The organism is Variovorax sp. GW821-FHT09D05 (genome assembly GCF_059416325.1).
Genome location: NZ_JBWKOZ010000002.1, coordinates 496,423 through 551,781, shown reverse-complemented (window position 1 = coordinate 551,781; position 55,359 = coordinate 496,423). Strand labels below are relative to the sequence as shown.

55 protein-coding genes (2 of these 55 cut by a window edge) are annotated in these 55,359 nt (G+C 62.5%); 32 read left to right on the top strand and 23 right to left on the bottom strand.

Annotated elements, in window-relative coordinates; translation table 11 throughout:
* The 3 genes from AC07O3_RS07190 to AC07O3_RS07180 all read right to left on the bottom strand — a co-directional run.
* Positions 1–1,014 carry the 5' portion of a sensor histidine kinase gene (locus AC07O3_RS07190; RefSeq protein WP_093076307.1) on the bottom strand. The gene continues 429 nt to the left of window position 1, outside the view, so only the first 1,014 of its 1,443 coding nucleotides appear in the window; its start codon is at positions 1,012–1,014; its stop codon lies beyond the left edge, outside the window.
* Positions 1,015–1,069: 55 nt separating this feature from the next.
* Entirely contained in the window at positions 1,070–1,741 is a 672-nt protein-coding gene (locus AC07O3_RS07185; protein WP_093055200.1) for a response regulator transcription factor, read from the bottom strand.
* Between the two features lie 63 nt (positions 1,742–1,804).
* Complete coding sequence (locus AC07O3_RS07180; protein WP_495338938.1) at positions 1,805–2,290, bottom strand: MarR family winged helix-turn-helix transcriptional regulator; 486 nt, start codon at positions 2,288–2,290, stop codon at positions 1,805–1,807.
* A 146-nt stretch (positions 2,291–2,436) separates the two neighbouring features.
* On the opposite strand from AC07O3_RS07180, the gene recA reads away from it, so the two are divergent.
* Genes recA through AC07O3_RS07165 form a run of 3 tightly spaced genes read left to right on the top strand, consistent with a single transcriptional unit; the run spans position 2,437 to position 4,456 of the window.
* Positions 2,437–3,543: a recombinase RecA gene (gene recA, locus AC07O3_RS07175; protein WP_093055204.1), complete on the top strand. Its 1,107-nt coding sequence runs from the start codon at positions 2,437–2,439 to the stop codon at positions 3,541–3,543.
* Between the two features lie 42 nt (positions 3,544–3,585).
* A complete protein-coding gene (gene recX, locus AC07O3_RS07170; protein WP_495338937.1) occupies positions 3,586–4,044 on the top strand; it encodes a recombination regulator RecX in 459 nt (152 codons plus the stop codon).
* Positions 4,028–4,456 (top strand): SRPBCC family protein, encoded by a 429-nt coding sequence (locus tag AC07O3_RS07165; RefSeq protein WP_495338936.1) that lies wholly within the window; start codon positions 4,028–4,030, stop codon positions 4,454–4,456. Before recX ends, AC07O3_RS07165 begins: the two co-directional genes overlap by 17 nt.
* Before the next feature lie 9 nt (positions 4,457–4,465).
* Here the strand turns inward: AC07O3_RS07165 and AC07O3_RS07160 are convergent, their stop codons facing one another.
* The 8 genes from AC07O3_RS07160 to AC07O3_RS07125 are packed head-to-tail and all read right to left on the bottom strand — an operon-like array spanning position 4,466 to position 10,799.
* On the bottom strand, positions 4,466–5,575 hold the full coding sequence (locus tag AC07O3_RS07160) for a mandelate racemase/muconate lactonizing enzyme family protein (RefSeq protein WP_495338935.1): 1,110 nt from the start codon (positions 5,573–5,575) through the stop codon (positions 4,466–4,468).
* Between the two features lie 5 nt (positions 5,576–5,580).
* Positions 5,581–6,393, bottom strand: a complete 813-nt coding sequence (locus AC07O3_RS07155; RefSeq protein WP_495338934.1) for a transporter substrate-binding domain-containing protein — start codon at positions 6,391–6,393, stop codon at positions 5,581–5,583.
* A gap of 32 nt (positions 6,394–6,425) precedes the next feature.
* Entirely contained in the window at positions 6,426–7,154 is a 729-nt protein-coding gene (locus tag AC07O3_RS07150) for an amino acid ABC transporter ATP-binding protein (protein ID WP_093076300.1), read from the bottom strand.
* Positions 7,138–7,794 carry an amino acid ABC transporter permease gene (locus tag AC07O3_RS07145; protein ID WP_371127368.1) on the bottom strand — a complete coding sequence of 219 codons (657 nt, stop codon included), beginning with the start codon at positions 7,792–7,794 and terminating at the stop codon, positions 7,138–7,140. The genes AC07O3_RS07150 and AC07O3_RS07145 overlap by 17 nt, the downstream gene beginning before the upstream one ends.
* 22 nt (positions 7,795–7,816) lie before the next feature.
* Positions 7,817–8,500, bottom strand: coding sequence for an amino acid ABC transporter permease (locus AC07O3_RS07140; protein ID WP_495338933.1), 684 nt, complete (start codon positions 8,498–8,500; stop codon positions 7,817–7,819).
* Between the two features lie 49 nt (positions 8,501–8,549).
* A complete protein-coding gene (locus AC07O3_RS07135; RefSeq protein WP_495338932.1) occupies positions 8,550–9,791 on the bottom strand; it encodes a UxaA family hydrolase in 1,242 nt (413 codons plus the stop codon).
* A gap of 14 nt (positions 9,792–9,805) precedes the next feature.
* Positions 9,806–10,132, bottom strand: a complete 327-nt coding sequence (locus AC07O3_RS07130) for a UxaA family hydrolase (RefSeq protein WP_093055220.1) — start codon at positions 10,130–10,132, stop codon at positions 9,806–9,808.
* Positions 10,133–10,139: 7 nt separating this feature from the next.
* On the bottom strand, positions 10,140–10,799 hold the full coding sequence (locus AC07O3_RS07125; RefSeq protein ID WP_495338931.1) for an RraA family protein: 660 nt from the start codon (positions 10,797–10,799) through the stop codon (positions 10,140–10,142).
* Between the two features lie 229 nt (positions 10,800–11,028).
* On the opposite strand from AC07O3_RS07125, the gene AC07O3_RS07120 reads away from it, so the two are divergent.
* Together AC07O3_RS07120 and AC07O3_RS07115 are read left to right on the top strand one after the other, a co-directional pair.
* Complete coding sequence (locus AC07O3_RS07120; RefSeq protein ID WP_093055224.1) at positions 11,029–11,799, top strand: SDR family oxidoreductase; 771 nt, start codon at positions 11,029–11,031, stop codon at positions 11,797–11,799.
* Positions 11,800–11,809: 10 nt separating this feature from the next.
* Positions 11,810–12,652 carry an IclR family transcriptional regulator gene (locus AC07O3_RS07115; RefSeq protein WP_495338930.1) on the top strand — a complete coding sequence of 281 codons (843 nt, stop codon included), beginning with the start codon at positions 11,810–11,812 and terminating at the stop codon, positions 12,650–12,652.
* Between the two features lie 15 nt (positions 12,653–12,667).
* Here AC07O3_RS07115 and yiaA read toward each other — a convergent pair whose 3' ends face one another.
* Positions 12,668–13,105 (bottom strand): inner membrane protein YiaA, encoded by a 438-nt coding sequence (gene yiaA, locus AC07O3_RS07110; protein ID WP_093076293.1) that lies wholly within the window; start codon positions 13,103–13,105, stop codon positions 12,668–12,670.
* 129 nt (positions 13,106–13,234) lie between these two features.
* Between yiaA and AC07O3_RS07105 the strand changes: the two genes are divergently transcribed.
* Positions 13,235–13,963, top strand: coding sequence for a hypothetical protein (locus tag AC07O3_RS07105; protein WP_097197624.1), 729 nt, complete (start codon positions 13,235–13,237; stop codon positions 13,961–13,963).
* A 17-nt stretch (positions 13,964–13,980) separates the two neighbouring features.
* On the opposite strand, the gene argC is transcribed toward AC07O3_RS07105, so the two are convergent.
* Positions 13,981–14,904, bottom strand: a complete 924-nt coding sequence (gene argC, locus AC07O3_RS07100; protein WP_495338929.1) for an N-acetyl-gamma-glutamyl-phosphate reductase — start codon at positions 14,902–14,904, stop codon at positions 13,981–13,983.
* Between the two features lie 203 nt (positions 14,905–15,107).
* Between argC and sucC the strand changes: the two genes are divergently transcribed.
* The 23 genes from sucC to AC07O3_RS06985 all read left to right on the top strand — a co-directional run bounded on the left by sucC (position 15,108) and on the right by AC07O3_RS06985 (position 41,253).
* The gene (sucC, locus tag AC07O3_RS07095; RefSeq protein ID WP_042577345.1) at positions 15,108–16,274 is read left to right on the top strand and encodes an ADP-forming succinate--CoA ligase subunit beta; all 1,167 of its coding nucleotides are present in this window, start codon (positions 15,108–15,110) and stop codon (positions 16,272–16,274) included.
* Between the two features lie 10 nt (positions 16,275–16,284).
* On the top strand, positions 16,285–17,178 hold the full coding sequence (gene sucD / locus AC07O3_RS07090) for a succinate--CoA ligase subunit alpha (RefSeq protein ID WP_007828710.1): 894 nt from the start codon (positions 16,285–16,287) through the stop codon (positions 17,176–17,178).
* Positions 17,179–17,282: 104 nt separating this feature from the next.
* Positions 17,283–17,966: a TerC family protein gene (locus AC07O3_RS07085; RefSeq protein ID WP_093055233.1), complete on the top strand. Its 684-nt coding sequence runs from the start codon at positions 17,283–17,285 to the stop codon at positions 17,964–17,966.
* Between the two features lie 28 nt (positions 17,967–17,994).
* On the top strand, positions 17,995–18,804 hold the full coding sequence (locus AC07O3_RS07080) for a Stp1/IreP family PP2C-type Ser/Thr phosphatase (RefSeq protein WP_093055235.1): 810 nt from the start codon (positions 17,995–17,997) through the stop codon (positions 18,802–18,804).
* 66 nt (positions 18,805–18,870) lie between these two features.
* Positions 18,871–19,524, top strand: coding sequence for an FHA domain-containing protein (locus AC07O3_RS07075; RefSeq protein ID WP_093174460.1), 654 nt, complete (start codon positions 18,871–18,873; stop codon positions 19,522–19,524).
* Between the two features lie 51 nt (positions 19,525–19,575).
* On the top strand, positions 19,576–21,831 hold the full coding sequence (locus AC07O3_RS07070) for a CHASE2 domain-containing protein (RefSeq protein WP_495338928.1): 2,256 nt from the start codon (positions 19,576–19,578) through the stop codon (positions 21,829–21,831).
* A gap of 29 nt (positions 21,832–21,860) precedes the next feature.
* Positions 21,861–22,664 carry a 3',5'-cyclic-nucleotide phosphodiesterase gene (locus AC07O3_RS07065; protein ID WP_495338927.1) on the top strand — a complete coding sequence of 268 codons (804 nt, stop codon included), beginning with the start codon at positions 21,861–21,863 and terminating at the stop codon, positions 22,662–22,664.
* A gap of 207 nt (positions 22,665–22,871) precedes the next feature.
* Positions 22,872–23,339 (top strand): pilin, encoded by a 468-nt coding sequence (locus AC07O3_RS07060; RefSeq protein WP_495338926.1) that lies wholly within the window; start codon positions 22,872–22,874, stop codon positions 23,337–23,339.
* A 103-nt stretch (positions 23,340–23,442) separates the two neighbouring features.
* The gene (locus AC07O3_RS07055; protein ID WP_495338925.1) at positions 23,443–25,161 is read left to right on the top strand and encodes a PglL family O-oligosaccharyltransferase; all 1,719 of its coding nucleotides are present in this window, start codon (positions 23,443–23,445) and stop codon (positions 25,159–25,161) included.
* A gap of 33 nt (positions 25,162–25,194) precedes the next feature.
* Positions 25,195–27,129 (top strand): polysaccharide biosynthesis protein, encoded by a 1,935-nt coding sequence (locus tag AC07O3_RS07050; RefSeq protein WP_495338924.1) that lies wholly within the window; start codon positions 25,195–25,197, stop codon positions 27,127–27,129.
* Between the two features lie 16 nt (positions 27,130–27,145).
* Positions 27,146–28,426 (top strand): nucleotide sugar dehydrogenase, encoded by a 1,281-nt coding sequence (locus AC07O3_RS07045; protein WP_495339010.1) that lies wholly within the window; start codon positions 27,146–27,148, stop codon positions 28,424–28,426.
* 7 nt (positions 28,427–28,433) lie between these two features.
* Positions 28,434–29,384, top strand: a complete 951-nt coding sequence (locus AC07O3_RS07040; RefSeq protein ID WP_495338923.1) for a Gfo/Idh/MocA family protein — start codon at positions 28,434–28,436, stop codon at positions 29,382–29,384.
* Entirely contained in the window at positions 29,381–29,965 is a 585-nt protein-coding gene (locus AC07O3_RS07035; RefSeq protein ID WP_495338922.1) for an acyltransferase, read from the top strand. The genes AC07O3_RS07040 and AC07O3_RS07035 overlap by 4 nt, the downstream gene beginning before the upstream one ends.
* Positions 29,966–29,973: 8 nt before the next feature.
* Positions 29,974–31,062, top strand: coding sequence for a DegT/DnrJ/EryC1/StrS family aminotransferase (locus AC07O3_RS07030; RefSeq protein WP_495339009.1), 1,089 nt, complete (start codon positions 29,974–29,976; stop codon positions 31,060–31,062).
* A complete protein-coding gene (locus AC07O3_RS07025) occupies positions 31,059–31,940 on the top strand; it encodes an FkbM family methyltransferase (RefSeq protein ID WP_495338921.1) in 882 nt (293 codons plus the stop codon). The genes AC07O3_RS07030 and AC07O3_RS07025 overlap by 4 nt, the downstream gene beginning before the upstream one ends.
* Before the next feature lie 16 nt (positions 31,941–31,956).
* Positions 31,957–33,153 (top strand): glycosyltransferase, encoded by a 1,197-nt coding sequence (locus tag AC07O3_RS07020; protein ID WP_495338920.1) that lies wholly within the window; start codon positions 31,957–31,959, stop codon positions 33,151–33,153.
* Complete coding sequence (locus tag AC07O3_RS07015; protein ID WP_495338919.1) at positions 33,147–34,418, top strand: lipopolysaccharide biosynthesis protein; 1,272 nt, start codon at positions 33,147–33,149, stop codon at positions 34,416–34,418. Before AC07O3_RS07020 ends, AC07O3_RS07015 begins: the two co-directional genes overlap by 7 nt.
* A 1-nt stretch (position 34,419) precedes the next feature.
* The gene (gene asnB / locus AC07O3_RS07010; RefSeq protein WP_495338918.1) at positions 34,420–36,414 is read left to right on the top strand and encodes an asparagine synthase (glutamine-hydrolyzing); all 1,995 of its coding nucleotides are present in this window, start codon (positions 34,420–34,422) and stop codon (positions 36,412–36,414) included.
* Positions 36,411–37,529, top strand: coding sequence for a glycosyltransferase (locus AC07O3_RS07005; protein ID WP_495338917.1), 1,119 nt, complete (start codon positions 36,411–36,413; stop codon positions 37,527–37,529). The genes asnB and AC07O3_RS07005 overlap by 4 nt, the downstream gene beginning before the upstream one ends.
* Positions 37,530–37,537: 8 nt before the next feature.
* Positions 37,538–38,761, top strand: coding sequence for a glycosyltransferase family 4 protein (locus AC07O3_RS07000; RefSeq protein ID WP_495338916.1), 1,224 nt, complete (start codon positions 37,538–37,540; stop codon positions 38,759–38,761).
* Positions 38,754–39,458 carry a class I SAM-dependent methyltransferase gene (locus AC07O3_RS06995; RefSeq protein WP_495338915.1) on the top strand — a complete coding sequence of 235 codons (705 nt, stop codon included), beginning with the start codon at positions 38,754–38,756 and terminating at the stop codon, positions 39,456–39,458. The genes AC07O3_RS07000 and AC07O3_RS06995 overlap by 8 nt, the downstream gene beginning before the upstream one ends.
* Positions 39,459–39,466: 8 nt before the next feature.
* Positions 39,467–40,630, top strand: a complete 1,164-nt coding sequence (locus AC07O3_RS06990; protein ID WP_495338914.1) for a DegT/DnrJ/EryC1/StrS family aminotransferase — start codon at positions 39,467–39,469, stop codon at positions 40,628–40,630.
* A 5-nt stretch (positions 40,631–40,635) separates the two neighbouring features.
* Positions 40,636–41,253, top strand: a complete 618-nt coding sequence (locus AC07O3_RS06985; RefSeq protein ID WP_495339008.1) for a sugar transferase — start codon at positions 40,636–40,638, stop codon at positions 41,251–41,253.
* A gap of 61 nt (positions 41,254–41,314) precedes the next feature.
* On the opposite strand, the gene AC07O3_RS06980 is transcribed toward AC07O3_RS06985, so the two are convergent.
* The 6 genes from AC07O3_RS06980 to pilV are packed head-to-tail and all read right to left on the bottom strand — an operon-like array spanning position 41,315 to position 48,956.
* Positions 41,315–41,893 (bottom strand): GspH/FimT family pseudopilin, encoded by a 579-nt coding sequence (locus AC07O3_RS06980; RefSeq protein ID WP_495338913.1) that lies wholly within the window; start codon positions 41,891–41,893, stop codon positions 41,315–41,317.
* Positions 41,890–42,372: a type IV pilin protein gene (locus AC07O3_RS06975; RefSeq protein ID WP_495339007.1), complete on the bottom strand. Its 483-nt coding sequence runs from the start codon at positions 42,370–42,372 to the stop codon at positions 41,890–41,892. Before AC07O3_RS06975 ends, AC07O3_RS06980 begins: the two co-directional genes overlap by 4 nt.
* 2 nt (positions 42,373–42,374) lie before the next feature.
* Positions 42,375–46,736: a pilus assembly protein gene (locus AC07O3_RS06970; protein WP_495338912.1), complete on the bottom strand. Its 4,362-nt coding sequence runs from the start codon at positions 46,734–46,736 to the stop codon at positions 42,375–42,377.
* 15 nt (positions 46,737–46,751) lie between these two features.
* Positions 46,752–47,348 (bottom strand): pilus assembly PilX family protein, encoded by a 597-nt coding sequence (locus tag AC07O3_RS06965; RefSeq protein WP_495338911.1) that lies wholly within the window; start codon positions 47,346–47,348, stop codon positions 46,752–46,754.
* A gap of 1 nt (position 47,349) precedes the next feature.
* On the bottom strand, positions 47,350–48,363 hold the full coding sequence (locus AC07O3_RS06960) for a PilW family protein (protein ID WP_495338910.1): 1,014 nt from the start codon (positions 48,361–48,363) through the stop codon (positions 47,350–47,352).
* Complete coding sequence (gene pilV / locus AC07O3_RS06955) at positions 48,360–48,956, bottom strand: type IV pilus modification protein PilV (RefSeq protein WP_495338909.1); 597 nt, start codon at positions 48,954–48,956, stop codon at positions 48,360–48,362. Before pilV ends, AC07O3_RS06960 begins: the two co-directional genes overlap by 4 nt.
* A 186-nt stretch (positions 48,957–49,142) precedes the next feature.
* On the opposite strand from pilV, the gene AC07O3_RS06950 reads away from it, so the two are divergent.
* Positions 49,143–50,789: a PglL family O-oligosaccharyltransferase gene (locus tag AC07O3_RS06950; protein ID WP_495338908.1), complete on the top strand. Its 1,647-nt coding sequence runs from the start codon at positions 49,143–49,145 to the stop codon at positions 50,787–50,789.
* An 8-nt stretch (positions 50,790–50,797) separates the two neighbouring features.
* Here the strand turns inward: AC07O3_RS06950 and moaC are convergent, their stop codons facing one another.
* The gene (gene moaC / locus AC07O3_RS06945; RefSeq protein ID WP_495338907.1) at positions 50,798–51,280 is read right to left on the bottom strand and encodes a cyclic pyranopterin monophosphate synthase MoaC; all 483 of its coding nucleotides are present in this window, start codon (positions 51,278–51,280) and stop codon (positions 50,798–50,800) included.
* Between the two features lie 53 nt (positions 51,281–51,333).
* On the opposite strand from moaC, the gene AC07O3_RS06940 reads away from it, so the two are divergent.
* Complete coding sequence (locus tag AC07O3_RS06940) at positions 51,334–52,899, top strand: M48 family metalloprotease (RefSeq protein WP_495338906.1); 1,566 nt, start codon at positions 51,334–51,336, stop codon at positions 52,897–52,899.
* Between the two features lie 24 nt (positions 52,900–52,923).
* On the opposite strand, the gene AC07O3_RS06935 is transcribed toward AC07O3_RS06940, so the two are convergent.
* The 3 genes from AC07O3_RS06935 to AC07O3_RS06925 form a co-directional block, all read right to left on the bottom strand.
* The gene (locus AC07O3_RS06935) at positions 52,924–53,277 is read right to left on the bottom strand and encodes a phage holin family protein (RefSeq protein ID WP_093055261.1); all 354 of its coding nucleotides are present in this window, start codon (positions 53,275–53,277) and stop codon (positions 52,924–52,926) included.
* A gap of 88 nt (positions 53,278–53,365) precedes the next feature.
* Positions 53,366–53,830: a hypothetical protein gene (locus tag AC07O3_RS06930; RefSeq protein WP_093055263.1), complete on the bottom strand. Its 465-nt coding sequence runs from the start codon at positions 53,828–53,830 to the stop codon at positions 53,366–53,368.
* A gap of 70 nt (positions 53,831–53,900) precedes the next feature.
* Positions 53,901–54,650 carry a TerC family protein gene (locus tag AC07O3_RS06925; RefSeq protein ID WP_093055265.1) on the bottom strand — a complete coding sequence of 250 codons (750 nt, stop codon included), beginning with the start codon at positions 54,648–54,650 and terminating at the stop codon, positions 53,901–53,903.
* A gap of 490 nt (positions 54,651–55,140) precedes the next feature.
* Here AC07O3_RS06925 and AC07O3_RS06920 point away from each other — a divergent pair, with 490 nt between their 5' ends.
* A protein-coding gene (locus AC07O3_RS06920) for a DUF3717 domain-containing protein (protein ID WP_093055267.1) crosses the window boundary here: on the top strand, positions 55,141–55,359 show its beginning. The gene runs 252 nt beyond the window's last position; the window shows 219 of its 471 coding nt (coding positions 1–219); the start codon lies at positions 55,141–55,143; its stop codon lies beyond the right edge, outside the window.

The window sequence follows — 55,359 nt, the reverse complement described above, 5'->3', positions numbered from 1 at the left end:
CTCGATCGCGCGCGGCACCGCCTCGCGCACCACCTCGATGGTGAGCTTCGCCAGATCGCAGGGCTGGTGGTGCGCATTGGCGCTGTTGCCTTCGGCGCGCGCCAGCGACAGCAGCTGGTTCACCGTGTGCGTGGCGCGCTTGCTCGCGCGGCCGATCTGCTTGAGCGATTGCTTGAGCTCGTCGGCATTGGCGCCTTCGCGCTGCGCCAGGTCGGCTTGCATGCGCAGGCCCGCGAGCGGCGTCTTCAGCTGGTGCGCCGCGTCGGCCAGAAAGCGCTTCTGCGTGCCGATCGAATCGTTGAGCTTGTCGAGCAGTTCATTCACCGACGACACCAGCGGCACCACTTCCAGCGGGACCGACGATTCGTCGAGCGGGCTCAGGTCGCCCGGGCGCCGCTCGCGGATGCGCGCCTCCACCACCGACAGCGGCTTGATGCCGCGCACCAGCGCCAGCCAGATCAGCAGCACTGCCAGCGGCAGGATGGCGAACTGCGGCAGCAGCACGCCCTTGATGATCTCGGCCGCGAGCACCGACTGCTTCTCGCGCGTCTCGGCCAGCTGCAGCAGCGTGGGCGGCACGTCGTCGGTGCCGCTGGCGATCCACATCGAGGCCACGCGTACCTCCTTGCCATGCAGGGCGCTGTTGTGCAGGAACACCTGGCCGGCCGGCAGCGGCTCGTCGAGGCCGGGCATCGGAATGTCGCGCTCGCCGCTCAGCAGCGTGTCGTGGCCGTCGAGCAGCTGGTAGTACACGTGGCCGGCGTCGTCGGCCCGCAGGATCTCGCGCGCCGATTGCGACAGCACGAACTGCGTATGCCCTTCCTTCACCGTCACCAGTTCGGCCAGGGCCTTCACGTTGTGTTCGAGCGCGCGGTCGAAGGGCGCGTTGGCAATGCCCTGCGCCACCAGCCAGGTGACGCCGATGCTCACCGGCACCAGCAGCAGCAGCGGCGTGAGCATCCAGTCGAGGATCTCGCCGAAAAGCGAGCGCTGCGCACGCTGAAAGAGCTTCATCGCGCCGAGTCCTCCGGCGTGCCGCCGCCCGCGCGTGGCGGCTGCCGCGTCGTCGTCACTGGATCTTTTCGAGGCAGTAGCCCAGCCCGCGCACCGTCGCGATGCGCACCGGCCCCTTCTCGATCTTCTTGCGCAGGCGGTGGATGTAGACCTCGATGGCGTTGAGGCTCACCTCCTCGCCCCATTCGCACAGGCGGTCGACCAACTGGTCCTTGCTCACCAGCCGGCCGGCGCGCTGCAGCAGCACTTCGAGCAGCCCTAGTTCGCGCGCCGACAGCTCGATCATCTTGCCGTCGATGGTGGCCACGCGGCCGGCCTGGTCGTACACCAGCGGGCCGTGGCGGATGGCGTTGCTGGTGGTGCCCATGCCGCGCCGCGTGAGGGCGCGCACGCGCGCTTCGAGCTCCTGCAGGCTGAAGGGCTTGGCCATGTAGTCGTCGGCGCCGTGGTCCAGGCCCTTGACGCGTTCCTCGACGCTGTCGGCCGCGGTGAGCACCAGTACCGGCAGCTGCGAGCCGCGCGCGCGCAGGCGCTTGAGGATCTCGATGCCGTGCAGGCTGGGCAGCCCGAGGTCGAGGATCAGCAGGTCGAACTCGTCGTGTGTCATAAGCGCGGTGTCGGCCTGCGAGCCGTTCGCCACGTGGTCGACCGCCGCGCCCGAGGTGCGCAGGCTGCGCAGCAGGGCATCGGCCAGCACCTGGTCGTCTTCGGCAATCAGAATCCGCATGCGTCACCTCCGGCCTGTTCGAGCGCCGAAACGGCGCCGTTCACATTTGTCTCTGGGGCGAGTCTAGCCCGCTGTGTAGGCTTCCAGTCCGATGGTTACCACGGTGGCGATCTCGTCGCCGACGCTGCTTCGGAACTCGCTCTCGGCCTGCGTCACCGCGCTGCGGAAGGCGTCTAGCCAGGCCAGCCCGTCGGCGGTGAAGAGCACGCGCCGCGCCCGCGCGTCGAGCGGATCGGGCCCGCGCGTAACCAGCCCCCAGGCTTCGCACTGGTCGACCAGCGCCCCCATGGCCTGCTTGGTCATGCCGGCGCGCTCGGCCAGTTCCGTGAGGCGCGAGCCCTCGCGCGCCAGGTGCCGCGTGATGTGGATGTGCGCCGCGCTCACCTGCGCGCGCGCCGCGAGGTTCGACAGCGCCAGCGGCACGTCGACGTCGTGCGCCATCAACTCCAGCACGCGCTCGTCGAAGCGGCGCATGGCGTGGCCGAGCAGGCGGCCCAGGTGGGTCTGGCGCCAGGCATCGGGGTCGGTCGGGAAAGCAGCTTTGGCCATGGCGGTAAATGGTAAAGCAAACTGACCAAAAAATGGGTTTACGCCAACCCATCAGCCCCTACACTACTGTTCAAGCATCCAGCCTGTAGTTAAAAGCAGATCGGATGAAACCCAACACAAACCGTTGATTTTCAAGGAGTTTCCACATGGACGCAGTCGTCAAGGGCGCAAGCATCTCGGTCGCCAACAGTGAAAAAGCCAAGGCGCTGCAAGCCGCGCTGGCCCAGATCGAAAAGCAGTTCGGCAAGGGCACGATCATGCGGCTCGGCGAAGGCGAGGCGCTCGAAGACATCCAGGTGGTTTCCACCGGCTCGCTGGGCCTGGACATCGCGCTGGGCGTCGGCGGCCTGCCGCGCGGCCGCGTGATCGAAATCTACGGCCCTGAATCCTCGGGCAAGACCACGCTCACGCTGCAAGTCATCGCCGCCATGCAGAAGCAGGCCGGCACCTGCGCCTTCGTCGACGCCGAGCACGCCCTCGACGTGCAATACGCCCAGAAGCTCGGCGTGAACCTGTCCGACCTGCTGATCAGCCAGCCTGACACCGGCGAGCAGGCCCTTGAAATCGTCGACTCGCTGGTGCGCTCCGGCGCCGTCGACCTGATCGTCATCGACTCGGTCGCCGCGCTCACGCCCAAGGCCGAAATCGAAGGCGAAATGGGCGACTCGCTGCCCGGCCTGCAGGCCCGCCTGATGAGCCAGGCGCTGCGCAAGCTCACGGCCACGATCAAGAAGACCAACTGCATGGTCATCTTCATCAACCAGATCCGCATGAAGATCGGCGTGATGTTCGGCTCGCCCGAAACCACCACCGGCGGCAACGCGCTGAAGTTCTACGCCTCGGTGCGCCTGGACATCCGCCGCATCGGCACCATCAAGAAGGGCGACGAGGCCATCGGCAACGAAACCAAGGTGAAGGTGGTGAAGAACAAGGTCTCGCCCCCGTTCAAGACGGCGGAGTTCGACATCCTGTTCGGCGAAGGCATCAGCCGCGAAGGCGAGATCATCGACATGGGCGTGACCGCCAAGATCGTCGACAAGTCGGGCGCCTGGTACGCCTACAACGGCGAGAAGATCGGCCAGGGCCGCGACAACGCCCGAGAGTTCCTGCGCGAGAACCCCGAGCTGTCGCGCGAGATCGAGAACAAGGTGCGCGAGTCGCTGGGCATCCCGCTGCTGGCCGCCGATGCCGGCGCCACGCCCGAGAAGCCGCAGAAGGCTGCCAAGGCCGAGAAGGCCGACAAGGGTGAATAAGCCAGAGCGCGGCTCCCCGGGGGCCGCGCGAGCGACCCCCGAATGGCATTCAACGCCCCGTCCCTCAAAGGCCGCGCACTGCGCCTGCTGAGCCAGCGCGAGCATTCGCGTGCGGAGCTGGAACGCAAGCTGGCCAGACATGAAGAAGAGCCCGGCACGCTGGCGAAGGCGCTCGACGAGCTGGCAGCGAAAGACTTCATCAGCGAGCCGCGCGTGGTGGCCTCGGTGCTCAACCAGCGCGCGGCCCGCTCGGGCGCGCTGCGGGTGAAGCAGGAGCTGCAGGCCAAGGGCATCGCGCCCGAGGCCATCGCCGAAGCGATAGCTGGGCTGCAGGAAACAGAAGTCGAACGCGCCACGGCCGTGTGGCGCCACCGCTTCGACGCGCCGCCCGCCGATGCGAAGGAGCGGGCCAAGCAGATGCGATTCCTGATGGCGCGCGGTTTTTCGGGCGCCGTCGTGTCCAAGGTACTCAGGAGCGATTTCGATGAAACCGACGAATGAAGACCACGCCGCGCAGTCCCGCGTCATCACTCAGCGCGTGCAGTGCGAATGGCGCCGCGCCTATGTGCTGACGGCAGATCCGAAGCGCTTGCCCGACTGGGCCAGCGGCCTCGCCAAGAGCGCGCTGGTGCCGCATGGCGACCACTGGATCGTGCGCACACCCGAGAGCGGCGAGGCCCGCATGCGCTTCGCGCCGCGCAACGATCTCGGCGTGCTCGACCACTGGGTCGCGCCCGAAGGCGTGCCCGAGGTCTACCTGCCGTTTCGCGTGATCGGCGTTGCGCCGGACGCCTGCGAGCTGCAGTTCACGCTGCTGCGCCAGCCGCACATGGACGATGCGGCCTTCGAGCGCGATGCGCAGTGGATCGCCCGCGACCTGCAGGCGCTGCGCAATCTGCTCGAAGCAGACTGACTGACCGACTCAGCCGCGCACCACGATCGGCGTGAACTTGCGCCGCGCCTTCAGCTGGTCGGCATTCCACTCGATGCCCAGCCCCGGCGTCTCCGGCGCCACCGCATGGCCGCCTTCGATGCGCAGCCGGCTCGTCGTGAGGTCATCGAGCTGCGGGATGTATTCCACCCAGCGCGCATTCGGCACCGCCGCGCACAGGCTCACATGCAGCTCCATCAGGAAGTGCGGGCACATCGCGATGTTGTGCGCCTCCGCGAGGTGCGCGATCTTCAGCCACGGCGTGATGCCGCCCACCCGCGCCACGTCGGCCTGCACGATCGAGCAGGCGCCCTGCTGGATGTATTCCGCGAACTGCGACGGGTGGTACATCGATTCGCCCACCGCGATCGGCACCGAGGTGCTCGCCAGCAGCTGCGCATGTCCGCGCACGTGCTCGGCCGGCATCGGCTCCTCGAACCATGCCAGGTCGAGCGGCGCGTACTGGCGCGCGCGGCGAATGGCCTCTGCCGCGGTAAAGCTCTGGTTGGCGTCGACCATCAGCTCGAAGTCCGCCCCCACGGCCTCGCGCACGGCCGAGAGGCGCGCGATGTCCTGCGCCACATGCGGCTTGCCGACCTTGATCTTCGCGCCGAGAAAGCCGTCGGCCTTCGCAGCGAGCGTCTGCTCGACGAGTTGTGCGGGCTCGATGTGCAGCCAGCCGCCCTCGGTGGTGTAGACCGGCACGCGCGCCTGCGCACCACCGGCCAGCCGCCACAGCGGCAGGCTCGCCGCGCGCGCGTTGCGGTCCCACAGCGCAGTGTCGATGGCCGCCAGCGCCAGGCTGGTGATGGCGCCCACGGCGGTCGCGTGCGTGTGGAAGAACAGGTCGCGCCAGATGGCTTCGTACTGCTGCGGGTCGCGCCCGATCAGGCGCGGCACCAGGTGGTCGTTCAGCAGCGCCACGATGGACGAGCCGCCCGTGCCGATGGTGTACGTGTAGCCCGTGCCCGCCGAGCCGTCGTCGCAGCGCACGGTGACCATCACGGTCTCCTGCGTCACGAAGGACTGGATCGCGTCGGTGCGCTTGACCTTGGGCGCGATGTCGATCTGCGCGATTTCTACCTGGTCGATCTTCGCCATCGTGCTCAGGCTCCGTTGCGCATCACGTCCGCGGGCAGGTCGGCGCCGTGGAATTTCTTGTAGATGGTGTTGAGCTCGCCGCTCTTGAGCTGCGCCTTCACGAACTCGTCGAGCTTGGCCTTCAGGCGCGGCTCGTTCTTGCGCATGCCGATGGCCAGCATGTTGACCTTCATCGTGAACTTCGGCTCCATCTGCTTGGCAGGGTTCTTTTCGTTGATGGTCTTCAAGAGCGGCGGCGCGGTCGCGAAGATGTCGGCCTGTCCGCTCACCACGGCGGTGATGGAGGTGGCGTCGTCGTCGAAGCGCACGATCTGCGCGTCGGCCGGCAGGATCTTCGTCACTTCCTGGTCGTTGGTGGTGCCGCGCGTGGCAATCACTTTCTTGCCCGCCAGGTCGGCCGGGCCGGTGATGCTCATGCTCTTGGGCGCGCCCACCACGGCCAGGATGGCGGCATAGGGCACAGAGAAGTCGACGACCTTCTCGCGCTCCGGCGTGACCGACATGCTGGAGATCACGATATCGGCCTTGTCGGTCTGCAGGAAGGGAATGCGGTTGGCGCCGGTGGTGGGCACGATCTCCAGCTCGAGGCCCAGGCTCCTGGCCAGCAGGCGCGCGGTCTCGACGTCGGAGCCGGTGGCGTTGAGCTTCTCGTCCTTCAGGCCGTAGGGCGGCACTGCGAGGTCGATGGCCACGCGGATCTTCTTGGCGGCGGTGATGGCGTCGAGCTGGTCAGCGTGCGCCGCACCTGCAAAGCCGAGGGCCAGCACGAGCGCGGACAGCAGTGCGCCGCGGCGCTTGAACGAGAGGGAAGAAGTCATCGAAGGTCTCCTGGAGTTGTCTGAAAAGAAAATCAAAGCCCGGTGCCGATGAACTGGCGCAGTTCAGGCGTCTGCGGGTCGCTGAGGATGCCGGCGTCGCCTTCCTCCCACACCAGCCCCTGGTGCATGTAGATGACCTTGTCGGCCACGCCGCGCGCGAACGCCATCTCGTGCGTGACGAGGATCATGGTCATGCCCTCGGCAGCGAGCTTTTCCATCACCTTGAGCACTTCGCCGGTGAGCTGCGGGTCGAGCGCGGAGGTCACTTCGTCGAACAGCATCAGCTGCGGCTTCATCGCGAGCGAGCGCGCGATGGCCACGCGCTGCTGCTGGCCGCCCGAGAGCTGTTCGGGGTAGGCGTCGGCCTTCTCGGCCAGGCCCACGCGTTCGAGCACTTCCATGGCGATGGCGCCGGCTTCCGATGCGCTCATCTTCTTCACCGATTGCGGCGCGAGCGTGATGTTCTGCTTCACCGTGAGGTGCGGGAACAGGTTGTAGCTCTGGAACACGATGCCCACGTCCTTGCGCAGGTCGCGCAGGTTCAGCGCCGGGTCGTGCACCGCGTGGCCGCAGCACTGGATGGTGCCGCTGTCGATGGTCTCCAGCCGGTCGATGCAACGCAGCGCAGTGCTCTTGCCCGAGCCGCTCTGGCCGATGATGGCGACCACCTGCCCGCGCGTCACCGAGAACGACACGCCCTTGAGCACATGCAGCTTGCCGAAGTGCTTGTGGACGTCGTTGAGTTCAACCACGGGCTGCATTGAGCTTCCTTTCAAGGGCGCGACTCCATCGCGACAGCGGGTAACAAAGAATGAAATACAGGACCACCGCGCACCCGAAATACAGGAAGGGCTGGAACGTCGAGTTGTTCAGCACCTTGGCGTTGTAGGAAAGCTCGGCATAGCCGACCACCAGCGACGCGATCGACGTGTTCTTGATGATCTGCACCAGGAAGCCCACTGTGGGCGGCGTCGCGATGCGCAGCGCCTGCGGCAGGATCACGCGGCGCATGCGCTCCCAGCGCGTGAGCGCCAGGCACTCGGCGGCTTCCCACTGGCTGCGCGGCACGGACTGGATGCAGCCGCGCCAGATCTCGCCCAGGAAGGCGCTCGCATAGATGGTGATGGCCAGCGCTGCCGCGACGATCGCCGGCACCGAGCCGATGCCCGCGATGTTGGGTCCGAAGAAGCACACGCCCATGAGCACCAGCAGCGGCGTGCCCTGGATGACCTGGATGTAGCCCGCCGCAATGCGCCGCACCGCCTTCACCGGCGACACGCGCGCCAGCGCCACCGCCAGCCCGATGAGCCCGCCGCCCACGAACGCAAGCGCCGAGAGCTGTACCGTGCCCCACGCGCCCATCAACAAAAAGCCGAAGTGATCGATTGGCATGAAGGTCATGTCGAAACCTCTTTTGCCCGCCTCACAGCGGCGTGCCCAGCTTGCGCCGGCGCGGGAAGATCAGCATGCCCAGCAGCCAGAAGCCCAGGCGCATGGCGTACGACAGCGCCAGGTACACCGCCCACAGCACGATGAAGATCTCGAAGTTGCGGAAGGTGTCCGACTGGATGCGGTTGGCCACGCCGAAGAGCTCTTCCGCGCCGATCGACGACATGATGCTGGAGGCCAGCATCAGCAGCACGAACTGGCTGGCGAGCGCCGGGTACACGCGCTCCACCGCGGGCCGCAGGATCACGTGCCAGAACACCTGCAGCTTCGACAGGCCCAGGCATTGCGCCGCCTCGAGCTGGCCCTTGTGGATCGACTCGATGCCCGCGCGGATGATTTCGCAGCTGTACGCGCCGATGTTCACCACCAGCGCCAGCACCGCGCCCACCATGATCGGCATCGTCACGCCGGCACTGGAGAGGCCGAAGATGAGGAAGTAGCTCTGGATCAGCAGCGGCGTGTTGCGGATGGCTTCCACGTAGCCGCCCGTCAGGCGTCGCAGCCAGCCGTGGCGGCTGTTGCGCCCCAGCGCGCAGACCGTGCCCAGCGCAAAGCCCAGCACCGTCGCGATGAAGGACAGCTGCACAGTGGTCCACGCGCCTTCGAGCAGCAGCGGCCACTGCTCGAGCACGGGCATGAAGTCGAACTGGTAGTTCAATGCGTTGGGCTCCGGAAGTCCAGGAAAGAAAGGCGGGGGAGGGTGCCGCTCACGCAGCGCGAGCAATGCTGGCGAGCGGCAGGCACGAAGGGCCGAGCGGTTCGAAGGCCTTGTAGGTCAGGATGAATTCGCGATGTCCCAGCGCCTCGGACTTGGTGGCCGCGCCGTCGGCAACGCTGCGCACAGCGTCGAAGATCTCCTGGCCCACCTCCTGCAGCGTGCCGCGCCCTTCGAGGATGCGGCCGGCATCGACGTCCATGTCCTCGCCGAGCTGGCGGTAGGTGTCGGGGTTGGCGCAGACCTTGATGACGGGCGACACGGCAGAGCCCACCACAGAGCCGCGGCCCGTGGTGAACAGGATGAGGTGCGCGCCGCAGGCGATGAGTTCGACGATCTCTGCGTTGTCGCTGATGTTCGGAAAGCCGAAGCGCGGCTCGCCGTCGGGCACCACGTCGAGCAGGTAGAGGCCGCCCTGCGGCGGAACGTCGCCCGGCTTCACGATGCCGTTGATGGGCGAGGCGCCGCTCTTCGCATATGCGCCCAGCGATTTCTCCTCGATGGTCGAGAGCCCGCCGTCGGCATTGCCCGGCGCGAAGCTGCCGTGGCCCATGGTGCTGTAGTAGCGCGCGGCCTTGTTCACGCATTCGACGATGGCCTCGCCGAGCTCCGGCGTGGCGGCGCGGCGCTGCATGTGGAATTCGCAGCCGATCAGCTCGCCGGTTTCCTCGAAGATGCAGCGCGCGTCCTGTTCGATCAGCAGGTCGAAGGCGCGGCCCACGGCCGGGTTGGCGGTGATGCCGCTGGTGCCGTCGGAGCCGCCGCAGATCGTGCCCACCACGAGCTCGCTCAGGTCCATGGGCACGCGCTGCTGCTGCGCGAGTTCGGCCAGCGCCCACTGCACCCACTGCGTGCCCTCGCGGATGGTGGTGCGCGTGCCGCCCTTCTGCTGGATGGTGAGCGTGTGCACCGGCCGGCCCGATGCGGCAACGGCCTCTTCGAGCCTGCGCTTGTTCATGCTCTCGCAGCCCAGCGAGATCAGCAGCGCCGCGCCCACGTTGGGGTGCGTGGCAATGGCTTGCATCATGCGTTCGGCGTACTCGTTCGGGTAGCAGCCGGGGAAGCCGACGAGATGCACTTCCGATTCACCGTCCTGCTGGCGGAAGTTGAGCGTGATCTCGCGCGCCACGTGGTGCGCGCACTCGACGAGGTAGGCCACGACCACGACGTTGCGAATGCCCTTGCGGCCGTCGGCGCGCGGGAATCCGTTGATCTGGAAATTGGGAGCGTTCATGCGGGGAGGGCGCCTCAGGCGTGGCCGACGAAGGTCTTGCCCTCGTCCAGCGTGTAGGTAGGCGTGTAGTCGCTGTCGAGGTTGTGCGTGTGGATGTGCTCGCCGGCCTCTACGGCCAGACGCAGGCTGCCGATGACGGCGCCGTACTTCAGCACCTTCTCGCCGGCCGCGATGGCATGGCGCGCGAGCTTGTGGCCCAGGCCGATTTCTTTCGGCAGGGTCACGGCACCGTCTTCGAGCTGCACGGACGTGCCGGCGGCAAGGCGGGTGCAGGCGATCAGGCAGTTGTCGCCGGGCGAGAGCAGCACCAGCCGGGCGTCGATGGATTGCGGGTTCGACATCCGGCGCTCAGAACTTGCGGTACTTCAGGTAGGCCTCTTGCGGGTCGGTGCCCGCGAGGATGGCGGTGCGCACGAGGTTCTCGCGGCCCATCATGTGTTCGGCCTCGGTAACGATCGCTTCGGCCTGCGCGAGCGGCAGACAGATCACGCCATCGGTGTCGGCCAGCAGCGGGTCGCCGGGGTTCACCGTGACATCGCCGATGCGCACCGGCACGTCCATCGCGTCTGGCAGCCAGTAGCCGACGATGTCGCGCGGCGTGAAGTAGCGGTGCCACACCTGGAAGCCCTGCTGCAGGATGAATTCGGCGTCGCGCACGCCGCCATCGGCGATCACGCCCAGCACGCCCTTGCGGCCCAGCGTCTCGGCCGAGAGCTCGCCCATGTGCGACACCGTCGAGTCGTTCGGCTGGATCACGGCGATGTGGCCGGGCTTGGCACGCGAGAGAAAGCCGGTCCACGCCATCAGCGTCTCGTGCGGATCGGCCGCCGGGTCGACGCGGCCGTTCACCGTGAAGGCCGGCCCGCACATCTTCTGGCCGGCGATCAGCGGGCGCAGCGTGGGCGGCAGCGTGAAGTCGCGCAGGCCCGCGGCGCGCATCACGTCGTGGAGGATGCCCGTGTAGCAGGCTTGCAGGCGGGTGAGCAGCGAGGAGGGTGCTTGGGCCATGGGTGAATCTCGTTTTCTTAGGTAAAACTACTTTTCACAGATGAGGTTAGCAGCAGGCCTTCGAATGGAAGCTGGGGTTTGCGCCAATTCAAGGGTATTCACCAATGATTGAGCGACTGATCCCGGGTTTTTGAGGGGATGCAAAGGCTTGCTGGTCGCGTATATTTGATTTCATCAGTGAAATTGATATTTCACATATGCGCCGACACTCACTCAAAGGACATCGCCAATGACTTCTCGCGTTCAGGGAAAGAACATCCTCGTCACCGCTGCCGGCAAGGGCATCGGCCGCGCCAGCGCACTGGCGCTGGCGCGCGAAGGCGCCGCCGTATGGGCCACCGACGTGGACGAAGCCGCGCTGGCCGAACTCGCCGCGCTGGCCCGTGAAGAAGGCCTGTCGGGCCTGAAGACCGCCACGCTCAACGTGCGCGACAGCGCCGCGCTGCAGGCCTTCGCGCAGACCGCGGGGCGGCTCGACGTGCTCTTCAACTGCGCCGGCTTCGTGCACAGCGGCAATATCCTGGCCTGCGAGGAAGCCGACTGGGACTTCAGCATGGACCTCAATGTGAAGTCGATGTATCGCACCATCCGCACCTTCCTGCCGGCGATGCTGGAGCGCGGCGGCTCGATCATCAACATGGCCTCGGCCGCGTCGAGCGTGAAGGGCGTGCCGAACCGCTTCGTCTATGGCGCCTCGAAGGCCGCGGTCATCGGGCTGACCAAGGCGGTGGCCGCCGACTTCATCCAGCAGGGCGTGCGCTGCAATGCCATCTGCCCGGGCACGGTCGAATCGCCCTCGCTGCGCGACCGGATCGCGGCCCAGGCCGAGCAGGCCGGCGCCGACGAAGCCGCGGTGCGCGCCGCCTTCGTGGCGCGCCAGCCGCTCGGGCGCGTCGGCAAACCGGAAGAAATTGCTGCGCTGGTGGTGTACCTGGCTTCCGACGAATCGGCCTTCACCACCGGCGCGATCCATATGATCGACGGTGGATGGTCGAATTGAGCAGGGAACAATGAAGCAAGCACCAGCGCCGGAAGAACTACAGAGTCAGGACGAGGCCGCGCCCGAAGGGGAGGGCGCGCTGCGCTACGCCGCGCCGGCGCTCGAGAAGGGGCTGGACATCCTGGAGGCGCTGGCCGACAGCGCCACCGGCTACACGCTGAACGAACTGGCGCAGAAGGTCGGGCGAAAGGTCAGCGAGATCTTCCGCATGGCGGTGACGTTGCAGCGGCGCGGCTATGTGCAGGTCGATGAGAACGACCGCTACACACTCACGCTGCGCATGTTCGAGCTGGCGCATCGCCAGCAGCCGCTCAAGAGCCTGGTGAGCGCGGCGCTGCCGCTCTTGCGCGAGCTGGCCAACCGGGCGCGCCAGTCGTGCCACCTCACCATGTACCAGGGCGGGCGCGTGGTGGTCATCGCGCAGGTCGAGAGCCCCGAGCGCTGGTCGTTCGGGCTCAAGGTGGGGGTGGTGATGGGGCTGACGGATACGTCGTCAGGCCACGTGCTGCTGGCCTTCCGCGACGAGATCGACCGCGCCCGCATGCTGCGCGCCCACATCGGTGTGGAAGGCGAACTCGACATGGACCCGGGCGAGCTCTTCGCGATCCTGCACGAGGTGCGCGAGCGCGGCTACTCGGCCATGCCGAGCAAGCAGACGCGCGGCATCACCAACATCGCGTTCCCGGTGATGGGCGCGGCCGACCACGTGATCGCGTCGATCAACGTGCCGTACATCGAGCGCATCGACCAGAAGTCGGCGCCGGACGTGGTGCAGGTGCGCGGCATCGTCGGCAACATCTCCGCGCGCCTGTCGGCGCTGATGGGGGCCAGCGGCTACAACGACAACGAGTAGCGCCGGCTCGCTCGCTCAGTTGGCTTCGGGCGAGTCGTCGAGCGACGGCATCTCGCTCTTGTGCGCGGCGATGTCGCGCACGTTCTTCTGCACGGCCACAGCGCCGAACAGGCTCAACAGGAAGGCCATGGCGTAGAAGCCCTTTTCGCTCGCGGCCAGCGTGGCGTTGAAGAGGCCGACGGCGAGCAGCGCCACCGACAGCAGTAGCGAGATCCAGCACAGGCCGTAGTAGATGCCGGTGACGGCGGTGCCTTCGAGGCGGTCGCGCACGGTCTTCTGCAGCGAGACGGCGGCGAACAGGCCGTACATAAGGATGGTGAAGTAGTAGCCCTTCTCGTTGAGCTGCATGGAGGCGTTCCACAGCCCGATCAGGTAGACGATGGCGCCGATGAGCAGCGCGGCCCAGGATGCGGCGACGAATGCCGCGGTCGGTTTCTGGAATTTGACGGCCATGAAGTCCTCCTCGTGTGGTTGGTCCGCGATTATGGTGTGGGGCGCCGATGGCATGATCCGCGGCAGGCCGCCGGATTGCACGGCAAGCAGTCGAGCAGAGCGGCCGTCAATTAACGGAGGAGTTTTTCCATGTCATCCGACCCCGTCGGCCAGCCGTCTCTCGTTCGCACCGGCGCCAAGGCCGGCTTGTCTTTCGCCGGTTCCGTCATTAAGGGCGGCCTGCTCGGCGTCATCCTTGGCGGCGGCGTTTTCTTCTTCTATCTGAGCCAGTTGCAGGGGCCGGGCAACACGGCTGCGCGTGCCGGTGGAGCCGGCGCCATCGTCGCGCTCATCACCTCGCCGCCGCTGCTGGTAGCGGTCCTGCTGCTGCTGTTCGTGGTCGTCTACGTGATGCTGGGCGTGCAGCAAGGGCGCGCGCGTGCGATGCAGCATCTGGTCGCGGCGCGTGGCGAGGCCGTGTCGCAGCGGCTCGGTGGCGCGATTGCCGGGCGCATCGAAGCGATGCCGCGCGCCCACGGCACTTTGCAACGCGCGGCCGACTGGCTGTCGGTCGATGCCTTGAGCAAACAGCTCGCGCCGGTGCTGGGTGAAGGCAAGGCGGTGCGTTCGGTGGTGGGCTTCGTGCTCAACCGGCTACCGCTGAGCGAGATGCTGGCCGAATGGCAGCAAAGTCGCGCGGAGCATGGCGAGCCGGTGGCAGGCGAGGGCGCTGTGCAAGATCCGGCGCTGCGCGCGCTGCTCACGCGCCGCATCCACGAGGCGCTGCAGGACATGGCGACGCCTTCGCGCAAGCCGCTGTACGTCGCGCTGGGCGTGCACGCGGCCCTGCTGGGCGTCGGGCTCTGGCTGGTGAACTGACTGAAGAGGCGCGGCGCTCAGAGCGCCAGCATCAGCTTCAGGTTCTGCACCGCGGCGCCGCTGGCGCCCTTGCCAAGGTTGTCGAGGCGGGCAATCACCACGGCATGGCGATGGTCCTCGTTGGGGAACACGCGGATCTCGAGCTCGTTGGTGTCGTTGAGCGCCAGCGCTTCGAGCTTGCCGTCCTCGGTGGGCGGCAGCACCTTCACGAATTTCTCGGGGGTATTGCTGCGCGCGTAGTGCGCGGCCAGCGCATCTTGCAGGTCGCCGGCCTTCGGCTTGCCGGGCAGCAGGTCGAGATGCAGCGGCAGCTGCACCAGCATGCCCTGCTTGAAATTGCCCACCGACGGAATGAAGACCGGTCGGCGGGTGAGGCCGGTGTAGGTCATGATTTCGGGAATGTGCTTGTGCTTCAGGCCCAGCGCGTAGATCTCGTACGGCGGCGCTTCGCCTTTTTCGTAGGCCTCGATCATGGTCCGGCCGCCGCCCGAATAGCCGCTCACGGAGGGCAGCGAAACGGGGAAGTCGGCCGGCAGGATGCCCGCGTCGACCAGCGGGCGCACCATGGCGATGGCGCCGGTGGCGTAGCAGCCGGGGTTGCCGACGCGCTCGGCCTTGGCCACGGCCTGCCAGTGGCCTTCGGTGAGTTCAGGGAAGCCGAACACCCAGCCGGGGGCGATGCGGTGTGCCGTGGAGGCGTCGATGATCTTGGGCTTCTTGCCGGGCAACTGGTCGATCAGCGCGACCGATTCGCGCGCCGCGTCGTCGTGCAGGCACAGCACCACCAAGTCGACGCCGGCCATCAGTTCGCGCTTGGCGTTCACGTCTTTTCGCAGCTCGGGCGCGATGCTCACGAGTTCGATCTGCGGCATCGCCTGGAGCCGTTCGCGAATCTGCAGGCCGGTGGTGCCGGCTTCGCCGTCGATGAAAACCTTGGCCATGATGGAGGGTGCCCCGGGTAACTAGAAGAAAGTACGTATTGCCCGCAACCCCACGTACAGTATTGGTGCGGCGCACCATGATACAGTCCGCGGTTGTTCGCCGCCCCCGGCCGTCAGGCCGCCGTCGCCCGCGAGCAACAGAGCAGAAACACTCTCACCCAGATCTCCCGTTCTCAACCTCCTCCTTCCGAGAGACATCCCTCATGAAGATTCACGAGTACCAAGGCAAGGAAATCCTTGCCAAGTTCGGCGTGCCGGTGCCGCGCGGCATCCCGGCCTATACGGTTCAGGAGGCGGTGGAAGCCGCCCAGAAACTTGGAGGCCCGGTCTGGGTCGTCAAGGCCCAGATCCACGCGGGTGGCCGCGGCAAGGGCGGTGGCGTCAAGGTCGCCAAGTCCATCGAAGATGTCAAGAAGCTCGCCGGCGAAATCCTCGGCATGCAGCTCAAGACGCACCAGACCGGCCCCGAAGGCCAGAAGGTCCGCCGCCTCTACATCGAAGACGGCGCCGACATCAACAAGGAATACTACGTCTCGGCCGTGACCGACCGCGCCACCCAGAAGGTGGCCTTCATCGCTTCGAGCGAAGGCGGCATGGACATCGAGGAAGTGGCTCACTCCTCGCCCGAGAAGATCATCACGGTGTTCGCAGACCCCGAAAAGGGCCTGACCGACGAACAGGCCAAGCAGATCGCCGACGGCATCGGCATGCCGGCCGATTCGACCGCCCAGACGGTCGACATCCTCAAGAAGCTCTACACCTGCTACATGGAGACGGACGCCTCGCTGGTCGAGATCAACCCGCTCAACCGTGACAGCAAGGGCAACGTCATGGCGCTGGACGCCAAGTTCAACTTCGACAGCAACGCGCTGTTCCGTCACCCCGAAATCGTGGCCCTGCGCGACCTCGACGAAGAAGACGCAGCCGAAGTCGAAGCCTCCAAGTTCGACCTCGCCTACATCTCGCTGGACGGCAACATCGGCTGCCTGGTGAACGGTGCCGGCCTGGCCATGGCCACCATGGACACCATCAAGCTGTTCGGCGGCGAGCCGGCCAACTTCCTTGACGTGGGCGGCGGCGCCACCCCCGAGAAGGTCACGGAAGCCTTCAAGATCATGCTGAAGAACAAGAACGTCGAGGCCATCCTCGTCAACATCTTCGGCGGCATCATGAAGTGCGACACCATCGCCACCGGCGTGATCGCAGCCTGCAAGGCCGTGAACCTGCAAGTGCCGCTGGTCGTTCGCATGAAGGGCACCAACGAAGTCGAAGGCAAGAAGCTGCTGGCCGATTCGGGCCTGCCGATCATCAGCGCCGACACCATGGCGGAAGCGGCCCAGAAGGTCGTGGCAGCAGTCAAGAAGGCCTAAGGAACAAGTCATGTCGATCTACATCAACAAAGACACCAAAGTCATCACGCAAGGCATCACCGGCAAGACCGGCCAGTTCCACACCGAGAAGTGCCAGGAATACGCGAACGGCAAGAACGCCTTCGTGGCGGGCGTGAACCCGAAGAAGGCCGGCGAGTCGATCTTCAACATCCCGATCTTCGGTTCGGTGAAGGAAGCTGCCTCGCAAACCGGCGCCACGGTGTCGGTGATCTACGTGCCGCCGGCAGGCGCCGCGGCCGCCATCTGGGAAGCCGTCGAAGCCGACCTGGACCTGGCGATCTGCATCACCGAAGGCATCCCGGTTCGCGACATGCTCGAAGTGCGCAACAAGATGAAGGCCAAGGAAGCCGCCGGCGGCAAGAAGACCCTGCTGCTGGGCCCGAACTGCCCCGGCCTGATCACGCCCGACGAAATCAAGATCGGCATCATGCCCGGCCACATCCATCGCAAGGGCCGCATCGGCGTGGTCTCGCGCTCGGGCACGCTGACGTATGAAGCCGTGGCTCAACTGACCGAAATCGGCCTGGGCCAATCGTCGGCAGTCGGCATTGGCGGCGACCCGATCAATGGTCTGAAGCACATCGACGTGATGAAGGCCTTCAACGACGACCCGGACACCGACGCCGTCATCATGATCGGCGAAATCGGCGGCCCGGACGAGGCTGACGCAGCCCGCTGGTGCAAGGAACACATGAAGAAGCCGGTCGTCGGCTTCATCGCCGGTGTCACCGCCCCTCCCGGCAAGCGCATGGGCCACGCCGGCGCGCTGATCTCGGGCGGCGCCGACACGGCTGATGCCAAGCTTGCCATCATGGAAGAATGCGGCTTCACCGTGACGCGCAACTTCTCGGAACTGGCCAAGCTGCTCAAGGCGCAGCTCTAAAACGGAAAACGGCAGCAACATGCCGTAGGACCACGCAGAAACAAAGAAGCGCCCGCACTGGATTGCGGGCGCTTTTTTCAATAAAACACAGTGGGATCAGAGACATGGAAATTCTTCAAAGCACAGACTTCTGGTTAGGTCTGCTCAAGATCGTCTGGATCAACATCATCCTGTCGGGAGACAACGCGGTGGTGATTGCCATGGCGGCGCGTTCGTTGCCGCCCGCGCAGCAGAAAAAGGCCGTGCTCTTCGGCTCCGGCGCGGCCGTGGTGCTGCGTATCGTGCTCACGGTGGTGGCGGCCAAGCTGCTCGCCCTGCCTTATCTGCAGATCATCGGCGGCCTGCTGCTGCTGTGGATCGGCCTGCAGCTGCTGAGCGAGGACGACGAGGGCGAGGGCGAATCCAAGGAATACGGCAGCATGATGGCCGCCGTGCGCACCATCCTGCTGGCTGACCTGGTGATGAGCCTGGACAACGTGATTGCCGTCGCGGCCGCCGCGCAGGGCAGCATGGTCCTGCTGGTTCTCGGCTTGGCGATCAGCATTCCCTTGGTGATTTTCGGCAGCACGCTCATGATCAAGCTCATGGAACGTTTCCCGATCATCGTCATGCTGGGCGCCGCGCTGATCGGCTGGGTCGGCGGCGAAACCATCGTGCAGGACGCGGTGCTGCGCGACACGCTGGCGGCCAACCCCTGGTTGCACTACGCGGCTGCTGCTGCTGGTGCGTTGCTCGTCGTGGCCGGTGGCCGCTTGCTGCAACGGCGCGCACGCGCCGCTGCGCACTGAGTTTTCGAGAAGTCGGCACTGACAAACCATGGCGAGTGTCGGCGTTTCCCTGTTCTCCACCCGCCCTCCGCTGACCTGGGAATTCGCCGCCCTGACTGACGTCGGGCGGACGCGCGCCCATAACGAGGACGCCGTGCACGTGGACTCCGCCCTGGGGTTGGCCTTGCTGGCCGACGGCATGGGCGGCTACAAGGGCGGCGAAGTGGCAAGCGCGATGGCTGTCTCGCTGATGCATGCCAGCTTCGGCCGGTGGTTCGCCCAGGCCGGAATGCAGGCGCCGACCCGCGTGATCCGGCGGGCGCTGCAGGCGGCCACGGACGAGGCCAACAGCTCGATCCTGCACGCCGGCATGACCAATCACGAACTGCAGGGCATGGGAACGACGCTGGTGCTCGCGGCGTTCCGGCCGCAGCGCGTGCTGGTCGGCCACATCGGCGATTCGCGGTGCTACCGGGTGCGCAACAACAAGCTGGAGCTGCTCACCCGCGACCACTCGCTGCGCCAGCAGCAGCTCGACGCCGGCGCCATCACCGCCGAGGAAGCCCTGAATTCGCCCACCCGCAACCTCGTGACGCGCGCCGTGGGCGTGGAGGCCCAAGTCTTGCTGGAAATGCACGAACACAGCGCAAGACCGGGCGATCTCTATATGCTTTGCTCCGACGGGCTCAGCGAGATGGTTTCGGATGAGCAGCTTTTCACGCTTCTAGGACACGATGTCGGGCTTCAGAAAAAAGCATCACTTTTGGTTTCAATTGCCAATGACAATGGTGGACGGGACAACATCTCGGTTGTCCTTGCCAGCGCGAGCGTTGCAGAAGCGCCTCGCACGGCCAAGTAGCAAGCCCTGGCGGCAATCCGCCAATGTGCTTGCCGTCATTCAAGCTCTGGATTCGGGGAGTCGGCAATGCCGAAGATGATCATCTCGGTCGATGGCGTTGTCATCGGGCAAGTGGCGCTTGCCAAGGAACGCACGACGCTGGGACGCCGTGCCTACAACGACATCGTGATCGACAATCTGGCGGTCAGCGGCGAGCATGCCGTGCTGCACATGAGCGGTGGCGAAGTCGAAATTGAAGATCTCAACAGCACCAACGGCACCTACGTCAATGCGCTCGCCATCCAGAAGCAGGCGCTCAAGGACAACGATGTCATCGAGGTCGGGGGCTGCCGCATCCATTTCCGCGCGCGCAGCAATCTGCCCATTGGCACCGGCTCGGTCCGCTCCCCGTCGGCCGAGTACCCCTCGGGGTCCATGCCGCTGTCGTCGGCGCCAACGGAATCCGGCGCCTTGGTCGAGCTCGGCATTCCGGTGCTGCGCGTGCTATCCGGCGCCAACGAGGGGCAGGACGTGGCCCTGCAGAAGGTCGTCACCACCATCGGCAAGCCCGGTGTCGCGGTGGCCGTGGTCACGCGCCGCCGGCAGGGCTACGTGGCTGCGGGCGTCGAAGGCAACGTCACGCTCAACGGCCTGCAGCTCGGCGCCGAGGCGGTTGCGCTGCAGGAGCGCGACGTGCTCGAGCTGGGTGGCGCCACGCGCATGCAGTTCGTGCGCATCTGAGCCGCCTTTTCTTCCGGCCTGCTGCGGCAACGTCCGCATGGACGCCGCGCCGTGAGGGAACTGCGGCGGCACTGGCCGCGCATCGCCATCACCTTGCTGCCCGTGCTGCTGGCGCTGGCGCACGCCACCGGCGCTTGGCCGCTGACCGCGATCGAGCGCCTTGACCGGCTGATCTACGACATCCGCCTGCGCGCCACCATGCCGGGCACGCCCGATGCGCGGGTCGTGATCGTCGACGTCGACGACGCCAGCCTGGCGCGCCAGGGCCAATGGCCCTGGGCACGCGACAAGATCGCCCGCCTCACCACGGAGCTGATGACCCGCCAGCAGGCGGCCGTGCTCGGCTTCGACGTCATGTTTCTCGAGCCAGACCGCAGTTCGGGCCTCGACAGGCTGCGAGAGATGGCGAGCGGGCCGTTGAGCAACGTGCCGGGTCTGGCCGCCGAGGTCGAGCGACTGGCGCCTGGCCTCGACCATGACGCCACCTTCGCCGCGGCGCTGAGCGGCCGGCGCGTGGCACTGGGCTACTACTTCACGCGGACCGAGGCGCCGAGTGCCAAGGGACAGCTGCCTGCTGCCCCCTTGCTGCCAGCCGGGGCCTTCCCCTCGGGCGGGATCTACGCAACGACCTGGAACGGCTTCGGTGCCAGCCTGCCGGCGTTGGCGCAGGCCGCGCCAATGGCGGGTTTCCTGAATACGCTGGTTGGCGCCAACGGCGACGGCGTCATTCGCAGCGTGCCGCTCATCGCCCGCTACGAAGGCGACAAGGCGCAGCCGGGTTACTACGAGTCGCTGGGGCTCGCCGTCTACCGCCTCGCAAACGGATCGCCGCCCGTGCAGCCGGCCTTTGCGCCCGGAGGAGCCGCCACGCCGCAGCTCGAATCGCTGAGAGTGGGCCGCCTGCGAATTCCGGTCGACGGCACGGGTAGCATGCAGGTGCCGTTTCGCGGCCCAGGCGGCGCGGATGGAGGATCGTTCCGCTACGTGCCTGCTGCGGACGTGCTCGAAGGTCGGCTGGGACCGGGCGAGCTGAAAGACAAGATCGTGCTCCTGGGCGCCACGGCCCCGGGGCTGCAGGATTTGCGTGCCACACCCGTCGAGGCTGCGTTCCCGGGGGTGGAGGTGCATGCCAACGTCGTCTCCGCCCTGCTCGACCATCGCCTGCTCAGCGTGCCCGACTACGCGGTGGGCTATGAGGTGCTGCTTGTCGCGGTGACGGGGCTCGTGCTGGCCTTCGGACTGTCGTTGCTGTCGGCGCCTCGCGCCCTGCTGCTGGCCGCGGGGACGATCGCCGCGCTGATCGGTCTCAACACCTGGTTGTACGTGAGCCACAGCCTCGTGCTGCCCCTGGCGTCGGCGCTGACGATGACGGCGCTTGCCTTCGTGTTCAACATGAGCTGGGGCTACTTCGTCGAATCGCGTGCGCGGCGCGGCCTGGTGCGGCTCTTCGGCACCTACGTGCCGCCACAGCTCGTCAACGAAATGATGGAGCACCCCGGCCGCTACAGCATGCGCGCCGAGAGCAAGCCCATGACCGTGATGTTCTGCGACATGCGCGATTTCACCCGCCTGTCGGAGCAGATGGCGCCGGCCGAACTGCAGGCCTTTCTCAACACCGTCTTCAGCCGACTCACCAACGTGATCAGCGCGCACCGCGGCACCATCGACAAGTACATGGGCGACTGCGTCATGGCCTTCTGGGGCGCACCCATCGACACACCCGACCACGCCACGCTCGCCGTACGGGCTGCGCTCGACATGGCCGACGCTGTGCACGACATCAACCGCATTCACCGCGCCAGCGGCCGGCCCGAGATCAGCGTGGGCATCGGCATCAACAGCGGCCTGATGAGCGTGGGCGACATGGGCTCCGCCGCGCGCCGCAGCTATACCGTGGTCGGTGACGCGGTCAACCTCGCATCCCGCCTCGAGGGCCTGAGCGGACACTACGGCGTGCAAGTCGTGGCCAGCGGCGCGACATGCGAGCTGGCGCCCGACTACATCTGGCAGGAACTCGACAGCGTTCGCGTCAAGGGAAAGGCACAAGCCGTTGCCGTTTTTACGCCGCTGGCCGTGCGCACGCCCGAGGCGGTGGCGCAGACCCGGCAACTGCTCGGCCGCTGGAGCGAAGTGCTCGCGGCCTACCGACGGCAGGACTGGGCGATGGGCCGAAACTTGCTGGCCCCCCTGCTCGCCGCGGATGCCAAAAAAGTCCTTTACCAGCTCTATGCCCAGCGTTTAGCCTCGATGGCGTTGCGACCACAAGACCCTGATTGGGATGGCGCAACCCGGTTCGAAACCAAATGACGACAGACACACACAAGGGGTCTCTCACAATGCAGGTTCGTGTGCTGGGTTGCTCAGGCGCCATAGCCAAAGACTGCCGCACCACCTCTTTCCTGGTCGACACGGACCTGCTCGTCGATGCGGGCACGGGTGTTGGAGACCTCACGCTCGAAGAGATGGTCTGCATCGACGATGTCGTGCTCACCCACAGCCACCTCGACCACATCGCAGCGCTCCCATTGATGCTCGACGCCGTCGGCAGCCGCCGCAAGCGGCCGCTGCGCGTGCATGCGCTGAGGGCCACCATCGATGCGCTGCGGGCGCATGTGTTCAACAACGTCATCTGGCCGGATTTCGAGAGCATTCCCAGCATCGAGGCGCCGTTCGTGAGCTTTCACGTCATTGCCGTCGGGCAAATGCTGCCGCTGGGTAGCCGTGAGCCCAAGCTGGTCGAGGTGCTGCCTGCGGTTCACACCGTGCCGGCGTGCGGTTTTGCCGTGAGACGGGCCGAAGGCGGTGCCCACTGGGTGTTCAGCGGGGATACCGAGCGCAACGCGCCCTTCTGGGAACGTGTGAATGCGCTCGACGTCGCGATGCTGGTGATTGAAACAGCCTTCAGCAGCCGCGAGCAGGCCCTGGCCGAGCGCAGCCTGCATCTGTCGCCCGCTGTGCTGGCCGACGAGCTGGCGCACATCGGGCCGGGGAAGCAGTACCCGATCTACATCACCCACACCAAGCCCACCGAAACCGACGAGATCATGAGCCAGATCGAGGCGCTGATGGACGAGCAGGTAGCGGGGTTGGCGCAGCGGGACATACGCTGGTTGAAGGCGGATGGGATCCTGACTTGCTGATGCTGGGCGATGCGTTGGCATGACAAATTTGTCACCAAGCGTGGCATCTTGAAGCAACTTGTGTCACATGTCGTAACGACAATGTGATCAAAGTTGACGTGTTCGGTCAGCAGGAGGCTCCGGGGACGGGTGGCACAGATGCTGCGGAAGGTACCTCGCTCCGGGCAGGTTCCCGGGCGTAACAACCAACCAACCTGGAGTTAGTGAATGAACCGTCGTTCTATCGCACGCAATGTGCAAAAGGGTTTCACCCTTATCGAATTGATGATCGTTGTGGCGATCATTGGTATTTTGGCTGCTGTGGCTCTGCCGGCTTATCAGGATTACACCGTGCGCGCGCGCGTAACGGAAGCGTTGGTCATGGCTTCTGGTGCTAAGGCGACTATCGCTGAAAATGCCGCTAACGGCGCTTCTTTGGCTACCGGCGTCGATGCAATTGCCTCAGGCTCTGGCCTCAAGAACCTGAAGACGATGGCGACGGATTCGACCAACGGCACAATTACCTTGGAAACGACCGACGCTGCTGGCGCTTTGACGCTGACACTTAAGCCCACTTCGAATGGGGCTGATTTGGCCAGCGGTACCCTTCCAAGTGGCCCGGTCAAGTGGACCTGTGCTGTTTCGACTTCGGCCAAGAACAAATACGTTCCGACTGAGTGCCGTGTTGGGACCTAATTGGCGTAATTCCGAATTTGATTGCAATTAGTTAAATGAGAGCAGTTGCAGCTATGTAAAAAGCCCCCGAAAGGGGGCTTTTTTATTAATTCAGCGGCATAATATGTTTGTTGGAAATTCCAGAAATGCGTCGGCCGCTATTGCGGTTGGCGGCGTGCTTCTCTCTTTTTCTTGGTTACTCCCAAATCATACTTTACCTTGGCGCGCTTTCCATTCGGATGCCTGGCTGTCCATATTAATAGCTCTTTTTGCCTTTCCGGCAATTTTAAATTGCCAGTCAAAACTTCAATTCCACGCGATGGAGGTTCTGGCGTTGGCCTTGGTGCCATGGCTCTATCTTCAACACGCCATTGGGTTGTTGCCATTTTTTGGGCAAAGTGTAATTTCAGCGAGCTATATCGCAGGCTTTGCCGTAGCAATTTTTGTGGGCCAGCGATGGCAGTTTTGGAGGCCCGAATGGCTCGCTGATTTCTTATTTATAGCAATTGGCATTGCATCAGTAATTTCGGTTGGTCTTCAATTGCAGCAATGGTTAGGCACTGCGCAGGATCAGGCGCTGGATATTTGGGTTGCGACAAGTTCCGTTGGCAACCGTCCCTACGCAAATATGGGACAAGCCAATCAACTGGCTACCTTGCTTTTATGGGGGATCCTCGCCGTAGGCTGGGGAGTACTGGGGAAAAAAATTCGCCCCTGGCTTGGAGTTTTGTTGTGCGCAATTTTTATGTTCGGTGTAGCTTTAACGCAGTCACGAACGGGTGCTGTTGGGGTGTTTGTAATATTGTCAGCATCCTGGTATTGGCGCGCACTGTGGAGTGATTCAATAGCTCGCCCTCGGTTGTATTTGATGGCCGCGGGCCTTTTCTTTTTTGCGCTGATTGGGAGCGTGCGAACAATCAGTCAAGACTTGGTGCTTGATGCACCAAGTTCTATGATGACCCGTGCGAGTGGCGAATTGAGGCCAACGATATGGAGGATTTTTGGAGACGCATTGTCCTTGCGGCCTTGGCTAGGTTATGGCTGGAGTGATGTCTTGCCTGCGCAACTCGCTGTTGCAGAATATCACCCCGCAATGGGGTATTCTTTTTTTCAGTCTCATAACTTGTTCTTGGACTTTTGCCTTTGGGCAGGAGTGCCTCTTGGGGTGCTGATTTCGACAGTCTTGGCGGCTTGGCTGATCATTGCAGCGCGCCGTATAAAATCGCCCGGGCAAGCCATTTATTTTTTAATGGTCGTTGTTATTGGAATTCACTCTATGCTCGAACTTCCCCTCCACTATGCATACTTCCTGCTACCAACTGGACTGATAATTGGGGCATTAACCTCGGATTTGAAAATTTTGAGGTTGGGGGAGATGTCAAAGGAGCGAGGGCGAAACTTCCTTCTGGCGCTGTGGGCAGCAAGTGCAATTTTTTTGGTATTGATCATTCGCGACTATTTTTCTGTTGAGGCGACTTATCAATCAATGCAGCTCCAGCGGGCCGGAATCGAGAGTAAGGCCGCTCTTGGCCTTCCTGATGTTGTTTTGCTCGATCAGCTTCGTGAATCGCAACGCTTTATTCAATTTGAGCCAACCGGAAATGATTCGGCAGAGCAAGTGCAATGGGCTGAAAATATGGTGGCGCTCGTGCCTAGTCCGGCGGGGTTTATGAAATTGGCAATTCTTCTAGGATTGAATGATCGGCCCGTTGCCGCGCAACAATGGTTAACTAAAATGTGTCGCATTGTTCCTCGCGACCAATGTGAAGCCGGGCCTAAAAGATGGTCGCTGGCTCAGGAGAAATTCCCACGTCTTAAATCTATTGATTGGCCAAAGGAATAAGGCAGGATTGCCTGGCGCCCGTGTGAAATTAAGATGAAATACATCGCAGTAAAGAATCAGCTACTGAGCCTGCCTCGATTGAAAAAGCAGGCCATCGTAATTTTCTTGGATGCGATTCTGGCAATCATTTCGATGTGGCTGGCATTCACATTGCGGCTCGACATCTTGCACCGACCAGTAGGCGTAGAGTGGTTCGCGTATGCGTTGTCGCCCATATTGGCGGCTCCTGTTTTCATTAAATTTGGCCTGTATCGTGCTATCTTTCGCTACACAGGCTTGACTGCAATATTGACTACGGGCAAGGCTGTTGCAATCTACGGTGCTCTACTTTTTCCTTTCGTCTGGCTGCTCTATCATTTGGGGGGAATTCCCCGAAGCCTGATTGTGTTGCAGCCCCTTATATTCTTGTTGTTGATCAGCAGTAGTCGAGCCCTAGGCTGGTATTGGTTGCAGGGTGCCGCAACAAAGATACAAAATCGCTTGCTGGTATATGGCGCGGGAATGGCAGGGGCGCAAACTGCCGCTGCACTAAGTGGCTCAAATCAATATTCCTTGGTGGGTTTCATTGATGATGATCCCGCGAAGCAAGGCCGCACGATCAATGGAATTTCCGTTTACTCACCTAACCGGGCACCTAACTTGGTTAAAGAGCTGGCCGTGACTGATGTTCTTTTGGCTTTGCCGAGTGCAAGCCGACACAGGCGGAATCAAATTCTCAGCCAGTTGCAATATTTGCCGGTACGAATTCGGTCACTGCCCGGTTTGCTCGACCTCGCCAGCGGAAAAGTATCGGTAGACAATTTTCAAGATCTGGACATTGAAGATCTGCTCGGACGGGAGCCCGTTGCATCGCATCCTGGAGAGATCAATTTTGGAATGGAGGGGCGAGTAGTACTGGTAACCGGTGCCGGAGGCAGCATTGGAAGCGAACTTTGCCGTCAAATTCTGCTGTCAAAATCCAGCAAACTTCTCTTAATTGATCATAGCGAATTTGCGTTGTATCGCATTCATCAGGAACTCTTGGAACTGGTTGCGGTACGCGATCTGCCGGGGGAACTGGTGCCGCTATTGGCGAATATTTGCAATTTTGAACGGATTGCCGCGATATGTCGAATCCACAAGCCAGCCTTTGTGTATCACGCGGCTGCTTACAAACACGTGCCCATGGTCGAACGTAATCCGGGTGAAGGCGTAGTCAATAACATTCTGGGAACTTTGAATACGGCTCATGCGGCCATCGATGCCGGCGTTGAGCGCTTCGTACTGATATCAACGGACAAAGCGGTCCGGCCCACGAACATCATGGGCGCTAGCAAGCGCATCGCTGAGATGGTGTTGCAATCAATTGCTGAAGGCGAGGGCCATCTATCAGAGAGGTCGAACAATTGGGCTGCGACCGGCGGTAGGGCCAAGCTGACTTGCTTCTCAATAGTCCGCTTCGGGAATGTGCTTGGTTCCAGCGGGAGCGTCGTCCCCCTTTTTAGATCACAGATCGCGGGTGGAGGACCGATTACGGTAACGCACCCCGACGTAACGCGTTACTTCATGACCATCCCTGAGGCTGTTCAGTTGGTTCTGCATGCTGGTGCCATGGCGGAGGGCGGCGATCTTTTCGTACTGGATATGGGCGAGCCCGTCAAAATCCTCGACTTGGCCGAACGCATGGTTGCGCTGTCCGGGCGCACTGTGCGTAGCGATGCTCGCCCAACCGGCGACATCGCGATTACGTTTACCGGCTTGCGGCCCGGCGAGAAACTGTATGAAGAGTTGCTGATCGGGGAGAATCCGCTGCCTACTCAGCACCCCCGTATCATCCGAGCGAGAGAGGACTTCATGGAGTGGCCCGCGCTCAAGCTGCATTTGCGGAACCTCCTGCAGGCGGCGCGAAGCGACAACATCTCAATGATGAAAGATGCGCTTCGCACCTTGGTGCCCGGTTACGTTCCCGAAGGAGTTCCGATTGAATAGCGCGACCTCGGCCGAGATGAAGTTGGCCATCATCGGGCTCGGGTATGTAGGCCTCCCGCTCGCCGTGGCCTTTGGAAAGCTGATGTCCGTCGTTGGCTTTGACACGAATACGCGTCGCGTCGAAGAGCTCAAGGCGGGGCACGACAAGACGCTAGAAACCGCGGCAGCCGACCTGCACGAAGCAACGCATTTCACGCCCACGGCTGATCCGGCTGAACTGCGTGGCTGCAATGTGTTCATCGTGACAGTGCCTACGCCTGTCGACAGCGCAAACCGGCCCGATCTCACGCCGCTGCTGAGTGCGAGCGAGACGGTTGCCAAAGCCATGTCGTTTGGTGCGATCGTCATCTACGAATCGACTGTCTACCCCGGTGCAACCGAAGAGGTTTGCGTCCCAGTACTCGAGAAGTTTTCCAGCAAGGTGTTCAATCGCGATTTCTTCTGTGGCTACAGCCCCGAACGTGTGAACCCAGGCGACAAGGTCAACACGTTGACCAAGATCAGAAAGATTACCAGCGGTAGCACGCCGGAAACAGCGGACGCGGTCGACCACCTCTATAACCGCATCGTCACGGCAGGCACCTATAAGGCCAACAGCATCAAGGTCGCTGAGGCCGCCAAAGTTATCGAGAACACGCAGCGCGACCTGAACATCGCACTGATGAACGAACTCTCGGTGCTGTTCGACCGGCTCGGCATCGACACGCTCGAAGTGCTTGAAGCCGCAGGGAGCAAATGGAATTTTTTGCCCTTTCGTCCAGGTCTTGTGGGCGGCCACTGCATCGGGGTCGATCCGTATTACCTTACCTACAAGGCGGAGCAGGTCGGCTATATCCCGCAGATCATCTTGGCCGGTCGGCGCATCAATGACAACATGGCACGCTATGCGGCGCGCAACACGATCAAGCTCATGCTGCAAGCAGGCATGGATGTGCCGCGCTGCAAGATTGGTGTGATGGGCATCACCTTCAAAGAGAACTGCCCAGACATCCGTAACAGCAAGGTCGTCGACCTCGTGCGTGAACTCCAGACATGGGGCGCTCAGGTTGTCGTGGCCGATCCGTGGGCCAACGCGGAAGAAGTGCAGCATGAGTACGGACTGACACTTGATGTCATCGACGAGCGGCATCCTGTCGACGCCTTGGTGGTTGCAGTTGGACACACCGAGTACCGAGGCATGGCGCCGGGGTTGCTGCGCAGCTACTGCCGTCACGACTCACCTGTGTTGACCGACGTCAAGTCCCTCTACGACAGGCACGAGGCGGCACGCGCTGGCTTCACCGTGTTCAGACTTTGAGAACGACATGAAGAAGAATTTCGCTTTGATCGGCGCAGCCGGCTATATCGCGCCGCGACACATGCGTGCGATCAAGGACACCGGAAATACGCTCTCGGTGGCCTATGACATCAACGACTCCGTCGGCATCATCGACAGCCTGTCACCCGATGCGGATTTCTTCACCGACTTCGAGTCGTTCTACGAGCACGCCCATCGTCTGCGGCGCCAGCAGGCCAAGGCGCTGGATTATGTGTCGATCTGCTCTCCCAACTATCTGCATCATCCGCACATCGCTGCGGGGCTGAGGCTCGGATGCGATGTGATCTGCGAGAAGCCGCTGGTGCCAACGCCGGGCCTGCTCGACGAACTAGCAAGCGTCGAGGTTGAAACCGGTCAGCGTGTCTTCACGATCCTTCAGTTGCGTCACCACGATGCGATCCTGAAGCTACGAAACAAAGTAGCCGCTGCGTCAATCAGCACAAAGTTCGACGTGGACCTGAGCTACATCACTTCGCGTGGTCGATGGTATGCCGCTAGCTGGAAAGGCGATCCGCGCAAGTCGTTCGGAGTTGCAACTAACATTGGCGTGCACTTCTTTGACATGCTGCACTTCATTTTCGGAAGGCTGCAAGCGAGCGTGGTGCACCATAGCGCAGAAGACAAAACGGCAGGCTTCCTGGAATATGAACGCGCACGAGTGCGCTGGTTTCTTTCCATCGACGCTGGTGACTTGCCGACAGAGGTTCAGGGCAAAAAGACGACCTACAGATCTATCACGATCGACGGCGAAGAGCTGGAGTTCTCCGAAGGCTTCACGGACCTTCACACCTTGAGCTATCAGGAGATTCTGACCGGGCGGGGATATGGACTCGCGGATGCGCGACAGGCTGTCGAGACTGTCCACGCCATCCGCAACGCGAAGCCGCAAGCGTCCCATGCCGACAGGCATCCTTTCATGCAGAGGTTGCACGTATGACCGGCGTATCGATGATCCACGCGACCGCCATCGTCGATCCAGGTGCGCAGATCGGTGCAGAAACTCGTGTCTGGCACTGGGTGCACGTCAGTCGAGGAGCCGTCATTGGCGATAGTTGTTCGCTCGGACAGAACGTGTATGTCGGCAATGACGTTCGCATAGGCCGCAACGTCAAGATTCAGAATAATGTCAGCGTATATGACGGCGTCACGCTGGAAGACGATGTGTTTTGCGGCCCAAGCATGGTCTTCACCAATGTCTATAACCCACGGTCAGCGGTGAGTCGAAAGAGCGAATACCGCCGGACGCTGATACGGTGCGGCGCAACTTTGGGCGCGAACTGTACCGTCGTTTGCGGCGTGACCATCGGACGCCACGCATTTGTCGGCGCCGGGGCTGTCGTGAATCGCGACGTGCCCGACTTTGCTTTGATGTTGGGTGTGCCTGCCCGACAGTCGGGCTGGATGAGCCGGCACGGTGAGCGCCTCGAATTCGTCGGCAGCGTTGCAACTTGCCCCGCAACTGGGGAGAAATACATGCTACGCGCCGGTGAGTGCGTGGCAGTAGAGGACTTGGCATGAGCGAGAAGATCGAGTTCGTCGACCTCAAGTCTCAATACAGGGCATTGAAAGTACAGATCGATGAGCGAATTCAGCGCGTGCTCGATCATGGCCAGTACATCATGGGCCCAGAGGTGGCCGAGCTGGAAAGCAAGCTAGCCGCATTCACCGGCGCCAAGTATTGCATTACTGTGGCAAGCGGAACCGAGGCGATCCTGATCTCGTTGATGGCAATGGGCTTGAGGCCCGGTGACGAGGTGATCACCACACCGTTCACTTTCGCGGCTACCGCCGAGATGATCGTGCTGCTTGGCGGCAAACCTGTGTTCGTTGACATCGAGCGCGACACTTGCAACATCGACGCAAGCCTCATCGAGGCGAAGATCACGGCTCGCACGCGAGCCATCATGCCGGTGAGTCTGTATGGTCAATGCGCCGACATGGACGAGATCAACGCGATCGCCGCCCGTCACGGACTTGCGGTAGTCGAGGATGCTGCTCAAAGCTTCGGCGCAAGCTACAAGGGACGCAGGAGCTGCAATCTCAGCACGTTCGGGTGCACGAGTTTCTTTCCAAGCAAGCCGCTAGGCTGCTACGGGGATGGGGGCGCGATCTTCACAAGCGACGATGAACTCGCGCAGGCGTGTAGAGAGATTCGGGTGCATGGGCAGAGTGAACGATACGTGCACACGCGTGTGGGGGTCGGCGGGCGGATGGACACTATCCAGTGCGCTGTAGTGCTTGCGAAACTGCAGCGGTTTGAATGGGAACTCGGGCGTCGCCGCGAGCTAGGTGCTCGTTATCACCATCTGTTGTCCAAAGTTCCGGTCTTGCCCGTTTCCGTTCGTACCGACCGAGATTGTGTCTGGGCGCAATACACCATACTTGTCGAGAAACGGGCATCGGTGCAGGAGTCGCTGCGTGGCCAGGGCGTGCCGACGGCGGTGCACTATCCCATTCCGTTGCATCGTCAGCCTGCTTACCTGACACATGAGCCGGACGACTGCCCTCGCAGTGTCCGTGCCGGAGAGCAAGTCATGAGTCTGCCGATGAGTCCCGATCTGACGCAACAGCAGCAGGATCGCATCGTGCAGGCGCTGCAACGCGTGATGCGATGACTGTGCGGCCTCGCATCATCGGTGAATTGCGTCGCAACGATTCCGCGCAGCGGATGCGCATTGCACACATCGGCCGCTATCTGACACGGCTCGGCGATCGACATTTGCATGCGGGCCTTCCGCAGCTTGCGGTCTTTGCGTTTGACCATATTGGTCAAGCGGTTGCGTTGTGGGGGCGGTACGAGCGTGATGAATTGACCCTGCTGGCGAATGCCGTGAAGCCGCATCTGGTCAATGGTGGCGTTTGTCTGGATGTTGGCGCAAACATTGGAAATCACGCCGTATTTTTTGCAGGCCACTTTGACGAGGTCATCGCATTCGAGCCGAATCCCCGGACGTTTCGATTGCTCCAAATCAATGCTGAGCTGTGTCCGAACATTCAATGTATCAATGTGGGCTTGTCGGATCAGAGTGGCATTGCCATTCTCTCGGTGCCTGCGGGGAATATCGGCATGGCTACCTTGCATCAAAGCGCCAACCACCTTGAGCAGACTGTCGAGGTTGAATGCAAGTTGCGTCGGATGGATGATCTCCCCGATATCGCGGGGCGTCGCGTTGCACTGATCAAAATCGACGTCGAAGGGCATGAACTCGCTGTCCTTCAAGGCGCATGTCAAACTCTTTTGCGCGACCGACCCATCGTCGTTTTTGAGCAAACTGCAACTGAAATCAAAGATGGCCGTTCGGTAACGATCGACTATCTTCGGGACTCGGGCTACCGAACGTTTTGGACCATCACGCGTTCACCGGACACGGGGTTGCGACTAGCCGATTTGTTTCGGCGATTGTTGTGGGGTGAGAGCCTTCAAATGGTCGAGTGCCGGCATTTCGAATCTCGATTTCATTCAATGATCGTTGCATTGCCATCGACCTCATGAGGAGCGTTGGTGTGCGATGAATGTGTTTGTCATTCCGTCGTGGTATCCAAGCTCGACGAGCCCTGTCTCCGGGATCTTTGTACGCGCGCAAATCGATGCGTTGGCAGCACATCGCCCCGACTGGAATTTCATCGTCAGTACATGGGGGCACCACGACAGCGCCCTGTCGGTGCGCGATGCGGGCGCGAGTATTCGCGCCTTGCGTTGGCGTTGGCGTCATCGCGGCCTGCAATGGTTCCGGCACCCTCACGGATGGGAAGTGCGAACTGCGGCGCTGAGTTGGACACTGGCTGCTGCGGGTGGCGGAGTACGCAAGTTGCTCGCCGCTTCGCGCCGCAATTTGTCTGCTGCGACGGCGCGCTTCGGGCCTATCAGCCTGATGCATGCTCATGTGGGGTTTCCCGCCGGTTGGATTGCAGCGCAACTTTCTGCCGAGACGGGAATTCCCTATGTATTGACGGAACACATGAGCCCGTTTCCATTTCCCGCGCTTGTTTCTAATTCGAGATCAATTCGGGCACTTCGGCTGGCGTTTGAGCGTGCTGCGGCGGTCATTGCTGTCAGCACGTCATTGCAGGAGAAGATTCATGCGACCGGGCTGCCATGCGGCCATGTGATCGCCAACGTGGTTGACGATCGTCGTTTTATTCCCGGTTGCACTGTGAGACAACCGTTTGTGTTGTTCACATTGGCAGCGATGACGCACCAAAAAGGCATCGATACGCTCTTGCGCGCGCTGGCCTTGTGGAACCCGCTTTGCGGGGACGTTGAACTTCGAATCGGCGGCGATGGACCCATGCTTGCCAGCTTCCAGCGCTTGAGTGCCGAATTGGGTGTCGCCGACCGCGTGAGATGGCTTGGGCGCGTTCGACCTCAGGATGCGCCAAGCCTGTTTGCACAGTGCGATGCTTTTGTTCTGGCCTCACGGCATGAGACGTTTGGCGTGGTGCTTGCCGAGGCGATCACATGCGGCAAGCCAGTCGTGGCCACGAAGTCGGGCGGTCCGCAGTCCATTGTCAAAGACATCAATGGACGGCTTGTCGATGTTGATGACGTTTCAGCCTTGGCTCGTGCGCTGGAGTGGATGAGTGGGCACGTCATGGAATTCGATGCCGTTGCGATCCGCTCGGACGCAATCCAGCGGTTTTCACCCGGTGCAGTTTCCAGAAAGTTGGAAGCTCTCTACGAGTCAGTGATCGGCCGCACATGCTGAATTGGGGCAGGCTCGCTTGGTGGAGGCGCGAAGGGCGCCTTCTGCACGACACGGTGGTCCTATCGTCCGGGATGCTGGTCGCACAGGCCGTAATGCTGCTTGTCGCGCCCATATGGTCAAGGCTGTATTCCCCGACTGATTTCGGCCTCTTCGGGCTATGGACGGCCGTCTCCAGCATTGTTTCCATGCTTTTGACGCTTCGCCTGGAAACCGGGATCGTTGTGTCGCAAGACGATGTCCATGCACGCACATTGGCTCAAGTGTGCTTGTGGCTTGCCTGTACGTGTGCAACCGCACTGATTCTGCTTACGCTCGCGGTGCCAAGACATTGGATACAAGTCGTCGGCCTGGATTCGCTCGGCTTCTTGCTTCAACTCGCAGTAATCGGTGGGGCGCTGTCTGCCGCGTTGGGAACACTACAGTCCGTCGCCAATCGGAATAGCAATTATCGCTGGATGAGTTTGTCACGAGGCGGGGGAGGACTTGTCACTGCGTTTGGTGGAGTGATCCTTGGTCTCGTGGGCGTTGGATCGGGTTTGGTCGTCTCACAGCTTGTGGCCGTCGCGGTCGGCTTGCTCGTCATCATGCTGGGGCTGGGCAAGGGCTTTCGCTTCTGGGCACCAAGCGTCGGTTTTGCACAGGTGCGAAAGACCATCCACGAGCATGCCGATGCCCCTCGCTTTCTGTGGCCGGCGGCGTTGCTGGATGTTTTGACGCAGCAGCTACCGTTGCTGTTGATCGCGAAGCTGTATGAGCACGAATTGGTGGGGTATTTCAGTCTGGCATGGCGCGTGATCGCAGTCCCGCTCTTCATGATCTCAGGTGCGGCCGGCAGTGTTTTTTTTCAACGCATGTCCGCGTGCTCCGATAAACCTCATGAAATGCGAGAACTTCTACTGAAATCTTGGCGGACATTTGCTTTGCTTGGCGCAGTGCCGTGCACGTTGCTACTGCTTTGGGGGAAACCAATTTTCGGCTGGGTGTTTGGATCTGAATGGGAAAGCGCGGGCGGTATGGCTTCTGTAATGGCCCCGATGCTCTGGGTCATGTTCATCAGCTCTGCGACATCGACCAGCCTAATTGTCTTGAGACTCCAGAAGTGGGCACCGATCTTCGGCTTGGCGATGCTTGTATACCGGCCGCTTGCCTTTTGGATTGGAGCTCGCTCTAGCAGCCTGGAACTCGCTTTGTGGATCTGGGTCTTGACGGAAATTGTCGTGGTCGCCCTATACAACTTGCTAATCCTAAGAAAGCTCCGGTTCTGATATGTGCGGCATCGTTGTGGTCTTCACGCCTTCCCTGCCGACCCGTCTCGACGTTGTCCAGGCTATGTGCCGCACGATGCAACATCGTGGTCCGGATGACGAAGGGTATGTGATCGTCGACGGCGACAGTATGGTCACCTTCGGAGGATCCGACACACCCGAAAGCGTCATGGCAACACCCACCGCGTGGCAGCCCACCCAGCGGGTTGCACAGCAGGCTGGGCGCGAGGCCTCACTCCTTCTGGGACACCGGCGCTTGGCCATCGTTGATCTGTCACCGCTCGGGCATCAACCGATGCGACGCGGTCACCATCTCTGGGCGGTCTACAACGGGGAGATCTACAACCACATAGAGCTCCGAAAAGAGCTGGAGGGACTGGGTCATCGCTTCCAGTCTCACAGCGACACCGAAGTATTGCTTGCCGCATATGAGGAATGGGGAGCGCAGGCCCTGGAGCGCTTCAACGGCATGTGGGCGCTCGTGATCTACGATGCGCAGCGCCAGACTCTCTTCGTCTCTCGCGATCGCTTCGGCGTCAAGCCTCTGTATGTTTGGCGTGGACCAGGTGGCGCGCTGTTGCTCGCTTCGGAGATCAAGGCGCTGTTGGTACATCCGCTGGTCCGAGCTGCAGCGGCCATCGGGGTATGCATGGATTTCGTGCGTCGTGGTCCACAAAAATGGCGCGAGGAGACGGAGTTCGAGGGAATTCTTCGCTTCCCGGCGGGGCATTGGGCCGAACTCGATTTGCGGGAACCTCGAGAGCTCGAGCCGATACCGTTCTGGCGCTTTCCGGAGGTCTCGCCGGATGTGCAAAAACACGGATTCGACGCGAAACGCGCAGCTGCTCATGCGCAGCACTATGCCGAGCTCTTGGAGGACGCTGTTCGATTGCGCATGCGGGCTGACGTCCGAATCGGCACGGCCTTGTCTGGTGGATTGGACAGTTCTAGCATCGCGGTGCTCGTCAACAAGCTCTTGAGTGCGCAAGGAGTGGGCGCACGGCAAGAGGTCTTTTCGAGTGTCTATCGTGACCCGCTCTACAAAAGCGCCAACGAAAGCGAATTCATCGATCAGATTGCACAGCGGTTGAATGTACGCTCGAACCAGATCGAGCCGAGGCCGCTCGATGTTCCGCGAGCCCATGAACATATGTTGTGGGCTCTGGACACCCCTCCGGCGAATACATTGATGTCGAGCTGGCACACATTTCAGGCGGTCGCGAGTCGGCAGGTCGTTGTCACGCTTGATGGACAGGGCGCCGATGAACAGCTTGCCGGATACGCGCGTTACACGCGCAACTTGCTTGTCCATCAGCCGGCGGGCATGGCGCTTCGAGAGGCCTGGAGCATTGCAACTGGAATGAGTGGATTTGGATCGCACGTAGGCATCGGGTTGAGCGGACATGTCCTGCGACACGCTATTGGGGCGCGTGGGCTTGCGTACATGTGCACGCGATTGGGTATGGGCTCCGATCCATCGCTGACACTCGAGCAGGCGCTACGGCGCGATTTTCTCGGCAATCTGCAGAACCTCCTGCTCTATGCGGACAAGACTGGCATGGCTTGGTCTGTCGAGTCTCGTATGCCTTTCATGGACTATCGACTTGTCGAATTTCTGGCGCGCGTTGAGCCTGCATACAAACTGCATTTAGGCTGGACGAAGTGGTTGGCTCGCACTGCGATGCAATCCAAATTGCCTACCGATATCGTATGGAGAAAGGACAAGATGGGATGGCCAATACCAGAGCGCGAATGGTTTGGTGGACCACTGAAGTGCTGGATGCAGGACGCACTGAATGGGAGTGGCTTCGCGCGTGAGATTGCAGAAGGTATCGGATCTGAATGGCGTGCGCCCGAAAGCGAGCCCGCTGGTCTTGCACGACGTGTGCGACTTCTGAATCTGGCTGTCTGGCATCGTCTTTTTTTCGAAGAATCCGGACGGCCGGGACGAGCTTTGGGACGCCACATGAGTGCAACTCCGGAGAGATGCGCATGATTCAAGGCGCCTTGGTCGTTGCACATGTAACGACAGTGCATCCGCGCGATGACATCCGAATCTTTCGGAAAGAGTGCCTGTCGCTGGTCCAGGCAGGATACAAGGTCGTGCAGATAGTCGGCGATGGTCGAGGCGATGCCGTGGTCGACGACGTGCAAATCGTTGATATCGGCGCTGCCCCTCGGGGCAGGTTGGCACGAATGCGTATCCAGCCTCAACGCGCGCTCGAAGCCATCAGGCGCTTGCGGCCTGCACTGGTGCACTTCCATGATCCGGAGCTTCTGTCGATCGGCGGCCGACTCATGCGCGACGGTGTTCCGGTTATCTATGATGCACACGAGGATGTGCCGCGGCAGATTCTTACAAAACAGTGGATAGCGAGGCCGCTGCGCCTTCTAATCTCCAAGGCTTTTGAACTCTATGAAAATCTGCAGGTCGGTAAGCTTTCGGCCGTAGTGGCTGCCACGCCTCACATCGCGCGGCGCTTCGAATTTTTGACTACTCGTTGCGTCAACGTCAGCAATTTCCCTTTTCTGCATGAGCTGGCGCCCGCAGGGGCAGTATCAGTTCGTGGTCTCTGCGTTTGCTATGTCGGAGGCATCATGCGGACGCGCGGCGCACTTGAAATGATTCGCGCCCTACCTCTGGTACCTGAGGTTCGCTTGCTGCTGTGCGGACGCTTCGAGGATGAGCGGCTCGAAGCCGAGCTGCGTGCCGAACACGGCTGGGCGCAGGTCGATTTCTTTGGACAAGTCGGACGCGAGGAGGTGCGAGACGTGCTTGCACGTTCCTTTGCCGGGTTGGTAACGCTGCTTCCGATGCCGAGCTACCAAGACTCGCTACCGATCAAAATGTTCGAGTACATGTCAGCTGAACTTCCGGTGATTGCCTCGAATTTTCCGATTTGGCGAGAAATATTGGAACGGCACGAATGCGGGTTGTGCGTGGATCCTTCAGCCCCCGAGCAAATTGCCGATGCCATTCGATTGCTCGCATTTGCTCCTGCAAATGCGCAGGCCATGGGAATGCGCGGCAGGAGTGCCGTGCTGTCGACCTTCAATTGGCCGCAGGCGGAACGCGAGTTGCTCGGCCTGTATCGGACTCTCCTGGCATGAGACTCCTGTTGATCAATCACTATGCGGGCGGTCCGCGTCACGGCATGGAGTACCGACCGTACTATCTGGCGCGAGAGTGGGTCAGAGCCGGACATTCTGTTCAGATCGTCGCGGCCTCGCACTCGCACGTACGTCGCTTGCAGCCCGAGGTTCGAGGTGAACCCCTCGACGAGGTCATCGACGGTATTGTGTACCGTTGGATTCCGACGCCGGCGTACGTCGGAAACGGATTCGGTCGACTGCGCAATATCTGGGTCTTCCTTCGACGGCTATGGGTAGAGGCACCGAGCCTCGCGGCGGCGTTCCGGCCAGATATCGTGATTGCCTCCAGTACCTATCCAATGGACGTCTGGGTGGCGCGGAGAATAGCGCGTCTTTGCGGAGCCCGACTGGTCTATGAGGTACATGACCTCTGGCCTGCATCGTTGATCGAGCTTTCGGGCATGTCGGCGCTGCACCCGTTTGCGCTGATGTGCCAGAAAGCTGAGAAGGACGCTTATCGGGACGCCGATGCCGTCGTGTCGATGCTGCCTAAAGTAGCAGAGCACATGAAGGCTCACGGCCTTGACCTTCGTCGACTGCACGTAGTTCCGAACGGCATTGCTATCGAGGAATGGGACATTCCTGCTGTACCGCTCGCCCCAAAATTGACGATGTTTCTTGACCGTCTGCGGCGAGAAAAGAAGACGGTGGTGGGATATGCTGGCTCCCACGGATTGCCCAACGCGTTGGATTCGCTACTGGATGCCGCAGCTCTGGTGCGCGGCGAAGCGTTCGCGTTCGTTCTCGTGGGTGACGGTCATGAGCGACAAAGGCTGTCGGAGCGAGTACGTCGCGAAGGGCTGTCGAACGTCGCCCTTTTTCCGCCGATTCCCAAAGAGCAGATTCCCACGCTGCTCCAGCGCTTCGATATCGCCTATATCGGCTGGCTGCGCGTCTCGCTATATCGGTTCGGCATCGCCCCTAATAAACTGATGGACTACATGATGGCGGGGCGGGCCATCTTGCATTCAGTGGAGGCTGGCAACGATCCCGTGACAGACGCCGGCTGTGGATTGACGGTGGCACCTGAGTCGGCCACCGCTATTGCCGAGGGACTGAGGAAACTCGAAGCGTGTGGTGCTGGAGCGCGCAATGCGATGGGGATCCGGGGTCGAGAATTCGTCGTTGCAAGACACACTTACGACGTGCTCGCGCGACAATTTATCGAGGCGGTGAAACCCAATGGCTGACGATCGCGAACTGAGGTCTATTGCTCAACGATATGCACGTCGGGCATCTGCCGACCCTCGTTACAACCCGCTCAAGCCCGACGTCTGGCAAGCCTTGCAGGAGCGTCAGCGGGCAATGATCGCATTGTTCTTGAGCATTGGTTGGTTTGAACTCGGAAGCCGTCGGTTGATTGAGGTAGGCAGCGGTACTGGAGGTAACCTGCTCGAACTCTTGCGCCTGGGCTTCACTCCTCGAAACTTGGGCGGTGTCGAGCTGCTGCCAGAGCGCCACGCGCAGGCATGTCAGGTCTTGCCCCAAGACATCGCGCTCCACCTGGGCGACGCAACGCGGCTTCAGGTCGATTCTGGTTCGCAGGATGTTGTGATGGTTTCCACTGTTTTCTCCTCGCTCCTGGATGATGCATTCCAGCAGCATCTTGCAGAGACTATGTGGCGCTGGATCAAGCCGGGTGGTGGTGTGCTCTGGTACGACTTTACGGTCAACAATCCGCGCAATCCCGACGTTCGTGGCGTCCCGCTGAAACGCGTGCGAGCGCTGTTTCCGAGTGCGCGGATAAGAGCTCGGCGCGTCACCCTGGCGCCCCCCATTGCGCGCCGCGTTACGCAGCTGCATCCCTCTCTGTATACCTTGTTCAACACTATTCCGCTGTTGCGTACGCATGTGCTGGCATGGATCGCGAAGCCCCGTCCTGATTGACCACTACCATGTTGCAGCAACACCCCTTCCTGCCTTTCGCCCTGCCAGACACAGGTGAAGAAGAAATCGCCGAGGTTTCGAGTGCCATCCGGTCGGGCTGGGTCACCACGGGACCCAAGGCCAAGCGGTTCGAGCAAGATTTCGCCGCATTTCTCGGCGACCCTTCACTGCATTGCATGGCCGTAAATTCTGCGACGGCTGGGCTCCATCTCGCATTGGAAGCACTCGGCATCGGCCCTGGCGACGAAGTCATCACTACGACGCATACGTTCACAGCCACTGCAGAGGTGGTCCGCTATTTGGGCGCAGATGTGGTGCTGGTCGACATCGACCCCAACACACTGTGTATCGACGTACAGCAAGTAGAAGCGGCAATCACGCCGCGCACCAGGGCGATCATTCCGGTGCACTACGCCGGTCTTGCCTCCGATATGAGCGCATTGACAGCTGTCGCGCGCGTGAATGGGGTCAAGGTGGTGGAGGATGCCGCGCATGCACTCCCTACAACATCTGGCGGTCGTCTCGTTGGAACGCTCGACTCGGACTTCGCGGTCTTTAGTTTCTACGCGAACAAGACTATTTCGACCGGGGAGGGGGGCATGGTGGTTACGCGCGATGCAGCGCTGGCCGAGCGCGTCAAAGTCATGCGCCTGCATGGCATCAACCGCGATGCATTCGACCGGTTCCGCTCGACCACCCCTGCTTGGTATTACGAAGTCGTTGCCCCAGGATTCAAGTACAACCTGACTGACATTGCTGCAGCCATGGGATTGGCACAACTGCGCAAGTTGCCGCGCTTCCTGCAGCGTCGACAGCAGTTGGCCGGACGCTATCGCGCGCAGTTGGCGTCTTTGCCGCTGACCCTCGCACCCGAGCCTCCAGCCGGAGAGACGCACGCATGGCATCTCTACGTGATTCGCCTCGACGCAACAGCGCGCCTTGGACGCGATGCGTTGATCCAGGCGTTGTCTGACCGCGGCATCGGCACCAGCGTGCACTACATCCCACTGCATCGGCAACCTTATTGGCGCGATCGCTATGGCCTGAACGCCGAGATGTTTCCTCATTCGGACGCTGCCTATCAACGCATGTTGAGTATTCCTCTCTTCACTGCAATGAGCGATGCCGATCAGGATCGGGTCATCGCTGCATTGCACGAACTGCTGGGTTGAGTGCAATGGTCAAGCGGATGTTCGATGTGGTGGTGTCGCTTTGCGTGCTTACGCTGCTGTTCCCGCTCTTTGTTGTGGTGGCGGCTTGGATCAAGATCGACTCGCGCGGACCGGTGTTGTTTCGTCAACAGCGCGTGGGACGCTACGGCAAGCCTTTCGAGATTCTCAAATTCAGAACCATGCGAGTCAGCGCCCTCGCAGAAGGGCCGCAGATCACTGTGGGCAATGATCCTCGAATTACGCGGGCGGGCACATTCCTGCGGCGTTGCAAGCTGGACGAATTCCCGCAGTTCTTCAACGTCTTGTGTGGCGAGATGAGTGTCGTGGGACCCCGGCCCGAAGTGCCTAAGTATGTTGCGCTTTACTCGGCTGCACAGCGGGAGGCTATTTTGGGTTTGCGGCCAGGCATCACGGACACCGCATCCGTGGCCTTCAGGGACGAGTCGATTTTATTGGCGAGTGCAGACGATCCTGAGCACTTCTATACACAGATAGTGCTACCAGCAAAGCTCGAATATGCTGAACGATATGCCGTGACGCACAGCTTGGCTGGCGACATTCGCATCATGCTTTGCACAGTCTTCGCACTTTTCGTAAGACGACGTCGCACTTCGAATCAATGACGTGTGGCAGTGCCACGTCGCCTCAGCGCTCCAGCAACGGCGTTTCTTCGAAGAGCGACCGCTACTCGGCAGCCGAAGTCGTGCAAGTCGTATCCGTCGCCGGCTGGCAAGCTCGTGCACGACCCGTCTTCGCAATCACCACGATCCGCGTTTGATTCGTCTTTTCCGCACCCGAGATGTCATTGCGTTCGATCTTCAGCGTGGCGGACTGGAATGTCGAATCACTAGTCTGTGTGTAGCCCGAAGGATTGAACATGATGTATGCCGGGCTGTTCTGCGCAGTGCCTTGTCCCGTTGCGGTGAAGTAACTAGGCAGTGCGCCCTGCTGCGCGACAAGGATGTCCGGTCCATTGAATTGCTGGTTGTTGTCGGTGTCGACAAAGACGGTCCAGCCGGTTGCCCAATTGTTGTCCGCGCGAGGCACAACAACCGCTTGCCGGCCGCGCTTCATTGCCTCTCCCCGCGCGGCACCCAGCGCCGCAACGAAAGAATTGGCCGCCGACGTGAGCTCCGAATTTCGCTGAAAGGCGACAAAACTCGGCACGCCAATTACCAGTAGTACTGCCGCAATGGCGATCGTGACCATCAACTCGATGAGAGTGAAGCCCCCAATTCGATCTGAAAATTGGCGGGGGCTCATGGCCAGCAAAGCCTGAAGTTCGAACTTGAAGCTGTGCCAGAGCAGGTCTTGACGCCGGTGCTGGTCAGGCTCAAGGCCCCAACGGTAGCGTCTCGACCTGTTGGCGTCGGCGTGGCTGTGAGCTTGACACACTCGGTGATCAATTGAGTGCTCGAGCAAGTATCTGCGGAGAGCCAGTAAGCCGTACCCGAAGAGTTGTCCCCCGAGTAGACCTTGAAAGTGCTTGCAGCAGCAGCCGGGACGGTAGTTCCCGCCGAATTGCTGAAGGCAAGGTAAGTGTTGCGCTGCGTCATATACCGCTCCTGCTGTTGCATGAGCTCCAGCAGCGCAGTACGTGCCTGTGCCCGCTTGCCCTTCAGCACTGAGTCGGTGTACGCCGGATAAGCAATAGCCCCAAGGATCCCAATAATAGCCACGACGATCATCAACTCGATCAGCGTGAAGCCACGCATGGAGGCGCGTTTCTTTATGTTGGTCATATTCACGATCCGCGCTTCAGGTCCAGGTAGTTATTGATCTGCCGCCAGTTCAGCCGTCCGGCGGTAATGATGACACTCGTCTGTCCGGTGTTCCCCGTACCACCCGCGGCATTGCCGACACCGCCAGAGCCTTGTGCAATCGTCTGGCTGGTGATCTTCTTCTTGCGCCGGCCGGTGCTGTCGCTGATGCTTTCGACCGTGGAGGCTACCTCGATCACCAAGGGCTGCCCCATGATGCCGACAGTCGATGCCCGTCGGGTTCCTATGCCGGTGTCCACGTCGACGATGTACGAATTGCCGCTGCCCCCGCTTACGCCGCAGGTGGTCGAGTTGCCCGAGGTGCCCGGAATCAGGCTGCCGAATATCAGCGTGCTGCCATTCAGCAATGCCCCGCTCACCTGGCGTTCGGTGCTGGCGTAATCCATGTACCAGCCGGAACTCACGGTCGATGATGTGGTGAGGTCGCTCGTGGCACGACCCCAGGTGAAGCTGGGCACGGTAATCGCGCCTGTAGAGTCGATCGTGGCAGCTCTCAGCCGTGCGCGCCCGCTGATGGCCCCGGCACCGTTCGGCGTTGCATCGGCGACGGTCGTTCCGTCGTCGTACACCACGTAGAACGAGTTCTGCGCCGTCGACGAGCGGTCGTCCACTTCCAGGTATTTGCCGGTGCCGAAAGCCACCTGGATGGCATTGATGTTGTTCGTCGCCGCCACCAGCGTGGGAGCCATGCTGATGGGTTGCACGTTGCCGGCACCGTCCTTGGCAACGTAGAGCGGGTAGGGCGCGTTGTTGCTGGCCTTCTTGAAGGCCGACAGGTTCGCCATGTTCCACTCGGAGGTGCCGTGGCTGCGGAAGTCGAGCTTCCACATGTTGCCGTGCAGATCGCCCGCAAAGATCTGGGCCACCTCGCGGTTGCCGCCTGTGGCAATGGCCGCCTTGAAGTTGAGCACGCCAGTGGCCTTGGTCACGGCCAGCGTGGCGTCGAAGGGCAGTTCCACCTTGTAGTAGTTGGTGCCAAGGGTCCATGCCGCCTCGGGCGCCTTCGAAAGGTCGAGCAGGAACAGTGCAGGGTTCCCGGAACTGTAATTGTTGGCCGAATTGACCTTGGTGTAGTTGTTGACGCCGCTGGCCACCACTGCAAACCACTTGTAGGTGGCGGTCGTGGCTGTCGGCGCGCTGGTACGCATCTTCAGAATCTGCGGCTGACCGACGACGAAGCCCATGTCGACGTCATCGTCCTGCGTGAACTCCCACATCACGTTCGAAGCCGAGAACGACGAGGGGTTGGTCACGTCGAGGGCGAACACGCCGCGCCCGCCTGCACCGGTGCCCGAGACGAGCACCGTCTTCCAGTCGGCAGAGGTGCCGGCGGAACCCACCTGCGCTTCCGCCACCACGGGCGGGCCGTCGACGTAGCTTTGGTGGTTGGACACATAGCTCGAGTCGGTGAGCGCGCCCAGCTTGGGCGTCATCCAGCTCGGGATGTAGCCGAACAGTTCATCACCGGTACCGGCATTGAAGGCGTGCAGCATGCCGTCGTTGGCGCCCACAAACACGGCTGCAGTACGGCTGAGGTTGGCCGTCCTGAAGGCGGCATAGGTGCTGGAGTTGATGTTGTTGGCAGGCGCACCGGAATACACGACGCCTGAATTGATGATGTCGCCCAGCAGCTTGTTGTTGCGGCGGCGGAACGGCGAGCCTTCCCGCGCGTTGCTGCCGCGCAGAAAGCTCACGCGGTCGGAGCCCAGCGAGTCGGCCGTGGCCGAGGGAATGATCTTGTTCAGGTCGGCTTGTTGCGCGGTGGTCAGGGAGCTCCACAGGAAAGTGCTGGCCTTTGGCACCGCATTGCCCGGGCGCCCGATGACGATGTTGCGCGAGGTTGCAGGCGCGGACAGCAAGGCCATCCGAGCCGAGGCTGACCAGATGGGGGTCGGTGAAATGCTGGCGGTGCCGTTGCTGATGGAGATCGATTGGGCAAGCAGGTCGCCGCTCCAGTCGCTGGTGTCGAAAGCGCCCTGGTAGACCGAGTTGTCCGTTTGCAGCGACTTCGATTGCACCGCACTGCCGGCAATGCTGCGTGCGGAAGTCGAGGCGCGGCTGAAGATGCTGTCGAAGGCACTCAGCACGCTTCGCGCACTGCTCTGCAAGTAGTAGGTGCTGGCCTCGCCGGGGCGAGCACTGTCTTGCCAGACGTTGTCATCGACCGTGGTGTCCTGGCGCCTGAAGGGGTTGCCGAAGGTGTTGTAGGGCTTGCTGCCGGTGTTGGACGGATCCGATTCGAAACCGCCGTACTTCGCCGAGGTGAAGAACTGGTTTCTGTTGCGGCGGGTAGTTGCGTTGTTCTGGTCGCCGTACTCGTTCACGTCGAAGAAGAAGCTCTTCACACGCAGGCCAGGGCGCTGTTTGGCAGTCTGGGTGGTCCAGTCGGTGCCGCGAATGTCGTGTGTGTGGGCCCAGTATGAGTAGCCGATGATCGCCTCGCCGCGAGGGTTGCTGTTGGGGCTGGCGTTTCCGGTGGTGTGCTGTTGTGTGCCCTGTCCATCGAGATAAGTGGTGTCCACACCCTTCTCGAAATTCTTGACCACGTTCGTCCATGCGGTGAGGTTGGGAATGTTCCCTGCTACGTCAGTGGTTGGATAGCGGCTGCCGTCGTGGGTGTTGATGTCGCCGATGACCACGATGTTGCTCTTGAGGCACGAGTAATTGCTTGTGCTGGTACGGCCATCCCCGTATGGGTCGGTCCAGGTGGTGAACACCGGGTATCCGTCGTACATGCTCGTCGTCATGTTGCTGACCGCGATGTCGCTCGGCTGCAGGCCCTGCAGATAGCGCAGCGATTCGTAGTAGAGCTCGCTGACCGGGTCGTATTGTTTGTAGCGTCCCGCCACCGGGCCGGTGCGGCCGAACTTGTTTAGATAGTTGATGACACCGCTGACCCCGAAGTTGGCGTTGGTGCCCGACAGCGCGCTGCTGTCGGGGTTGGTGGCGAACACGCCTGTCGTGGCGTTCCACTCGGCCGCCGCATTGCCGCCGCTGGGTGTGTTGTCGATGCCGTTGGTGTCGTAGGTCTTGGCGCCGACGTACTTCATGGGGGCGCGCAGCACGCCACCGTATCGCCCGCCGTCGGCACTGTTCGTCTGGTCCATCAGGTAGCCGAAGGCAGACAGGCGCAACTGGTCACTGTACTTCTGCACGGTGCCGGTCGGCTTGTAGTTGCCGCTCGGGTACTTGGTGCAGAAGGTGTAGTCGCGGCTATCGGCCAAGTTGCCAGCGGCATCCTTGTCGCAGACCTTGACGCGGGAGTAGAAGAAGCCGTCGCTGTTGAGGCCGTCAGTTGGCCGGGGAGTGGTGTTGGAGGCAATCGAGTAGCAGGCCTTGACCGTGCCCTGCGCCGGATCGGTGAACACGGCGTTGGTGCAGGCAGCGCTGTTCGTGAACTGGCCAACCATCCAGCTCGTGCCGGCGCCGTACCAGATTTCCCTTGAGCTTCTGTTGAACCTGCAGGTGTCGCCTTCGTCGACACATTTGACGGCCGCAGCCGGCTTGTTGCCGCTGAAGGCGAACGGCGCCGTCCCTGTCGAGTTGGTGCTCAGGCTGTAGCTTCCCGGAGAAGTGCAACTGCCGCCCCTGGCCGTGCCGAAGTAGATCCGGTTGAGGGTGTTTGCCACCCAGATGTCGTTGGTCCCGGCCGCTGTGATCATGCGTTGCGGCACTGCGCCCCAATACCGACCTGTACCACCGCCATCCCGCGTCAGTTGCTTGGCTGGAAAGTTGGTCGAATTCCACATGCAGATCGGGTCGCCGTTCGGAAGCACCGCGCGCTGCAGGATGGTCAGGTCGGTCGTGTCGATGTAACGGTCGCCGCCCGACAGTGCAAGCCGCAGCATGTCGATGGCCGAGCTGCTGGCCCAGTTCAGGAAGTTGCCGCTGAAGCCGTCATCGCACATGCGGTCTGTTCGCGTGTTCGTCAGGATGCGGTCGAAGCGCTTGTAGTCGGAGGCCGAGAGGCCGGTGGCAGGTGTCTCAGTGGGCGCGTTGTTGTACGAATAGCAGGCGTAGGCGTCGTAGTAGCCGATGTACTCGGTGAGGTTGCTGTACGTGTTGTCTGTGTCACCGCTCGGCGTGTACTGCGCGCCTACGGTCGGGTACTCCACCGACAGCGCCAGCGCCAGCGCCGGCTTGTCGCCGGATGTGGTGGCATAGAGCGGGTCGCTGGCCAGCGCGACGGGCTTGATGTTGGGGGCCGTGCTGGAGATGCTCGCAAAAGACAGCGCGAGCGTTGCGGCCACCAGCGGAAAGGCTAGCCAGGCCAGCGTGCGCGGTCGTGCAAACCAGGGCCGTGCGTTGGAATTGGACGTTTTCATGAAAGGCGGCTCGTTTCAGTCGCGGTAGATGATTTGGACGACACCCTGGATGTCGTCCCGCGGACCGAAGCCCATGGCCGTCACGCGGTAGATGTAGCTGGTTGTCGAGCCCGAGATGTCGCGGTTGGCCGGATCTTCGATCGGCTCGATCACGTAGCGCGGCGCCTTGGCGGGCTGGATGCCGGTCGCGCCGGCCGGAAAGGTGCGGCCCGTGAAGTCGCCATAGGCAGCTGTCTTGGCGCTCGTCGTTGCGGTGAAGTCGACGGTCAGCCATGCAGGCTTGCCTGCCGTTTCCAGTGTGCACAAGCCCTTGCTGTTGCCGGAGTCGCCGCATCCGCTGACGAAGGCGTTGGTGTTGGCCATGTTGGTGAACACGGCTCGCCGGCTGGAGGCAACCGGGCCGTGAATGTCGAATTCGGCGTCCATCAGTGCTGCTTCGGCCGACTGCCAGGCCACCTGCATATCTCGGTCATTCCGGGAACTGCGTTCACCCATGGTCGCGATCTGTGCCGCGCCCACGCCAAGGATCGAGACAATCACCAGCAGCAGCAGCACGATGATCAGAGACACGCCGCGCTGGCCTGCGGGACGTTGGGAGAGTGTGTGTTGCATGTCAGAGCCCCTGGTCGTTGCGCAGGTGGATCGTGAAGGTCAGGGTCTGGCGCAGTCGCCCGTCCGGCGTGGGCTGGAAGACAGTGCCAACGTCGTCATCGGAGGCGAAGGCGCTGCCGACCGAGCCGGTCGCGCTGCTCTTGGTCGGGCCGAACGGGTAGAAGGTTTGCGCCTGCGAATCCTGGGCGGCGCCCCGGGCGCTTCGCAGAACCATGCCGATGCGTACGCTGCGCACCCGGCGCCAGTTTGCGTTGGTAGCGGCGCTGTTGCCGGTCACCGTTATCTGGTTCGCGCGCAAGTATGCGTTTGGCACGTTGGGGGAGGGTGCGTTCGCCGCTGGCGCTGCTCCGGCCGTGACCCCATCGACGCCGTACAGCACCTGGAAATTCTCGACGCCCTGCACGATGGGGCTGGACAGCCACGAGCTCGTCGCGGTGTCGTAGTAGGTGCACATGAGCGAGGGCTCGCCCTGGTTGATGCCCACCGAGAAGACGCTGGCCAGGAGCGTGTCGCGCGCGGCGGTAGTGTTGATGTCCGCGACGGTTGCCTGCGCGTTGCCGGCACAGTCGATCATGGTCTTGTCTGCATCCGTGGAGCCGACCACCATGGTGTGGGCCTGTGCAGACTGATAGCGCAGTATCAGCACGTCGCTGCCAGTTCCTGCTTCGGTGGAGGGCCGTGTGGTAGACGTCGTTAGCGGATTGGTCAGGTTCACCTTGGCGCTGTTGAACCCCATGATGCTCGGCGCTGGATCGGTCGCGGTCGGCTGGCGGGTTGTTGCCGCGAAGAACACGTCCCTGTAGCCGGTCTGCACGCCGATGCGCTGGATCATGTCAGCAGCAAACCTGCCGTTGTCGCGCAGTTGCGAGGCCGCATCGACAGTGGTGAACCCCCGGCGCGCGACTGTCAGGGCAGAGACGGCCGCCAGCACCACCACCAGGCCCACCGCCATTGCGACAAGCAGTTCGATCAGGGTCAGGCCGCGGATGGCGCGGCTGCGTGAAATGACGATCACAGGGTGCTCCCCGGCGTGACCGGCAGGACGATGGACGGCTGGGCCGCCTGATTGACCGTCGTGTCACCTGTCTTCGTTGACGGACGGCTCCAGCCGATCTTGACGAGGATCGGGTCGCTGGTGTTGGTCGAGGTGCATGTCCAGACGGCGGTGCCGTCCGAGCCGAAAGGCGCGCTGTCACGACAGATGTTGATTCGCGCGCCTGGCAGCGCATCGTTCACCCGTGCCAGCCAGTCGGTGAGTTCGGCTTGCGCGACGGCAGCCTTGTCGGTGCCGCAGTTCTGGCCGATCGACAGGCAATACGACGCGGTTGGAGGAGTCAAGGGACTCGACAGATCTCCAATCAGGTAAGGATTGTTGGTGGCGAGCAGTGCTTGATCCTTGTTGCCCCGCATCATCTCTGCGAGTTCGCGAGCCAGCACTACGGCCGTCGATTGAAGCCGCGCGTCGCGGTTGGCTTGCAACGATGCCGCCTGCAGGCCGACCATGCCGAGCAGCCCGAACGACAGGACGACGATGGACACCAATACTTCGATCAGAGTGAAGCCAGTGGCGCGGCGGGCGTTTCGGACCTGACGGATTGCGGAGTTCATCGAAACAATGCGTGGAGTCGGCAAATTGTGAGAAAAAGTGCCTGAATGTGGCTGAATGTGAATGGCGATGATGCCGGAGGCGGTTTGCGGAGCGCGTGCCGCTCGTCGGGCGAGGGCAACCGTTCGGAAATATTTGTTGTTGGATCGTCAAAAGCCCGCGAACCCCGGCATTGCACAATTCCGCCGATGCCCTCCCTCAGCTCGGCGCTGATCGCCCTCCCTTTTTTGTTTCCCTGGGTGGCCGGTCCGTCAGTCAATGTCTGGCAGTTGCTTTGCGCGTGGGCCTGCCTCGCGTTCCTGTTGCTGCTGAGCGACGCCGGCGCAATGGGGCCGAGTCGCCGTGTTCTGTGCTGGCTGGCGCTCTGTGCGGGTTGCATCGCGCTGTTTCGCGGCGATGCATGGGGTTACTGGCTGCCCGCCTGCGCCGCGGTGGCGGTTGTTGCGGCGGCGACGCTGGTGGGCGCTCGCATGTCGAGTGCCGCCCGGGGCGCTGCCGTCCTGGCCTGGGGAGTCCTCGCTGCGGGCCTCGTCAGTGCCGTGCTTGGCCTTCTGCAGTACTACGGCCTTGCCGAATGGCTTGTCCCCTGGACCAGCTCCCCCGCCGTTGGCCAGGCCTACGGCAACCTCCGCCAGCGCAACCAGTTCGCCACGCTGATCAGCATGGCCTGGGTTGCGGCGCTATGGCTCTACGCCATGCATCCATCGGTGCGCGCACGGCGCGGGATGATGGCCGCGGCGCTGCTGCTCCTTGTTGCCGCGGCTGCTTCGACATCCCGCACGGGGTTGCTGCAACTGTTGGCCATTGTTGGCGTGGCGAGTTTCATCGCCTGGCGGGAGCGTCGGGGCTGGTGCGTCGAAGAAACCGGGGCGCGGTTGCGGCTGCCCTCGCCACTGCTCTTGTTGGCGACCATCCCGCTCTACTTCGCCATCGCCTGGGCATTGCCTCAGCTGGTCGGAGGCGGCAGCGGCGGCGTCGAAAGCATGCTCCAGCGCTTGCATACCGGCGCCCCCGACGACCACAGCCGGCTGATCCTGTGGCACAACGTGCTCACGCTGATCGCAGAGCGTCCCTGGACCGGCTGGGGCTGGGGTGAACTCAGCTTTGCGCACTACAGCACCCGGTACGACGGTGCCCGGTTCGTCGAGATACTGGACAACGCGCACAACCTCCCGCTGCATCTGGCAGTGGAGCTGGGCATTCCCGCAGCCGTGCTGATCTGCGGTGGCTTTCTCTGGATGGTGCTCGCCGCGCGGCCTTGGCGCGAGCGCGATCCCACTCGCCTGATGGCGTGGGGCATGCTCGGTGCGATCGTGTTGCACAGCCTGCTCGAGTACCCGCTCTGGTATGGACCGTTTCAGCTGGCTTTCGGCGTTTGCCTCGGCATGCTCTGGCCGGCCAGGCGCGGTCTTGCGATCCGGCCAGCGCTGTCATCCATCGCGGCTGGCGCCCTGCTGTTGATTGTCGGATGCGCGAGCTGGGACTACGTCCGTGTCAGTCAGATCTATCTCCCGCGCGACGAACGGCTTCCGGCTTACGAGGAAGACACGCTCGCCAAGGTGAGAGGAACGTGGCTGTTTGCGCGCCAGGCGGAGTTTGCGGAGCTGACGCTGACCACCGTAACGCCTGCCAACGCCGCAGCGATGCATGCGCTCGCGCAGCGCGTGATTCATTTTTCACCTGAGCCACGCGTCATCGTCAAATTGATCGAAAGCGCTGAATTGCTCGGCTTCGAAGACGAGGCCAGGGCGCAGGCGGAACGCTTCAGGGACGCGTTCCCGTCGGATTTCGCCCGTTGGATGAGAGAGGATGCCGGCGAAGGCCCCGCTCCCTAGCAGTGCGATTACGGCGCCACCCAACTCCCCGACTTCCCCCCATGCTTCTCCAACACATGCACATCGGTGATCCGCATCCCCCGGTCCACCGCCTTGCACATGTCGTAGATCGTCAATAGCGCCACCTGCACCGCCGTCAAAGCCTCCATCTCCACCCCCGTCGGCCCGACAGTCTCGACGGTCGTCGTGCAGACCACTTGCGGCACGCTCCCCGCGTCGGCAAGCGCAAACGCCACAGCCACCCGCGTCAACGCCAACGGATGACACAGCGGAATCAGATCGCTGGTCTTCTTCGCCGCCTGAATGCCAGCGATTCGCGCGATGCCCAGCACGTCGCCCTTCTTCGCCGTCCCCGACTCGATCAGCGCCAGCGTAGCCGCCTGCATCTCGATGCGGCCCGTGGCCACGGCCACGCGGTGGGTTGCGGGCTTGCCGGCCACGTCGACCATGTGGGCCTGGCCCTGGGCGTCAAAATGGGTGAGAGTGCTCATGGTGAACGTTCGTTTTGAAGATGCATCATACGAGCCCGAGCCACAGACGAGGAATGCCGCGCTTGACTCTCCATCGCCCCACGAAAAGCCTGCCGATGCCTGCCTTGCGGTCGTTGTGCGCTACTTTTTTAATAGCCTCCCAGGTGCTGCTGCCGGTGCCCGCGCTGGCGCAGATGCAGCAGATCCTGCCCGGCATGGGCGATGGCGGCGAGATGACCGCCAGCGCCGAGCGCCACCTCGGCGACCAGATCGCCCGTGAGCTGTACCGCGACACGGACTACATCGACGACCCGGTGATCGCCGCCTACGTGCAGGACATCTGGCAGCGCCTGCTGGCGGCCGCCCGCGCGCGCGGCGAGCTCACGCCCGAGCTCGACGAGCGCTTCGCCTGGACGATCCTGCTGGGCCGGGACCGCAACATCAATGCCTTCGCGTTGCCCGGCGGCTACCTGGGACTCAACCTCGGCCTGGTGGCGGTGGTCGGCAGCCGCGACGAGCTGGCCACGGTGCTCGGGCACGAGCTCTCGCACGTCACGCAGCGCCACATCTCGCGCATCATGAGCAAGCAGGGCAAGCAGATGCCATTGATGATCGCGGGCCTGATCCTCGGGATGATCGCGGCCGGCAAGAGCCGCAACGGCGACGCAGGCCAGGCCGTGATCATGGGCAGCCAGGCGCTGTTCATGCAGAACCAGCTGAGTTTTTCGCGCGACATGGAGCGCGAGGCCGATCGCATCGGCTTCGGCGTGATGACGCAGGCGGGCTTCGCGCCGCAGGGCGCGGCCGCGATGTTCGAGAAGCTGCAGTACGCCTCGCGCCTCAACGACAACGGCTCGTACCCCTACCTGCGCAGCCACCCGCTGACCACCGAGCGTATCTCCGACATGCAGGGCCGCTTCCAGTTCCGCATGGACGCGGCGCCGCCGGTTCCGCTGGCAATGGACCACGCGATGATCGCTGCGCGCGCACGCGTGCTGACGCGCCCGGGCGTCGACGTGCTGCGGCTCTGGATCGAATCGGCCTCCAGCGGTGAGTTCGCGAAAAGCTCGCCGGCACAGCAGGCCGGCACGCTGTACGCGGCGGCGATGTCGGCCAAGGAAATGCGCGACTACAAGAGCGCGCGCACGCTGGTCGAACGACTGGTCGTGCGCACGGCGGAAGACCCGGCTGCGGCGAAGCAGGCGCGTTGGCTCAACGCGGAGATCGAGCTCGCCGCAGGCGCCGCGCCCAAGGCGGCTGCGCTGCTCGATGCCAAGTCGAAGGAGCGGCCCGAGATGATGCTCGCTGCCGAAGCCGCCACGGCGATGCGCCAGCCCGCGCCGATGATCCCTGTCTTGCGCGACTGGGTCGCCGCGAACCCGCGCGACGCGACGGCGTGGCGCACGCTGGCCAATCTCTATGGCGCCCAGAACGACACGCTGCGTGCGGTGCGCGCCGACGCCGAGGCGAACGTGGCGATCCTCGACTACCCGGCCGCGCGCGACCGTTTCAAGGCTGCACAGGAACTCATCCGCCAGTCCAAGGTGGTCGACCACTACGAGGCGTCGATCATCGACACCCGTGCGCGGGCCGTGGAGGCGTTGGTGAAAGAGCAGGCCGCGGAGCCGCCGCTGAAGTGACGTAGCGCGGCAGCCGCTGCAGATTCAGCGCTTGGACAGCAGCCCGCCCAGCGCGGACTCGATCAGCAACCCCAGCAGCGAATACAGCAGCGAGCCGATCAGCGCGGCCAGGAAGCCGCTGACGTGAAAGCCGCTCAGCAGCCCCGACGCGGCCCAGAACAGCAGCGCGTTGATGATGAACAGGAACAGCCCGAGCGTGACGATGGTGACCGGCAGCGTCAGCACCACCAGCACCGGCCGCACGACCATGTTGAGCAGGCCGATCACCGCGGCCGCGATCAGCGCGGAGCCGAAGCTGTTGACCTGGACACCGCTGTAGAGATAGGCAACCGCCAGCAGCGCCACGGCGCTGAGCAGCCATTTGATGATGATGCGCATAGGGCGCTCAGGATACCCCAGGGCCCACAAAACAACGAGCCCCGGTGCGTTGCCGCACCGGGGCTCGTCCAGAGAGACTCGTCCTGCCTTACTCGGCCAGTTCGTTCGCCAGCACCAGCAGCGCGCCCATGCCCATCACTGCGCCGGGAAAGGCCCAGCCCGATTGATGGGCCGGTGTCTGGTCGGGCGTTACCGGCTCCAGGTCGACGCCGATCTTCGGGCGGCGTGCATCGACCACGTGAACGGCCGAGTGCTCGCGCTTGAGCTGTGCCGTCAGTTCGGTCAGCGGGCCCTTGGCCAGCACCGGGGTCACCTGGCCGCCATTGCGCTCCAGCAGCGGCAGCATCTGCGCCTGCACCTTGCTGAACCACTTGGCGCGCCAGTTCTCGCGCGCGCTGTGGCTCACCCACTTGCTGATGCGATGCGTCATGCGCGGCGCGCAGGCCACGAGCACCCAATGGCGCGCCACGACGGTGCTCGCGTCCGGAGCAAGTTCGGCGAACTGCTCACAGGCGTAGGTGACGTCGTCGACATAAAGAATGATCTTTTCCATGGCGTGCTCCTTCAGGTAGTTAGAGTGAGAGACGAGGTGGGACAGGAAGTTTCTCGAAAGCGACGCCGGCTCAGCCGGTCGTCACCGCCTGTTCTTCAGGCTTGTTGCGGGCGTGGCGCGCAGCCACCCACTTGCCGATTGCCAGCACCAGCAGCGCACCGGCGATACCGGCGGCGTACTTGACCACGTCGGTCTGCGGCACCTTCGGCACCCAGGTCCAGGCGGCGGCGTTTGCCAGTGCGGGGTCGGACACGGCCATCGTGCCGGCGATCCAGCCGAGCAGCATGCCGCCCAGCGTGATGATCATCGGGAAGCGGTCCATCAGCTTGATGACCAGTTGGCTGCCCCAGACGATGATCGGGATGCTCACGAGCAGGCCGAAGATCACGAGCGGCATCTGGTGGCCGTCGCCCGCGCCTTGCGCGGCACCGGCAATGGCGATCACGTTGTCGACGCTCATCACGAGGTCGGCCACGATCACGGTCTTGACCGCGCCCCACAGCTTGTCGCTGCCGGTGATGTTGCCATGCGCGTCGTCGTGTTCAGGGGCCAGCAGCTTGACGCCGATCCACAGCAGCAGGATTGCGCCCACCAGCTTCAGGAACGGAATGGCCAGCAGCGTGAGCGCAAAGAAGATCAGGATGACGCGCAGGATGATGGCGCCCGCTGTACCCCAAAGAATGCCCTTGGTGCGTTGGGCTGGCGGCAGCTTGCGGCAGGCCAGCGCGATCACGACGGCGTTGTCGCCGCCCAGCAGGATGTCGATCATGATGATCTGACCGACCGCGACCCAGAACTCCGGGGTCATGAACATTTCCATAGATTCCTCTTTTGTCTTTGCGCCCCAGCCTCTCCCTTCAGGGGCGACGACGGAAGGCGCATGCCGATGCGTTTCGATTCATCCCGTGCGGGAAGGTCGAAAGCGAGGAATGAAGTCCGGGGGGGACACCGGGAGCTTGCGAACGCTTCGACCAAACCTGCACAGGTTCAAATCGAAGGTCTCGCTCGACAGCGCCCGCGCGAGTGCGCGTACGTTGTCCGGCAGGCCGGAAGTGTTTTGCTTCGTATTGACGACCTGACGATTCGCGCTGCCGTGGACAGCGGTCGGGAGCTACTCCCCTTCGTGGGGCGGATTAGAGCATCGAAGCTCCCGGCGCTGCAATCGAAAGTTTCCACGGGCTTAAAGAGAACGCCTTGGAAATACTGATGGATAGGGCGTTTGACGCTCTGCTTTTCATAGCAATCTTGTCCCTTCGGCGTTTCGGGACATTGCCGGACTATGATCGCCGTCCGCTGCTTTTTCACGTTCCATGGCCGCCATACACATCACCGACATCGAGGCCGCCATCAACCACTGGCGCGAGAAGACGCCGTCGCCCGACGGGGTCACGCTTGGCCCCGAATTGCGCGCGCTGGCCGAGGTCTACGCGCTCATGGTTTTTCACCACGAGGACGAAGTCGACGAGGTCGGCTTTCCGCCCAAGGCCTGGGCCGCCTGGATGGCCTGGTACGAGAGCACGCCCGACACG

What these genes read in the sequence shown, in the direction of transcription:
- AC07O3_RS07185 (WP_093055200.1), bottom strand. Translation starts at nt 1,741, where the DNA reads ATGCGGATTCTGATTGCCGAAGACGACCAGGTGCTGGCCGATGCCCTG.
- AC07O3_RS07180 (WP_495338938.1), bottom strand. Translation starts at nt 2,290, where the DNA reads ATGGCCAAAGCTGCTTTCCCGACCGACCCCGATGCCTGGCGCCAGACC.
- recA (WP_093055204.1), top strand. Translation starts at nt 2,437, where the DNA reads ATGGACGCAGTCGTCAAGGGCGCAAGCATCTCGGTCGCCAACAGTGAA.
- recX (WP_495338937.1), top strand. Translation starts at nt 3,586, where the DNA reads ATGGCATTCAACGCCCCGTCCCTCAAAGGCCGCGCACTGCGCCTGCTG.
- AC07O3_RS07165 (WP_495338936.1), top strand. Translation starts at nt 4,028, where the DNA reads ATGAAACCGACGAATGAAGACCACGCCGCGCAGTCCCGCGTCATCACT.
- AC07O3_RS07160 (WP_495338935.1), bottom strand. Translation starts at nt 5,575, where the DNA reads ATGGCGAAGATCGACCAGGTAGAAATCGCGCAGATCGACATCGCGCCC.
- AC07O3_RS07155 (WP_495338934.1), bottom strand. Translation starts at nt 6,393, where the DNA reads ATGACTTCTTCCCTCTCGTTCAAGCGCCGCGGCGCACTGCTGTCCGCG.
- AC07O3_RS07150 (WP_093076300.1), bottom strand. Translation starts at nt 7,154, where the DNA reads ATGCAGCCCGTGGTTGAACTCAACGACGTCCACAAGCACTTCGGCAAG.
- AC07O3_RS07145 (WP_371127368.1), bottom strand. Translation starts at nt 7,794, where the DNA reads ATGACCTTCATGCCAATCGATCACTTCGGCTTTTTGTTGATGGGCGCG.
- AC07O3_RS07135 (WP_495338932.1), bottom strand. Translation starts at nt 9,791, where the DNA reads ATGAACGCTCCCAATTTCCAGATCAACGGATTCCCGCGCGCCGACGGC.
- AC07O3_RS07130 (WP_093055220.1), bottom strand. Translation starts at nt 10,132, where the DNA reads ATGTCGAACCCGCAATCCATCGACGCCCGGCTGGTGCTGCTCTCGCCC.
- AC07O3_RS07125 (WP_495338931.1), bottom strand. Translation starts at nt 10,799, where the DNA reads ATGGCCCAAGCACCCTCCTCGCTGCTCACCCGCCTGCAAGCCTGCTAC.
- AC07O3_RS07120 (WP_093055224.1), top strand. Translation starts at nt 11,029, where the DNA reads ATGACTTCTCGCGTTCAGGGAAAGAACATCCTCGTCACCGCTGCCGGC.
- AC07O3_RS07115 (WP_495338930.1), top strand. Translation starts at nt 11,810, where the DNA reads ATGAAGCAAGCACCAGCGCCGGAAGAACTACAGAGTCAGGACGAGGCC.
- yiaA (WP_093076293.1), bottom strand. Translation starts at nt 13,105, where the DNA reads ATGGCCGTCAAATTCCAGAAACCGACCGCGGCATTCGTCGCCGCATCC.
- AC07O3_RS07105 (WP_097197624.1), top strand. Translation starts at nt 13,235, where the DNA reads ATGTCATCCGACCCCGTCGGCCAGCCGTCTCTCGTTCGCACCGGCGCC.
- argC (WP_495338929.1), bottom strand. Translation starts at nt 14,904, where the DNA reads ATGGCCAAGGTTTTCATCGACGGCGAAGCCGGCACCACCGGCCTGCAG.
- sucC (WP_042577345.1), top strand. Translation starts at nt 15,108, where the DNA reads ATGAAGATTCACGAGTACCAAGGCAAGGAAATCCTTGCCAAGTTCGGC.
- sucD (WP_007828710.1), top strand. Translation starts at nt 16,285, where the DNA reads ATGTCGATCTACATCAACAAAGACACCAAAGTCATCACGCAAGGCATC.
- AC07O3_RS07085 (WP_093055233.1), top strand. Translation starts at nt 17,283, where the DNA reads ATGGAAATTCTTCAAAGCACAGACTTCTGGTTAGGTCTGCTCAAGATC.
- AC07O3_RS07080 (WP_093055235.1), top strand. Translation starts at nt 17,995, where the DNA reads ATGGCGAGTGTCGGCGTTTCCCTGTTCTCCACCCGCCCTCCGCTGACC.
- AC07O3_RS07075 (WP_093174460.1), top strand. Translation starts at nt 18,871, where the DNA reads ATGCCGAAGATGATCATCTCGGTCGATGGCGTTGTCATCGGGCAAGTG.
- AC07O3_RS07065 (WP_495338927.1), top strand. Translation starts at nt 21,861, where the DNA reads ATGCAGGTTCGTGTGCTGGGTTGCTCAGGCGCCATAGCCAAAGACTGC.
- AC07O3_RS07060 (WP_495338926.1), top strand. Translation starts at nt 22,872, where the DNA reads ATGAACCGTCGTTCTATCGCACGCAATGTGCAAAAGGGTTTCACCCTT.
- AC07O3_RS07055 (WP_495338925.1), top strand. Translation starts at nt 23,443, where the DNA reads ATGTTTGTTGGAAATTCCAGAAATGCGTCGGCCGCTATTGCGGTTGGC.
- AC07O3_RS07050 (WP_495338924.1), top strand. Translation starts at nt 25,195, where the DNA reads ATGAAATACATCGCAGTAAAGAATCAGCTACTGAGCCTGCCTCGATTG.
- AC07O3_RS07045 (WP_495339010.1), top strand. Translation starts at nt 27,146, where the DNA reads ATGAAGTTGGCCATCATCGGGCTCGGGTATGTAGGCCTCCCGCTCGCC.
- AC07O3_RS07040 (WP_495338923.1), top strand. Translation starts at nt 28,434, where the DNA reads ATGAAGAAGAATTTCGCTTTGATCGGCGCAGCCGGCTATATCGCGCCG.
- AC07O3_RS07035 (WP_495338922.1), top strand. Translation starts at nt 29,381, where the DNA reads ATGACCGGCGTATCGATGATCCACGCGACCGCCATCGTCGATCCAGGT.
- AC07O3_RS07025 (WP_495338921.1), top strand. Translation starts at nt 31,059, where the DNA reads ATGACTGTGCGGCCTCGCATCATCGGTGAATTGCGTCGCAACGATTCC.
- AC07O3_RS07020 (WP_495338920.1), top strand. Translation starts at nt 31,957, where the DNA reads ATGAATGTGTTTGTCATTCCGTCGTGGTATCCAAGCTCGACGAGCCCT.
- AC07O3_RS07015 (WP_495338919.1), top strand. Translation starts at nt 33,147, where the DNA reads ATGCTGAATTGGGGCAGGCTCGCTTGGTGGAGGCGCGAAGGGCGCCTT.
- asnB (WP_495338918.1), top strand. Translation starts at nt 34,420, where the DNA reads ATGTGCGGCATCGTTGTGGTCTTCACGCCTTCCCTGCCGACCCGTCTC.
- AC07O3_RS07005 (WP_495338917.1), top strand. Translation starts at nt 36,411, where the DNA reads ATGATTCAAGGCGCCTTGGTCGTTGCACATGTAACGACAGTGCATCCG.
- AC07O3_RS06995 (WP_495338915.1), top strand. Translation starts at nt 38,754, where the DNA reads ATGGCTGACGATCGCGAACTGAGGTCTATTGCTCAACGATATGCACGT.
- AC07O3_RS06990 (WP_495338914.1), top strand. Translation starts at nt 39,467, where the DNA reads ATGTTGCAGCAACACCCCTTCCTGCCTTTCGCCCTGCCAGACACAGGT.
- AC07O3_RS06985 (WP_495339008.1), top strand. Translation starts at nt 40,636, where the DNA reads ATGGTCAAGCGGATGTTCGATGTGGTGGTGTCGCTTTGCGTGCTTACG.
- AC07O3_RS06980 (WP_495338913.1), bottom strand. Translation starts at nt 41,893, where the DNA reads ATGAGCCCCCGCCAATTTTCAGATCGAATTGGGGGCTTCACTCTCATC.
- AC07O3_RS06975 (WP_495339007.1), bottom strand. Translation starts at nt 42,372, where the DNA reads ATGACCAACATAAAGAAACGCGCCTCCATGCGTGGCTTCACGCTGATC.
- AC07O3_RS06970 (WP_495338912.1), bottom strand. Translation starts at nt 46,736, where the DNA reads ATGAAAACGTCCAATTCCAACGCACGGCCCTGGTTTGCACGACCGCGC.
- AC07O3_RS06965 (WP_495338911.1), bottom strand. Translation starts at nt 47,348, where the DNA reads ATGCAACACACACTCTCCCAACGTCCCGCAGGCCAGCGCGGCGTGTCT.
- pilV (WP_495338909.1), bottom strand. Translation starts at nt 48,956, where the DNA reads ATGAACTCCGCAATCCGTCAGGTCCGAAACGCCCGCCGCGCCACTGGC.
- AC07O3_RS06950 (WP_495338908.1), top strand. Translation starts at nt 49,143, where the DNA reads ATGCCCTCCCTCAGCTCGGCGCTGATCGCCCTCCCTTTTTTGTTTCCC.
- moaC (WP_495338907.1), bottom strand. Translation starts at nt 51,280, where the DNA reads ATGAGCACTCTCACCCATTTTGACGCCCAGGGCCAGGCCCACATGGTC.
- AC07O3_RS06940 (WP_495338906.1), top strand. Translation starts at nt 51,334, where the DNA reads ATGCCGCGCTTGACTCTCCATCGCCCCACGAAAAGCCTGCCGATGCCT.
- AC07O3_RS06935 (WP_093055261.1), bottom strand. Translation starts at nt 53,277, where the DNA reads ATGCGCATCATCATCAAATGGCTGCTCAGCGCCGTGGCGCTGCTGGCG.
- AC07O3_RS06930 (WP_093055263.1), bottom strand. Translation starts at nt 53,830, where the DNA reads ATGGAAAAGATCATTCTTTATGTCGACGACGTCACCTACGCCTGTGAG.
- AC07O3_RS06925 (WP_093055265.1), bottom strand. Translation starts at nt 54,650, where the DNA reads ATGGAAATGTTCATGACCCCGGAGTTCTGGGTCGCGGTCGGTCAGATC.